This is a genomic window from Limnobacter sp. (assembly GCF_046297615.1).
Classification (GTDB): Bacteria; Pseudomonadota; Gammaproteobacteria; order Burkholderiales; family Burkholderiaceae_B; genus Limnobacter.
The window spans coordinates 628,368-682,126 of the sequence record NZ_JBKBHM010000002.1 but is presented as its reverse complement, the minus strand read 5'-3'; the positions used below and the strand labels follow the sequence as shown (position 1 = coordinate 682,126).

General features: G+C 57.3%; 54 protein-coding genes (1 of these 54 only partly in view). 37 read left to right on the top strand and 17 right to left on the bottom strand.

Going from position 1 to position 53,759, the window contains the following annotated elements:
* Positions 1–216: 216 nt before the first annotated feature.
* Positions 217–1,068: a flagellin gene (locus ACK4FF_RS07165; RefSeq protein WP_409706548.1), complete on the bottom strand. Its 852-nt coding sequence runs from the start codon at positions 1,066–1,068 to the stop codon at positions 217–219.
* Between the two features lie 286 nt (positions 1,069–1,354).
* Positions 1,355–2,218, bottom strand: coding sequence for a flagellin (locus tag ACK4FF_RS07160; RefSeq protein ID WP_409706545.1), 864 nt, complete (start codon positions 2,216–2,218; stop codon positions 1,355–1,357).
* 516 nt (positions 2,219–2,734) lie between these two features.
* On the opposite strand from ACK4FF_RS07160, the gene flhD reads away from it, so the two are divergent.
* The 9 genes from flhD (at position 2,735) to ACK4FF_RS07115 (ending at position 11,818) form a co-directional block, all read left to right on the top strand.
* A complete protein-coding gene (gene flhD, locus ACK4FF_RS07155) occupies positions 2,735–3,052 on the top strand; it encodes a flagellar transcriptional regulator FlhD (RefSeq protein WP_409706542.1) in 318 nt (105 codons plus the stop codon).
* 52 nt (positions 3,053–3,104) lie between these two features.
* Positions 3,105–3,668, top strand: coding sequence for a flagellar transcriptional regulator FlhC (gene flhC / locus ACK4FF_RS07150; RefSeq protein WP_409706539.1), 564 nt, complete (start codon positions 3,105–3,107; stop codon positions 3,666–3,668).
* Positions 3,669–3,977: 309 nt separating this feature from the next.
* The gene (motA, locus tag ACK4FF_RS07145) at positions 3,978–4,838 is read left to right on the top strand and encodes a flagellar motor stator protein MotA (protein WP_409706536.1); all 861 of its coding nucleotides are present in this window, start codon (positions 3,978–3,980) and stop codon (positions 4,836–4,838) included.
* 3 nt (positions 4,839–4,841) lie between these two features.
* Positions 4,842–5,795, top strand: coding sequence for a flagellar motor protein MotB (motB, locus tag ACK4FF_RS07140; RefSeq protein ID WP_409706533.1), 954 nt, complete (start codon positions 4,842–4,844; stop codon positions 5,793–5,795).
* Positions 5,796–5,828: 33 nt separating this feature from the next.
* Positions 5,829–6,758: a chemotaxis protein gene (locus ACK4FF_RS07135; protein ID WP_409706530.1), complete on the top strand. Its 930-nt coding sequence runs from the start codon at positions 5,829–5,831 to the stop codon at positions 6,756–6,758.
* Between the two features lie 9 nt (positions 6,759–6,767).
* The gene (gene cheY, locus ACK4FF_RS07130) at positions 6,768–7,157 is read left to right on the top strand and encodes a chemotaxis response regulator CheY (RefSeq protein WP_409706527.1); all 390 of its coding nucleotides are present in this window, start codon (positions 6,768–6,770) and stop codon (positions 7,155–7,157) included.
* A gap of 26 nt (positions 7,158–7,183) precedes the next feature.
* On the top strand, positions 7,184–8,011 hold the full coding sequence (locus ACK4FF_RS07125; RefSeq protein ID WP_409706524.1) for a protein phosphatase CheZ: 828 nt from the start codon (positions 7,184–7,186) through the stop codon (positions 8,009–8,011).
* Between the two features lie 33 nt (positions 8,012–8,044).
* The gene (locus tag ACK4FF_RS07120) at positions 8,045–9,889 is read left to right on the top strand and encodes a chemotaxis protein CheA (protein ID WP_409706521.1); all 1,845 of its coding nucleotides are present in this window, start codon (positions 8,045–8,047) and stop codon (positions 9,887–9,889) included.
* 210 nt (positions 9,890–10,099) lie between these two features.
* A complete protein-coding gene (locus ACK4FF_RS07115; protein ID WP_409706518.1) occupies positions 10,100–11,818 on the top strand; it encodes a methyl-accepting chemotaxis protein in 1,719 nt (572 codons plus the stop codon).
* A gap of 15 nt (positions 11,819–11,833) precedes the next feature.
* Here ACK4FF_RS07115 and ACK4FF_RS07110 read toward each other — a convergent pair whose 3' ends face one another.
* Positions 11,834–12,187, bottom strand: coding sequence for an Hpt domain-containing protein (locus ACK4FF_RS07110; RefSeq protein WP_409706515.1), 354 nt, complete (start codon positions 12,185–12,187; stop codon positions 11,834–11,836).
* Between the two features lie 87 nt (positions 12,188–12,274).
* Between ACK4FF_RS07110 and flhB the strand changes: the two genes are divergently transcribed.
* From flhB to ACK4FF_RS07075, 7 genes are all read left to right on the top strand, one after another.
* The gene (flhB, locus tag ACK4FF_RS07105) at positions 12,275–13,408 is read left to right on the top strand and encodes a flagellar biosynthesis protein FlhB (RefSeq protein WP_409706512.1); all 1,134 of its coding nucleotides are present in this window, start codon (positions 12,275–12,277) and stop codon (positions 13,406–13,408) included.
* 214 nt (positions 13,409–13,622) lie between these two features.
* On the top strand, positions 13,623–15,731 hold the full coding sequence (gene flhA, locus ACK4FF_RS07100) for a flagellar biosynthesis protein FlhA (RefSeq protein ID WP_409706509.1): 2,109 nt from the start codon (positions 13,623–13,625) through the stop codon (positions 15,729–15,731).
* On the top strand, positions 15,728–17,089 hold the full coding sequence (gene flhF, locus ACK4FF_RS07095; RefSeq protein WP_409706506.1) for a flagellar biosynthesis protein FlhF: 1,362 nt from the start codon (positions 15,728–15,730) through the stop codon (positions 17,087–17,089). Before flhA ends, flhF begins: the two co-directional genes overlap by 4 nt.
* Before the next feature lie 22 nt (positions 17,090–17,111).
* Positions 17,112–17,873, top strand: a complete 762-nt coding sequence (locus tag ACK4FF_RS07090; protein WP_409706502.1) for a MinD/ParA family protein — start codon at positions 17,112–17,114, stop codon at positions 17,871–17,873.
* A gap of 19 nt (positions 17,874–17,892) precedes the next feature.
* On the top strand, positions 17,893–18,609 hold the full coding sequence (locus ACK4FF_RS07085; protein WP_409706498.1) for an RNA polymerase sigma factor FliA: 717 nt from the start codon (positions 17,893–17,895) through the stop codon (positions 18,607–18,609).
* A 113-nt stretch (positions 18,610–18,722) separates the two neighbouring features.
* Positions 18,723–20,630: an ATP-binding protein gene (locus ACK4FF_RS07080; RefSeq protein ID WP_409706495.1), complete on the top strand. Its 1,908-nt coding sequence runs from the start codon at positions 18,723–18,725 to the stop codon at positions 20,628–20,630.
* Positions 20,631–20,635: 5 nt separating this feature from the next.
* Positions 20,636–21,076: a response regulator gene (locus ACK4FF_RS07075; protein ID WP_409706492.1), complete on the top strand. Its 441-nt coding sequence runs from the start codon at positions 20,636–20,638 to the stop codon at positions 21,074–21,076.
* Here the strand turns inward: ACK4FF_RS07075 and ACK4FF_RS07070 are convergent.
* The 3 genes from ACK4FF_RS07070 to flgA all read right to left on the bottom strand — a co-directional run bounded on the left by ACK4FF_RS07070 (position 21,051) and on the right by flgA (position 22,780).
* The gene (locus ACK4FF_RS07070; RefSeq protein ID WP_409706489.1) at positions 21,051–21,566 is read right to left on the bottom strand and encodes a flagella synthesis protein FlgN; all 516 of its coding nucleotides are present in this window, start codon (positions 21,564–21,566) and stop codon (positions 21,051–21,053) included. The two genes, ACK4FF_RS07075 and ACK4FF_RS07070, sit on opposite strands and share 26 nt — an antisense overlap.
* A gap of 21 nt (positions 21,567–21,587) precedes the next feature.
* Complete coding sequence (flgM, locus tag ACK4FF_RS07065; RefSeq protein WP_409706486.1) at positions 21,588–21,875, bottom strand: flagellar biosynthesis anti-sigma factor FlgM; 288 nt, start codon at positions 21,873–21,875, stop codon at positions 21,588–21,590.
* A gap of 134 nt (positions 21,876–22,009) precedes the next feature.
* Complete coding sequence (gene flgA / locus ACK4FF_RS07060) at positions 22,010–22,780, bottom strand: flagellar basal body P-ring formation chaperone FlgA (RefSeq protein ID WP_409706483.1); 771 nt, start codon at positions 22,778–22,780, stop codon at positions 22,010–22,012.
* A 201-nt stretch (positions 22,781–22,981) separates the two neighbouring features.
* Between flgA and flgB the strand changes: the two genes are divergently transcribed.
* The 11 genes from flgB to flgL are packed head-to-tail and all read left to right on the top strand — an operon-like array spanning position 22,982 to position 32,496.
* Positions 22,982–23,413 carry a flagellar basal body rod protein FlgB gene (gene flgB, locus ACK4FF_RS07055; RefSeq protein ID WP_409706480.1) on the top strand — a complete coding sequence of 144 codons (432 nt, stop codon included), beginning with the start codon at positions 22,982–22,984 and terminating at the stop codon, positions 23,411–23,413.
* 34 nt (positions 23,414–23,447) lie between these two features.
* A complete protein-coding gene (gene flgC / locus ACK4FF_RS07050) occupies positions 23,448–23,870 on the top strand; it encodes a flagellar basal body rod protein FlgC (RefSeq protein WP_409706477.1) in 423 nt (140 codons plus the stop codon).
* A gap of 15 nt (positions 23,871–23,885) precedes the next feature.
* Positions 23,886–24,557, top strand: coding sequence for a flagellar hook assembly protein FlgD (locus ACK4FF_RS07045; RefSeq protein ID WP_409706474.1), 672 nt, complete (start codon positions 23,886–23,888; stop codon positions 24,555–24,557).
* A 44-nt stretch (positions 24,558–24,601) separates the two neighbouring features.
* Positions 24,602–25,912: a flagellar hook protein FlgE gene (gene flgE / locus ACK4FF_RS07040; RefSeq protein WP_409706471.1), complete on the top strand. Its 1,311-nt coding sequence runs from the start codon at positions 24,602–24,604 to the stop codon at positions 25,910–25,912.
* 48 nt (positions 25,913–25,960) lie between these two features.
* On the top strand, positions 25,961–26,698 hold the full coding sequence (gene flgF, locus ACK4FF_RS07035) for a flagellar basal-body rod protein FlgF (protein WP_409706468.1): 738 nt from the start codon (positions 25,961–25,963) through the stop codon (positions 26,696–26,698).
* A 12-nt stretch (positions 26,699–26,710) separates the two neighbouring features.
* Positions 26,711–27,493: a flagellar basal-body rod protein FlgG gene (gene flgG, locus ACK4FF_RS07030; RefSeq protein ID WP_409706465.1), complete on the top strand. Its 783-nt coding sequence runs from the start codon at positions 26,711–26,713 to the stop codon at positions 27,491–27,493.
* 48 nt (positions 27,494–27,541) lie between these two features.
* The gene (locus ACK4FF_RS07025) at positions 27,542–28,225 is read left to right on the top strand and encodes a flagellar basal body L-ring protein FlgH (protein WP_409706462.1); all 684 of its coding nucleotides are present in this window, start codon (positions 27,542–27,544) and stop codon (positions 28,223–28,225) included.
* A gap of 12 nt (positions 28,226–28,237) precedes the next feature.
* Positions 28,238–29,356, top strand: coding sequence for a flagellar basal body P-ring protein FlgI (locus ACK4FF_RS07020; protein WP_409706459.1), 1,119 nt, complete (start codon positions 28,238–28,240; stop codon positions 29,354–29,356).
* Positions 29,356–29,739, top strand: coding sequence for a rod-binding protein (locus tag ACK4FF_RS07015; protein WP_409706456.1), 384 nt, complete (start codon positions 29,356–29,358; stop codon positions 29,737–29,739). The genes ACK4FF_RS07020 and ACK4FF_RS07015 overlap by 1 nt, the downstream gene beginning before the upstream one ends.
* A gap of 30 nt (positions 29,740–29,769) precedes the next feature.
* Positions 29,770–31,500, top strand: a complete 1,731-nt coding sequence (gene flgK / locus ACK4FF_RS07010; RefSeq protein ID WP_409706453.1) for a flagellar hook-associated protein FlgK — start codon at positions 29,770–29,772, stop codon at positions 31,498–31,500.
* A gap of 15 nt (positions 31,501–31,515) precedes the next feature.
* Positions 31,516–32,496, top strand: coding sequence for a flagellar hook-associated protein FlgL (gene flgL / locus ACK4FF_RS07005; protein WP_409706450.1), 981 nt, complete (start codon positions 31,516–31,518; stop codon positions 32,494–32,496).
* 76 nt (positions 32,497–32,572) lie between these two features.
* Here the strand turns inward: flgL and ACK4FF_RS07000 are convergent, their stop codons facing one another.
* Positions 32,573–33,205 carry a response regulator gene (locus tag ACK4FF_RS07000; RefSeq protein WP_409706447.1) on the bottom strand — a complete coding sequence of 211 codons (633 nt, stop codon included), beginning with the start codon at positions 33,203–33,205 and terminating at the stop codon, positions 32,573–32,575.
* Positions 33,198–34,733: an ATP-binding protein gene (locus ACK4FF_RS06995; RefSeq protein WP_409706444.1), complete on the bottom strand. Its 1,536-nt coding sequence runs from the start codon at positions 34,731–34,733 to the stop codon at positions 33,198–33,200. The genes ACK4FF_RS07000 and ACK4FF_RS06995 overlap by 8 nt, the downstream gene beginning before the upstream one ends.
* Before the next feature lie 165 nt (positions 34,734–34,898).
* Between ACK4FF_RS06995 and ACK4FF_RS06990 the strand changes: the two genes are divergently transcribed.
* Genes ACK4FF_RS06990 through ACK4FF_RS06980 form a run of 3 tightly spaced genes read left to right on the top strand, consistent with a single transcriptional unit; the run spans position 34,899 to position 37,570 of the window.
* On the top strand, positions 34,899–35,897 hold the full coding sequence (locus ACK4FF_RS06990; RefSeq protein ID WP_409706441.1) for a CheR family methyltransferase: 999 nt from the start codon (positions 34,899–34,901) through the stop codon (positions 35,895–35,897).
* A complete protein-coding gene (locus ACK4FF_RS06985; protein WP_409706438.1) occupies positions 35,897–36,457 on the top strand; it encodes a chemoreceptor glutamine deamidase CheD in 561 nt (186 codons plus the stop codon). Before ACK4FF_RS06990 ends, ACK4FF_RS06985 begins: the two co-directional genes overlap by 1 nt.
* Before the next feature lie 12 nt (positions 36,458–36,469).
* Complete coding sequence (locus tag ACK4FF_RS06980; RefSeq protein ID WP_409706435.1) at positions 36,470–37,570, top strand: chemotaxis response regulator protein-glutamate methylesterase; 1,101 nt, start codon at positions 36,470–36,472, stop codon at positions 37,568–37,570.
* Positions 37,571–37,576: 6 nt separating this feature from the next.
* Here the strand turns inward: ACK4FF_RS06980 and ACK4FF_RS06975 are convergent, their stop codons facing one another.
* Complete coding sequence (locus ACK4FF_RS06975) at positions 37,577–38,995, bottom strand: putative bifunctional diguanylate cyclase/phosphodiesterase (protein WP_409706432.1); 1,419 nt, start codon at positions 38,993–38,995, stop codon at positions 37,577–37,579.
* Positions 38,996–39,078: 83 nt separating this feature from the next.
* Between ACK4FF_RS06975 and greB the strand changes: the two genes are divergently transcribed.
* Complete coding sequence (gene greB / locus ACK4FF_RS06970; protein ID WP_409706429.1) at positions 39,079–39,636, top strand: transcription elongation factor GreB; 558 nt, start codon at positions 39,079–39,081, stop codon at positions 39,634–39,636.
* 27 nt (positions 39,637–39,663) lie between these two features.
* Here the strand turns inward: greB and ACK4FF_RS06965 are convergent, their stop codons facing one another.
* The 7 genes from ACK4FF_RS06965 to ACK4FF_RS06935 form a co-directional block, all read right to left on the bottom strand.
* Positions 39,664–41,919: a RelA/SpoT family protein gene (locus ACK4FF_RS06965; protein WP_409706426.1), complete on the bottom strand. Its 2,256-nt coding sequence runs from the start codon at positions 41,917–41,919 to the stop codon at positions 39,664–39,666.
* 48 nt (positions 41,920–41,967) lie between these two features.
* On the bottom strand, positions 41,968–42,222 hold the full coding sequence (gene minE, locus ACK4FF_RS06960) for a cell division topological specificity factor MinE (RefSeq protein ID WP_409706423.1): 255 nt from the start codon (positions 42,220–42,222) through the stop codon (positions 41,968–41,970).
* A 5-nt stretch (positions 42,223–42,227) separates the two neighbouring features.
* Complete coding sequence (minD, locus tag ACK4FF_RS06955) at positions 42,228–43,040, bottom strand: septum site-determining protein MinD (RefSeq protein ID WP_409706420.1); 813 nt, start codon at positions 43,038–43,040, stop codon at positions 42,228–42,230.
* Positions 43,041–43,051: 11 nt separating this feature from the next.
* Positions 43,052–43,903 (bottom strand): septum site-determining protein MinC, encoded by an 852-nt coding sequence (gene minC / locus ACK4FF_RS06950; RefSeq protein WP_409706417.1) that lies wholly within the window; start codon positions 43,901–43,903, stop codon positions 43,052–43,054.
* 104 nt (positions 43,904–44,007) lie between these two features.
* The gene (gene rpoZ, locus ACK4FF_RS06945) at positions 44,008–44,214 is read right to left on the bottom strand and encodes a DNA-directed RNA polymerase subunit omega (RefSeq protein ID WP_409706414.1); all 207 of its coding nucleotides are present in this window, start codon (positions 44,212–44,214) and stop codon (positions 44,008–44,010) included.
* A gap of 13 nt (positions 44,215–44,227) precedes the next feature.
* Complete coding sequence (gene gmk, locus ACK4FF_RS06940; protein WP_409706411.1) at positions 44,228–44,875, bottom strand: guanylate kinase; 648 nt, start codon at positions 44,873–44,875, stop codon at positions 44,228–44,230.
* A gap of 93 nt (positions 44,876–44,968) precedes the next feature.
* Entirely contained in the window at positions 44,969–45,907 is a 939-nt protein-coding gene (locus ACK4FF_RS06935; protein ID WP_409706408.1) for a YicC/YloC family endoribonuclease, read from the bottom strand.
* 80 nt (positions 45,908–45,987) lie between these two features.
* Here ACK4FF_RS06935 and dinB point away from each other — a divergent pair, with 80 nt between their 5' ends.
* The 5 genes from dinB (at position 45,988) to ACK4FF_RS06910 (ending at position 51,361) form a co-directional block, all read left to right on the top strand.
* Positions 45,988–47,184 (top strand): DNA polymerase IV, encoded by a 1,197-nt coding sequence (dinB, locus tag ACK4FF_RS06930; protein ID WP_409706404.1) that lies wholly within the window; start codon positions 45,988–45,990, stop codon positions 47,182–47,184.
* Positions 47,185–47,238: 54 nt separating this feature from the next.
* On the top strand, positions 47,239–47,982 hold the full coding sequence (gene rph, locus ACK4FF_RS06925) for a ribonuclease PH (protein WP_409706400.1): 744 nt from the start codon (positions 47,239–47,241) through the stop codon (positions 47,980–47,982).
* A complete protein-coding gene (rdgB, locus tag ACK4FF_RS06920; protein ID WP_409706397.1) occupies positions 47,982–48,614 on the top strand; it encodes an RdgB/HAM1 family non-canonical purine NTP pyrophosphatase in 633 nt (210 codons plus the stop codon). Before rph ends, rdgB begins: the two co-directional genes overlap by 1 nt.
* 23 nt (positions 48,615–48,637) lie before the next feature.
* Positions 48,638–49,936 carry a radical SAM family heme chaperone HemW gene (hemW, locus tag ACK4FF_RS06915; RefSeq protein ID WP_409706621.1) on the top strand — a complete coding sequence of 433 codons (1,299 nt, stop codon included), beginning with the start codon at positions 48,638–48,640 and terminating at the stop codon, positions 49,934–49,936.
* A gap of 66 nt (positions 49,937–50,002) precedes the next feature.
* Complete coding sequence (locus ACK4FF_RS06910; protein ID WP_409706394.1) at positions 50,003–51,361, top strand: DsbA family protein; 1,359 nt, start codon at positions 50,003–50,005, stop codon at positions 51,359–51,361.
* On the opposite strand, the gene ACK4FF_RS06905 is transcribed toward ACK4FF_RS06910, so the two are convergent.
* A complete protein-coding gene (locus tag ACK4FF_RS06905) occupies positions 51,327–51,851 on the bottom strand; it encodes a hypothetical protein (protein ID WP_409706391.1) in 525 nt (174 codons plus the stop codon). The two genes, ACK4FF_RS06910 and ACK4FF_RS06905, sit on opposite strands and share 35 nt — an antisense overlap.
* A 161-nt stretch (positions 51,852–52,012) precedes the next feature.
* Between ACK4FF_RS06905 and clpB the strand changes: the two genes are divergently transcribed.
* Positions 52,013–53,759, top strand: partial view of an ATP-dependent chaperone ClpB gene (gene clpB, locus ACK4FF_RS06900; RefSeq protein WP_409706388.1) — the 5' portion only. 842 nt of this gene lie beyond the right edge of the window; the window shows 1,747 of its 2,589 coding nt (coding positions 1–1,747); the start codon lies at positions 52,013–52,015; its stop codon lies off the right edge, out of view.

Sequence of the window (53,759 nt, the reverse complement as noted above, 5' to 3'; positions counted from 1 at the left end):
AGCATGATGATTCTCCAAGCAATGTGTTTGTTGATTCCGGGTCATCTGCCTGCCGGTTCGTGCCGGTCAGTGCGCTGCCCTGTTGAATCCTTTAACGCCCCCAAAAAAACAAACTTGAGGGTGCCAAAGCAAAAAACAGCAATAAAAACGCCCCCTTTTTTGAAGGGGGCGTTTTTATTGCTGGAGTCAGCCCGAGAGTATCGGGCGGGTTCCGGGTTAACGCAGCAGGCTCAACACGTTGTTGGGCAACTGGTTGGCCTGGGCCAACATGGCGGTGCCAGCCTGTTGCAGAATCTGCGAGCGTGTCAGGTTCGCAGTTTCCTTGGCGAAGTCCGCATCCAGAATTCGGCCACGGGCAGAACTCAGGTTGGCGCTGCTGGATTCCAGGGTAGAGGCAACCTGTTCCAGTCGGCTCAAGCCCGCACCCACCGTTGCACGCAGGTTGGTGATGGTGTTGATGTTGGTGTCAATGTTGGTCACCGCGTTACCCGCATTGGCTGCGGTGTCGATCGAACCGAATGCCGCACCAGTGGTGGCGAAGATGGTGGTCAAATCGTTACCGCCCGCTGCACCCGTGTCAGTCAGGTTAATGGTCAGCGAATCGGTGGTAGCGTTGCCAGAGCCGATTTGCAGGGCCACTGACTTGTTGGCCGAGGTGAAGACTGCGTTGCCGTTGAAGGTGGTGCCATCAACAATCCGGTCCACTTCAGAGGCCAGTTCCTGGTATTCACGGTTCAGGTTGGAGCGGTCTGTAGTGTTCAGCGTGCCGTTTTTGGCTTGCACGGCCAGCTCACGCATCCGCTGCATGTTGTCACTGATCTTGCCCAGGGCGCCGTCAGCAACCTGCAGCAGGGAAACACCATCGTTGGCGTTGCGGGCTGCGACGTCGAAGCCGCGAATCTGGGCGGTCATGCGTTCTGCAATGGCCAGGCCAGCAGCGTCGTCTTTGGCTGAATTCACACGCAAGCCAGAGGACAAACGCGAAATCGAAGTTTCAAGAGACCCAGCAGACTTGCTGAGGTTCATTTGTGCGCCGAGGGACGAGGGGTTTGTGTTGATGCCTAACATGGTTCTTGACTCCATCAAATTTGGTTTTCACCAGTACAAGGAACTGATCCTTTGCTCATTCGGTGTCTTGATCACCGATGATTTGATAACGAGGTTTTACGACGAAACTTAAGTAGTTAACCCGAATAAATAATTTCGTAAAAACAATGACTTAAAACAAAAAAGCCACGCATTGTTGCGTGGCTTTTTTGAGCCCGTAGGCCGGTAAAAAAAGGCGGGGTGTTCGCCCCAAAAACAGCGGGTTCGGGGAATCATCGGCCCGCTGTTGCCTGGAATTACAAGTGAATCATTTGAGCAGGCCCAACACGTTCTGGGGCAACTGGTTGGCTTGAGCCAGCACAGCGGTGCCTGCTTGCTGAAGAATCTGGAATCGCGTCAGCGAGGCGGTCTCCTTGGCGAAGTCGGCGTCCATGATCCGTCCACGGGCGGCGCTGAGGTTGACCATGGAAGTCTCGTTGAACGCGGACACTTGTTCCAATCGGCTTTGGCCGGCGCCCACCACAGCGCGAATGCCGGTCAATGCGTCAATGGCGGCGTCCAACCGGGTAATCGCCGTGGTGGCATTGCCCGCTGTGTCCACACTCACCAGGTTGGCTTGAATGGTGCCGTTGCCGTTGACCAGGAGCGTTTGCAAGTCATTGCCTGTGGGCAGCGCGTCTGCAGTCAGGTTGACCAAGAGGGTATCGGTCGTCGCATTGCCAGTCCCCACCTGAAAGGACAAGCTTTTGTTGGTCGGTGTGAATATGGCGTTCCCATTGAATGTGGTGCCGCTCACAATCCGGTCCACTTCATTGCCCAACTCAGTGTATTCGCGGTTCAGGTTCAAGCGGTCCGATGCATTCAGGCTGCCGTTCTTGGCCTGAACTGCCAATTCCCGCATGCGTTGCAAGTTGTCGCTGATCTTGCCCATGGCGCCGTCAGCAACTTGCAGCAGTGAAATGCCGTCGTTCGCATTTCGCGCAGCCACATCAAACCCCTTGATTTGGGCGTTCATGCGCTCTGCGATGGCCAGGCCAGCAGCATCGTCCTTCGCGCTGTTCACGCGCAGTCCCGAGGACAGGCGTGAAATTGCATTTTCGAGCCCCAAGCCGGAACCAGACAGGTTGCGTTGGGCAGTCAATGAAGCGTTATTGGTGTTGATTCCTAACATGATGTTTCTCCAAGCAGTTTCTTTGTGTGTAGGGCTCATGGCGGCCCCGATGACTGCTTAACGTGAGTGCGGAGTGTGATCTTTAGAAAAGCCAGCCAAATGGGGGAGGCTGGTGTTTTAGGGCCACAGCACGGCATCTATTCAATGTGTGACGATTGTTTACACATTTCCACCCGGTTAACTGCCTCAAAACCTTCAGTTCTTCAGCAACTTGCCGATAAACCGTCATGACCTGTACCAGAGGCGAGTGAACCTGCCTGAGCCAAACCATCCGGGTTTCCGGCACTTGGGGGGATCACCCCAAACCGTGATTCAAGCCTGGTGCGCTTCTTGGCACAGTGGGTTCCCCGGGGCCCTGGTCTTGTCATCCAGATTCCTACATGCAACGGCGAGGCAGCCGTACATGCAGATAAGTGTTTGGATGATTCAGGTTTCTTGGCGAAAAGCCGAGACTACGACTGAGGGAACTGTACTTTGAACCGCCGGTTTGAAGTGTTTGAATGGAGGATGAATCTGATGAAAGCCAACCGACTGCTCGATGAAATTCGTGAAACCAACTTGTCCTACCTGTTGCTGGCACAGCAACTGATTCGTGAGGACCGCGCTGAAGCCATTTTCAGGCTGGGTGTGTCTGAGGAAGTTGCTGATTTGATCGAGCAACTGACTACGGCCCAGGTGCTGCGTGTGGCCTCCAGCAACATGCTGATGTGCCGCTTCCGCTTTGATGATGAAGTGGTTTGGAATCTGTTGACCAGTCACTCCAAAGACAAAGCTGTTTCTGGCATGCATGCCGCAATCATCATGTCGGGCAAAGCAACCAGCACCGTGTCCTGAGAGATAACGCCTCTTTGAAATTCTGGTCTAAACCAACCCTATAGGCGTTGTCATGGCGAAAGTAAAATCGATTTTGTCCGAAGCAGCACAAATCCAGTTGGCCACTGAGCTGATCAAGCTGGATGCCCGTTTACAGGTGCTGGAATCGGAAACCCAGTTGTCCCGCGAGCGTTTGCTTAAGCTGTACAAAGAACTGAAACACAAGTCGCCACCCAAAGGCATGCTGCCTTTCTCGACAGACTGGTTCATGACCTGGCAGCCCAATATTCATTCGTCGCTGTTCATCAACATCTACCAGACTTTGATCAAGAGCACCGAGATTGAAGAAATCGAGGCCATCATCAAGGCCTACCGGATGTACATGGAGCAGGTTCGGCAACTGGGCATGCCCGAGGTGTTGTCTCTGACCCGTGCATGGCGACTGGTCAAGTTTTTTGATGCGGGCATGCTGACCACCACGGCCTGTACCAGTTGTGACGGCCACTTTGTGGTTCACACCTATGAACTCGTCAATGACTATGTGTGCGGCCTGTGCCACATGCCTTCTCGTGCTGGAAAAACCAGACAATCGTTGGCAGAACGCTTCGTCAATGAAGAGGCCGACATCGAAATCTAGGCATTTTTGAATTGTTGGGGAAGTGAGGACCCCACCGTTTACCTCCGCTGCAACAAAAGATCCGGTTGCATCCTCCCACCCTCTGTCTCTTCCGGGTCTGCAGCGGGGGTTTCTCACAGGCAGGGCCTGTCACCCAAGGTGGTGCCAGGCCCTGATTCTTTTGGGGTTTGCGGCAGCAACGCAAGCCTGAGATTGTGTCTGCAAATCCTGAAATCCCCGAAAAAATCCGTGTTATTCAACGCAAAAGAATTGACGCGGGCTGCCGACAATACCCATACAGAACAATTTTGAACGCAGAGGGTTTAAGCCATGATTGTGATCGTTGGATACGTGGTCGTGATCGCCTCAGTGCTGGGCGGTTTTGCCATGGCGGGCGGGCACCTGCACGTGCTTTGGCAGCCCGTGGAGGTCATCATCATCTGCGGTGCAGCGGCCGGCGGTTTCGTGGTGAGCAACACTTCGAAGGTGTTGAAGGCGGTGGGCAAGGCGCTGGGGAGCTGCTTTAAAAACACGGCAGTGACGCGTGATTTCTACATGTCGCTGATGGCCTTGATGTATGAAATCCTCACCAAAGTCCGCAAGGAAGGCCTGATGTCGATTGAAGGCGACGTTGAGGAGCCTGAGCAAAGTGCCTTGTTTCAGAAGTATCCCGAAGTGCTTGCCGACCATCACATTGTCGAGTTTCTGACTGATTACCTGCGCTTGATGGTCAGCGGCAACTTGAACCCAATGGAAATTGAAGCGTTGATGGATGGTGAGCTGGAGACGCATCACCAGGAAGCCCACACCCCTGCATCGGCTGTGCAGAAAATGGCGGACGGTTTGCCCGCCTTCGGTATTGTGGCTGCGGTGATGGGGGTGGTTCACGTGATGGGGTCTGTAGGGCAGGTGAGCAACGCCGAACTGGGCAATATGATTGCTGCGGCTCTGGTCGGTACCTTCCTCGGTATTTTGATGTCCTACGGGTTTGTTGGCCCCTTGGCCAGCTTGATCGAGCAAAAGATCAGTGAATCATCCAAACCTTTCGAGTGTGTGAAGACGACACTGCTCGCCAGCTTGAACGGCTATTCACCTGCGCTTGCGGTGGAGTTTGGCCGCAAGGTGCTGTACTCCACAGAGCGCCCATCCTTCATCGAACTTGAAGCCCATGTGAAAGGGACCAAGGGTTAAGCCATGGCCAAGTCGGAAGAAGAACGCCCAATCATTGTAATCAAGAAGATCAAGAAGGGCGGTCATGGTCATCACGGTGGCGCCTGGAAGATTGCCTACGCCGACTTCGTGACAGCCATGATGGCCTTCTTTCTGTTGATGTGGCTGCTGGGGTCGACGTCCGAAGGGGACCTCAAAGGCATTTCCGATTATTTCAATTCACCACTTAAGGTTGCCCTGATGGGGGGTGAAGGATCGGGGGCTGCTACGAGTGTAATAAAGGGGGGAGGAACTGATCTGACACGCTCGGTGGGTCAAATCAAATCCGGCAGTGCAGAGAAATCCCCAACCCTGAATTCCGCCAGTGTGGGCGAAGCCCGTGAAGCACAGCGCTTGATGGAATTAAAAGGGGAAATTGAGGGGTTAATCGACGCATCGATCAACCTGAAACAGTTTGAAAATCAAATCATTCTGGACATCACGCCTGAAGGGCTGAGGATCCAGATTGTGGATGAGAAGAATCGTCCGATGTTTGATACAGGCAGTGCAGTCCTGAAGGATTACATGAAAGACATTTTGCGCAATCTGACCAAGGTGCTCAATGAGGTGCCCAACAAGCTGACCCTGTCAGGCCACACGGACTCGACCCCGTATGCGCTGGGCAACAAGGGCTACAGCAATTGGGAACTGTCCGCTGACCGCGCCAATGCCTCTCGCCGTGAGATGACCGCGGCAGGCATGTCCGATTCCAAAATGATGCGGGTTGTCGGTCTGGCGTCTTCGGTGCCTCTGGTGCAGTCCGACCCCTCGGCGGCCATCAACCGCCGTATCGCCATTGTGGTCATGAACAAGAAGGCCGAGGACAACTTGCGATCCTTGGCCCAAACCGATTTGCCCGGAAAGCAGCCCATGGTTGAGCTGCCACCGGTTCCAAAAATCAATGAACTGTCCAAACCCAGTGCAATCAAGCCGCAATAAGCCCGGCTGAGCAATTTTTCAGGAGCAGCAGCAATGCAGAACGACTACCGCTTGATGAACATGATCGATGAGAAGGCCCGTCTGGCAGGCTCCAACAAAATGGAGCTGCTGCTGTTCTCGCTGGGTTCGACCGAAGTGTTCGGCATCAATGTATTCAAGGTGCGCGAGGTGTGTGAAACCATGCCAATTACCCGCACACCCAATATGCCTCCAGGCGTAGAAGGCATCATTTCCCTGCGGGGCAGCATTCTGCCGGTGATTGACTTGGCCCAATGCCTGCACATGAACAATGAGGCCAAACGGACCAAGTTGATCATCACCGAGTTTTCATCCCACACCCAGGCCTTCCTGGTCAGCGATGTGGACCGCATCGTTCGTGTGGATTGGGAGCAGGTCAAGTCCCCACAAAGTATCGGTCAGTCACAAAGCGCAATGATCACTGCATTGACCGAGTTGCCTGACGGCAAGCTGGTGTCGATTCTCGATGTTGAACAAATTCTGGGTGAAGTGATTGGCGAAGGCGATGTGCCCAATATGGATGCGCTGCGCCCCGATCATCCATTCCCTGTGTTCTTTGCAGACGACTCCACCTTGGCCCGCAAGAAAATCACCGAAGTGCTGGAGAAGCTGCACCTGCCTTACCAGAGCGCCACCAATGGCCGTGAGGCCTGGGAAAAGCTGCGCAACATTGCAGGCCGTGCCGAACAGGAGCACCGCAAGCTGCGCGATGAAGTGTCCTTGATTCTGGTTGATGCCGAGATGCCTGAAATGGACGGCTATGTGTTGACCCGTCACATCAAGGAAGACCCCCGATTCCGCGGCATTCCCGTGGTGATGCATTCCTCCCTGTCTTCTGTAGCCAACAAGAAGTTGGGCCAGCAGGTGGGTGTAGACGCCTACGTGGCCAAGTTCCATCCCGACGAACTGGCCCAGATGGTTACCTCAATGCTGCAACCCGCCTAAGGAGCGAGCATGAACCCCGAAGACCTCAAGATTCTCATCGTCGATGACTTCTCCACCATGAGACGCATCGTGCGAAATCTCCTTAAAGAGATTGGATACAACAACGCTGATGAGGCTGAAGACGGTGCTGTTGCACTCAGCAAGCTCAAGGCAGGCAGTTTCAACTTTGTGGTCAGCGACCTGAACATGCCCAACATGAACGGCTTCGAGTTGCTGCAGAACATTCGCAGTGACCCTGGCCTTAAGCACTTGCCGGTGCTGTTGGTGACCGCGGAAGCGAAGAAGGAAGACATTGTGACCGCTGCCCAGATGGGAGCCAATGGTTACATCGTCAAGCCATTCACCAAGGCCACCCTTGAGGAAAAGCTGACCAAGATTGTCGCCAAGATGTCGGTCTAACAATAACCAGCGGAGAGCGTACGACCATGAATTCTGATCAATTGAAAAGTGGCGATTCAGACGATCTTGAAGCGTTGTTTGATTCCATTGCAGAACAGCGAGTCTGGGACAATGACACACCCGAACCCCAGCCAGCCGCAGTTGCAGCCAGTGTGCCCGCAGCCAGCGCGGCCGATTCAATGCCTGCCGCACAGGCCAATGATTCCGTCGAGTCCAGTGGCGGTTTTGACTTATCGCCGTCTGGTGACGAGCCGAATGATGTGTTTCACCGAGTGGGCACGCTGACCCGTAAACTGCACGACGCGCTTCGTGAGCTGGGCTACGACAAGAAAGTTGAAGACGTGGTCGGCAGTCTGCCTGATGCGCGTGCCCGGCTGAACTACATTGCGAACCTCACAGGCCAAGCCGCTGAAAAGGTGTTGGCCACAGTGGAGAATTCCCAGCGCATGAATGACGATCTGGCTGAACAGGCCCGTTCCATGGATGCGCAGTGGGACCGCTTGTACAACAATGAAATGTCACTGGAAGAGTTCAAGGCCCACGCCCAGCAAAGCCGCGACTTTGTGAAACGCGTGGCCTCACACACCAACGCCATGGGTGGTCAACTGACTGACATCATGATGGCGCAGGACTTCCACGACCTGACTGGTCAAGTGGTGAACAAAATCACCACCATGGCACAAGGCCTGGAAGAACAGTTGGTTCAATTGTTGTTGGACACCACACCGCCTGACCAGCGTAAGCAAATGGAAGAGACCTGGCTGAATGGCCCGGTCATCAATGCCGAAGGGCGTACCGACGTGTGCGCCAATCAGTCCCAAGTGGATGACCTGCTGGAAAGCTTGGGATTCTAAGGCATTCATACAAAGCGCAGCCGGAGAAACGCGATGAGCGCATTCAGTGATGTGGAATTGCTGCAGGATTTCCTGACAGAGGCGGGAGACCTGCTTGACGATGTGGACAGCAAGTTGGTGGAGTTGGAGCAGAGTCCGGAAGACGCCGAGCTGTTGGCCTGTGTCTTTCGGGGCTTTCACACCATCAAGGGTGGGGCAGGTTTTCTTGAAGCCACTCACCTGGTGGAGTTGTGCCACAAAACAGAAAACCTGTTTGACAAGTTACGTTCCCGTGCCTTGATTTTGAACAGCGAGATGATGGACGTCATCATGGCCGCCACGGGTGAAGTGCACCGCATGTTTGGTGAAATGCGCAATGGCCAACAACCCACGACAGCCCCTGAAGAGGTGCTGGATGGTTTGGATGCTGTGTTGGAAGGCCGGGCCGCCTCATTCAGCGCTGAGCCCAAAGCCGCGGGTGCGCCGGTGGCCATTCAACCGCCTGTGCCGACCCACACCGCAGCCACTGTGGCTGCGGCCAGTACCGATGATGAATTGGACTGGGCGGGCATGTATGAAGCGGTGGTGGGTGAGTCACCCCGTGAATTGAAACAGGCGCAAGTCAGCACTGAGCTGGTGACCGAGGCTTTGTCCCGGCAGTCCGCAGCGGCGGTTCGTGCCAAGCCTGCGCCCAAGGCCAAAGCGGCACAGCCTGCGGCGGCGTCGGCCCAGAAGGAAAACACCATCCGGGTGGACACTCAGCGATTTGACCAGATTCTCAACCTCAGCGGTGAAATCGGTTTGACCAAGAACCGGCTGAATTGCCTGTTCGAAACCATTGCGCGTGGCAGCCCTTCCGAGGAAACGGTCAAGGCACTGGATGCGGTGGTGGGCCAACTCGACATGCTGGTGTCTGACTTGCAATCCGCAGTGATGAAAGCCCGTATGCAGCCGGTAGGCCGCGTGTTTCAGAAGTACAGTCGCTTGGCACGCGATGTGTCTCGGCAATTGGGCAAGGATGTTGAGCTGGTGATCGAGGGTGCGGAAACCGAGGTGGACAAATCCATCCTCGAAGAACTCAACGACCCGCTGGTTCACTTGGTTCGAAACGCGGTAGACCATGGCATTGAAACCATTGAAGAGCGTCAGGCCGCAGGCAAGAACCCCAAAGGCACAGTGAACCTGTCTGCACGGCAGACAGGTGACCACATCGTGATCGAGATTCAGGACGATGGCAAGGGCATGCGCCCCGAGATTATTCGGGAGAAGGCTGTCGAGAAAGGTTTGATCAGCCATGAAGAGGCCAGCCAGCTCAGCACGCAAGATTCATTGCAACTGATTTTCCTGCCTGGGTTCTCCACGAAGGATCAAATCTCCGACATCTCCGGCCGTGGTGTGGGCATGGATGTGGTCAAGACCAATATCCAGCGGCTCAATGGCCGCATTGAGATTGAGTCAGACCCTGGCCAGGGCTCCCGAATCACCATCTTGCTGCCGTTGACATTGGCCATTCTGCCGGTGCTGATGCTGAAACTTGAGGAGCAGATTTATTCTCTGCCGCTGTCCTGTGTGCGAGAGATTCTGCCCATCGAGCAAGAGAAAGTGCAGTACGTCAACAGCAAGCCCACCATGGTGGTTCGCGGTGAAGTCATTCCTTTGCTGGACCTGGCTGAACTGATTGGTCGCCCAAGCGGTGGTGGCAACAAAGTTGGTGTACTGGCCGTGAGTGGAAACCGAACCTGCATTCTCGCCGTAGACAGCCTGGTTGGGCAGGACGAGGTGATGATCAAACCGCTGGACGGCGTCAAACCCAAAGGTGTGGCCGGTGCAACGCTGTCAGGCGAAGGTTTGCTGGTCTTGGTGTTGGAACTTCGAGAGCTCATTCAGGGCAAACTCTGATCTATTTCGCACCGTGGATGTGAAAAAGGGCGACCTTCGGGTCGCCCTTTTTCATGGCACTGACCATTTCCTTACACCGCCCTGAAATACCAGTTTTTCCACCCCTTGTTAACCCGATGGTGTTGGGTGGCTTGCCCCCAAAATGGCTTAAGTCCGAAGGGTGAGTTGTCACATCGCCCCGGAATCCTCAAGCTTTGGGAGAACAGGTCGATGAGTTCCTTGTACCGCGCCATCGAGGCGAATTTCTTTTTCACACTCAGCAGAAAGTTGTTGGGTAACCTGCTGACGGTGGTGGCTTTGGGGTGGGCTGCTTTGGCCAGCCTCAGTCTGACCCATGGGGTGCCGTGGGTGACTACGGGCCTATGGGCTGCAGTGCTGGCCGTTGCAGGCCTTGGGGCATTTTTCTACTTGAAACACCTGATTGTGAAACCTGTGCAGCAACTCAGTTCTCGGATGGCTGAGTTGGCCAGTGGCGGTGGCGATCTTTCTGTGGATTTGCCCGCCAGCACTCAGGATGAGCTGCGGGAACTGGCCGAGGGCTACAACGCATTCATGGCTCACCTGCGTGAACTGATTCACGAAGTGCGCCGAATGACAGCTCAAGTGTCGATGGAATCTGTCCGCGTGGCAGGTAGCTTGCGTGATGCCACCAAGACCGCCGATAAACAGGGCCACATCACCACCGAAATTTTCTCGGCAGCCGACCACGCCAATGTGGCCATGGAGCAAGTGGCACAACGGGCAGACCTGTTGCTTCAGGCCACGGATTCTCATCTGGACACTGTCAATTCAACCTATGGTGAACTGCTGAAAGTTGCCGATGAAATGAACCAGGCGTCCGGCAGCCTGGAAACATTTCAGGTGACAGTGAAGGAGTTGGCCGCCAAAGGGCAGGGCATTGAAAGCATTGTGAAGCTGATCAACGACATTTCTGACCAAACCAATCTGTTGGCCTTGAACGCGGCCATTGAGGCTGCCCGCGCAGGTGAACAAGGCCGTGGGTTTGCAGTGGTGGCAGATGAGGTGCGGGGGTTGGCTGAGCGTGTGAAGTCGGCAACTGGGGACATTCGAGGCAATATTGCATCCATGCTCAAGTTGGTTGGCATTACTCAACAAGAGACCGAAACCATCAACCAGCGTATTCGCCAGGGCCAAGGCACCGTGTCTGCATCCTCAGAGCGTTTTGCGGGCATGCTCACCAGCTTTCAGCAAATGAGCGGGCACATCGGCGAGGTGACTCAGCAAGTGCAATCCGTCAAAACGCTGAACAGCGATGTCAGTGAAAAAGCGGCTGAGATTCGCACCACCGCACAAGTGGTCATTGATCAAACCGTTCAAAGCGAACAGTCCAGCGGAGAATTGTCGGCAGCGACTGACCGCATCAAGGAACTGGTGGCTCAGTTCAAGATTGGCAAAGGGGCTTACGAACACATCATTGCCCAGGCCATGCTGGCGAGAAACGCCTGTGCGGCTGTGTTGCAGCAGGCCATGCGCGAAGGGTTGGATATTTTCGACGAACGTTACTCCGCTATTGCGGGCACTAACCCGCAGAAGTATTCCACCGTGTATGACAAGCGGGTTGAACTGCCCTTGCAGCAGATTTATGACCAGTTGGTGTTGGACATTCCAGGTGCCGTGTTTTCGCTGTGTGTGGACCGTAACGGCTTTGCCCCAACCCACAACAGCAAATATTCAAAGCCGATGACCGGTGATTTGCGTAAAGATTTGATCGACAGCCGGGACAAGCGCATGTTCAGCGACCCAGTGGGTCTTCGTGCGGCTCACAACATCAAGCCATGGCTGCTTCAGACCTATCGACGTGACACCGGTGAAGTGCTCAATGACCTGTCTCTGCCGATTGACATTGATGGGCGCCATTGGGGCGGCTTGCGGCTTGGCTTCAGCCCCGATTTGTTGATTCGAGACTGAACGCAAGCCATGAGGTCAGTGTTCGCTGGCCCATGCCGTCAGTGCTGGCTCGCAGGTGTCGAGCGCGTTGAGCAACTCGGAGGCCTGCCGTTGCAGGGCAGTGTCCTCCAGCCCTACGCCAGAACGCGCCAGTTTCTCAGTGCGTTCTGCAGGGCTGCGGACATACTCCAAGCCGATGGCTGCGCTGGCGCCTTTGACCGTGTGGGCCGCATCGCCCAATGCGGTGGCCGACGCTGATTCAATCGCCGACTGTATTTTCTGTCGGTAAGATTGACGTTCGCCCAGAAAAACACCGATCAGCATTTTCAGCAATTCGGTGTCGTCATCCATACGGGCGAGCGCTGCGCTTGGGTCGAAATGAAGTTCCATGTCGTGGTCTGCCCGCCTGTGCGGGGGGTGTTTTATTTAAGTTAAGGTTGATTCATCATAGACGCAAACAAGACTTGGGTGTGATCGGTGGCAGAGGAAAGCGATCAAGAACGGGAATTACCGGCCTCGGAACAGAAGATCCGAAAGGCCAGGGAAGAGGGCAACATTCCCCGCTCGCGGGAATTGGGAGGCGGTGCCGTGCTGCTGGCCAGTGTGGGTCTGTTGTACGCCACAGGCACTGAGCTGCTGGCACAAAGTGAGCAGTTGCTTCGCGAAGGCTTGCGACTGGACCGTACCCAAGCTTTCGACACCAAAGCCATGGGCCTGAAATGGTTGGCGATGATGGAGAACAGCCTGTGGATTTTGCTGCCGCTGTTCCTGGTGGTGTTCGTGGTGGCTATTCTGGCCAACCTCATGGTGGGTGGTTTGAATTGGTCCACCAAACCCTTGGAACCCAAATTCTCAAAACTCAATCCGGTTAGTGGGTTGAAGAACATTTTCTCCAGCAATGGCTTGGCAGAATTGTTCAAAGCAGTGCTGAAAGCCTTGTTGTTGGGTGGTGTCGGGTATCTTTTGATCAGTGCTGACCTGCCCCACATGGTGCAGTTTTCCGCCATGCCCCTTGAAAAAGCCATGGCAGAAACGGCCCGCATCGCCATCAAAGATTCGTTGATCCTGGCGATCGTATTTCTGCTCATCGTGGCCATCGATGTACCGTACCAGTTGTGGAAGTACTACAAAGGCTTGCGCATGAACCTCGAGGAGATGAAGCGCGAAGCCAAGGAAAGCGAAGGCGATCCGCACCTGAAAGCAAAAATCAAACAGATGCAGCGGCAAGCTGCCCGAAAGCGCATGATGGCCTCGGTGCCTGATGCTGATGTGGTCGTCACCAACCCAACCCATTACTCCGTGGCGTTGAAGTACGACAAACAGGGCAACGGCGCCCCCAAACTGGTGGCCAAGGGCCTGGGCCCCCTGGCCTTGAAAATCCGTGAAGTGGCTGCCCAAGCCCAAGTGCCCGTGCTGGAAGCCCCACCGCTGGCCCGTGCCCTGTACACCCATGTTGAGCTGGAAGAGGAGATTCCTGGGGTGTTGTATGCCGCCGTGGCCAAATTGTTGGCCTATGTATACGCCTTGGGTGAAGGCAAAGCCCATTTGTTGGAATTGCCGGACAAAAACGATGTGCCCAAGGGCATGGACCCTGCTGAGAGTGGCGTTTAGAACGAACCATTGATTCGAAGTAGTACTTTGGGCTTATGCGCGTGTGTTCTTGCGATGCAACAGGGGGGCGTAGCGATACGGCTTACGCTCGTGTGTTCTTGCGAACCAAGCGCCGTATAGCCCAATAAGCCCCTAAATCCGCCTCAATTCCCCAATTGGTGAACCCCTCAAGTTTTCCATAATGGTGCCGTTAACACCTACGTAGCCTTGTATTGTGGTCAATCCGGCATTCAACCTGAATCTGCTCAAACAAGGACTGGCTGGCGACAAAGCCAAGACTTTAGGGGCGCCCGTATTCATCATCCTGATTCTGGTGATGATGATCCTGCCACTGCCCCCCGTGGTGCTGGACCTGCTGTTCTCCTTCAACATCGCCATCAGCCTCATGGTGCTGGTGGCCAGCTTGTACACCACTCGCCCGCTGGACTTCGCAGCGTTCCCCACCATCCTGTTGGTCACCACCTTGTTGCGTTTGAGCCTGAACGTGGCCTCCACCCGTGTGGTGTTGATGCATGGCCACGAGGGTGCCGACGCGGCAGGTAAAGTGATTGAGGCCTTTGCCCACTTTCTGATTGGTGGCAACCTCGCTGTGGGCCTGGTGGTGTTTGTGATTCTCATGATCATCAACTTCGTGGTGATCACCAAGGGCGCAGGCCGTATCGCTGAAGTGTCGGCCCGCTTCACCTTGGACGCCATGCCTGGCAAACAAATGGCCATTGACGCTGACTTGAATGCTGGCCTCATCAACGAAGACGAGGCCAAGCGCCGCCGCGGTGAAGTGACTCAGGAAGCCGAGTTTTTTGGCTCCATGGACGGTGCCTCCAAGTTTGTTCGCGGCGATGCTGTGGCCGGTATTCTGATTCTGTTCATCAACATCATCGGTGGATTCGCCGTGGGTGTGATGCAGCACGACTTGAGCTTTTCCGAGGCCGGACGCAATTACGTCATGCTGGCCATCGGTGATGGCTTGGTGGCTCAGATTCCCGCGCTGGTCATTTCGATTGCTGCCGGTATGGTAGTGGCCCGAGTGGGGCAAGGGCAGGACATTGGCAGCCAAATGGCGGGCCAATTGCTCAAATCGCCACAGGCCATCGCGATCACTTCCGCCATTTTGGCCATGCTGGGCATCATTCCGGGCATGCCACATTTCGCCTTCCTGTCGCTGGCGGCTGGGTTTGGCTATCTGGCTTATTCAATCGCTGCCAAACAGGCCGAGAAGGCGCAGGCTCCCAAAGCGGAAGACACCGAGAAGATCAAGGCCGCCACCACAGAAGCCCAGGAGGCCACCTGGGACGACCTTGTGCCCGTGGACACCATTGCCTTGGAAGTGGGTTACCGCCTCATCAGCTTGGTGGACAACAAGCAAGAGGGCGACTTGCTCAAACGCATCAAAGCCATCCGCAAAAAATTTGCACAAGAAGTCGGCTTTTTGCCGCCTGCGGTGCACCTGCGCGACAACTTGGAGCTGCGCCCTTCGGTGTACCGCATTCTGCTCAAAGGCGTGTGCATGGGCGAGGGCGAAGTATTCCCCAACCAGTTTCTGGCGATTAACCCAGGCCGTGTCACCATGCAGTTGCCCGGCTCTCAAACCAAAGACCCTGCGTTTGGCCTGCCCGCCGTGTGGATTGGTGACGACCAGAAAGACAAAGCCAGCGCCGCTGGTTACACCGTGGTGGATGCGTCCACTGTGGTGGCCACACATCTCAGCCATGTGCTGCAGCAGTCGTCTGCCCAGTTGTTGGGCCGCACCGAAACCCAGCAGTTGCTGGACCACTTTGCCAAATCAGCCCCCAAAGTCATCGAAGACCTGACCCCCAAAATGATCGAGGTGTCGGTCATTCAGAAAGTGCTGCAAAACCTGCTGGATGAGCAAGTTCATATCCGCGATCTGCGCACCATTTTCGAGACCTTGCTGGAGCATGGCGGGCGTACCAAGAATCCGCTGGAACTCACAGCGGCTGTGCGGGTTGCCTTGGGCCGCGCCATTGTGCAGGCCCTTGCGGGCCCCAGCGAAGAGCTCAGTGTGTTGGTCATGGAACCTCGCCTTGAACAAATGATTTCGCAAGCCCACAGCAACGTGGCCACCGAGCATGTCGGCATCGACCCCAACCTGGCAGAGAACCTCGCACGCCAGACCGCTGAGGCCGCTGGCCGTCAGGAGCAGTTGGGCCAAAGCCCCGTGCTGTTGGTGCCCGATGTGTTGCGCTTGTCCATGTCCCGTCTTTTGAAGCGGGCAGCCCCGAACTTGAAGGTGCTGTCCCACAGTGAAATTCCTGAGAACCGCTCAATCCGTGTGGCTCAGGTGGTAGGAGCCAAAGCATGAAACTCAAGAAGTTCACAGCCCCAAGTACACGCGAAGCCTTGCAGAAACTGCGGGCCGAGCTGGGCGAAGACGCCATTATCCTGTCCACCAAGCGCACTGCTGCGGGCACTGAAGTGCTGGCCGCTGCCTCGGGCGATCTCGACAACATGACCCAAGCGGACACGCAACCGCAGCGTTCAGAAGCGCCTCCCTCATGGACCCGCGCTGAGCGTCAGCAATACGAACAAAGCCGCGTTCAAAGCAACCAGCAAGCCAGTAAGGTGGCTGAGCAGGTCAAAGCGCAAACAGCTCAGTTGATTGCGCCAAAAGCCGTGGCACCAACAAGGGTTCAGCATGAATTGCCGGTGACGCAGCCAGCACCCAGCGCAGACATGCTTTCTGATGTGGCCCATCGCCGTTCCTTGGCGGCGAGCCAGGCCATGGCCCAGGAACAGGTGGCTGTGCTTGAAGAAATCAAGCAAATGCGCCAACTGTTGAAGGACCAGATGTCGATGCTCACTTGGCGCGACTCCCTGGACCGCAACCCCAACCGCGCCGAACTTTGGAACCTGTTGACTCGCGCTGGATTCACCCCTTTGTTTGCCCGAACTGTTGTTGATCGGTTACCCGAACAATGCAGTGAGGCCCAAGCGCTGGAATGGGTCACCAATGTGCTCAAAAACAACCTGAGTGTCAGCCAAGCCCACAATGACATGGTGGAAACAGGCGGCACCTATGCCTTGGTGGGCCCCACCGGGGTAGGTAAAACCACCACCACAGCCAAGCTGGCCGCCCGGTGTGTAGTCAAGTACGGCGCCGATTCGTTGGGCCTGATTACCACCGACAGCTACCGGGTGGGTGCTCAGGACCAACTGCGCATCTACGGCAAAATTCTTGGCGTGCAGGTGTACACCGCACAAAACCAGGCCGACCTGCATCAATTGCGTTCCACCATGCAGCGCAAGCGTCTCATTCTGATTGACACAGTGGGTATGGGGCAGCGCGATTCCCGGGTTGTTGAACACAACCAGATGCTGGCTGAAAGTGATGTGCGCCGCGTCTTGCTGCTCAATGCAACCAGCCAAACCGAGACGCTGGATGATGTGGTTCGCCATTACAAAGCCACAGGTCTGCACGGCGCCATTGTGACCAAGCTGGATGAGGCGATTGTGCTGGGCGGTGTGCTCGATGTGGTGATGCGCCACAAACTTCAATTGCAGTACATCGCCACTGGGCAGCGTGTGCCGGAAGACCTTTTCCTGGCGGACCCCCGAGTGTTGGTCCACCGGGCTTTGAAGCCCCGAAGCGGAAAAGCCTTCGATTCTTCAGAAGAGGAATTGAAGTGGAAAATGGCCCAAGTCTCGACAAACGGAATTTAAGCGCGTCAATAGAATGATTGCTATGGATCAAGCCAAGACATTGCGACATTTGCTGCGTCAACCGCAGGTCAGCATCCGACCGATTTTCGGGGATGTGACCGTGGATTATTCAGCCTGCATGGCCCGTTTTATCCAGGAACAACTTGACGGTTTGGGGCACACCTCAGTGATTGTGGACACCTCCACCCGTGGTTTGAACCAACTGGTTCCCCCCCGCAGTCGTGTGGACATGGCTGAATTTTTGCTGCGCCGCGCACCGCTCGAAGACCAGGTGATTGAAATGCAGCAAGGGCAGTGGTTGTTGCCCGCCCGCAAAGGCCTGGATGTGATGATGCGCGAGCCAAGTGCGGCACGCAGCTGGCTGGACCAGTGGCACCGCATGCCCGCCACTCTGGATGAGGTGTTAATCACCTTGCCCTACGAGGGTGTGGCAGTGGCCAGCGCGCTGGGTGTTCATCAGGATTGCTGCTGGTTGATCCAGCCTACGGCCGAATCAGTGACTCGGGCTTTCCACGCCTTGCGCACCGCCAGTGGGGTAGATACCGCAACAAGGCACCGTGTTATCGTGGCCGGAGTCAAACACACGGACGAGGCTGATCATGTGTTTGCCAACCTGCTGGAAAGCACGACAGGATTTTTGGTTGAACCACTTCAGTATGCGGGCCATTTGCCTGCGCTGAAACCGGGGCAACCTTTGAGTGAGATGAGCAGGGACATGCTGGCCGCAGGACGCCGGGTCGCCAAAACATTGTGCGCCCTTGAAGAGCAGATGGCAGCCAGTTAACTGACAGGACGAACAATCCATGTATACAGCCCAAGGAACACTAGACAAAACTCGGCAGGTCGACCAGTACATTCCGCTGGTGCGCAGGCTGGCTCACCACTTGATTGCCAAGTTGCCAGCCTCGGTGCAGATCGACGACTTGATTCAAGCGGGCCTGATCGGCCTGATGGACGCCATCTCCCGGTTTGAAGAAGGGCAGGGCGCCCAGTTTGAAACCTACGCCAGTCAGCGTATTCGTGGTGCGATGTTGGATGAACTTCGTCAGGCCGACTGGATGCCCCGTGGCGTGCGTCAGGCCCAGCGAAAAATTGAAAATGCCACGGCCAAAGCTGAACAGAAACTGGGCCGCACGGCCAGCGAAGCTGAGATTGCTGAAGTGTTGGGCATGCCCCTGTCTGAATACCAGGACCTGTTGTTCGAGTCGCGCGGTGCCCAACTGGTGTACTACGACGACTACGCCGAAGATGGCGATGGGGAAGGCTATCTCGACCGTCAAATGGGCGGTGACGAAGAAGCCAACCCGCTGGGCATGCTGGGCGACCAGCGGTTCCGGTCTGCCTTGATTGGCGCCATTGAAGATTTGCCCGAGCGGGAAAAGATGCTCATGGGCCTCTACTATGAACAAGAGCTGAACTTCAGGGAAATTGCGGCGGTGCTTGGGGTGACAGAATCCCGCGTGTGTCAGCTGCACACACAGGCCATTAACCGGCTGCGTGCCAAAATGCGCGAACATTGACGATTTGACAATTGTTGACTATTGTCGAAGTTGTTTGGCCTGCACGCTGGGCATTTTTTTGCGGGCTCGAATACACTGGGTAAAGATTAACCTTCGCGCTCAGGCCCACAGCCATGGTGACCAACCAGCCCGCATTTCGAGATCAGGACGCAGTCACCCACGACCGCACTCGTTTCGGTCGAACCTGGCTTGTGTTGCTGCTTACAGGTGTCATGCCTACGCTGCTGGTCGGCTTGGCAATGGCCTTCCACGATGCCACCCCCCAAAGCTGGGCCATGACCTTGGCATTGGCCAGTGTCGGTGCCATGGTCGTTGGTCTGTTCATCACCCGGCCCATCATCGACAGCATTTCCGGTTCTCGCGACGAAGCTATGGCCTCGGAGCGGCAATTGCGGCAACTCATGCAACTGTCTGGCGATTGGTATTGGCAACAGAACACCCGCCACGAACTGACTCGAATCATCCACAGGGGGCGAGATCAGGACTCCAACGATTCCCACGCCGAACTGCCGTTTCATGGCCTGGCCCGTTGGGAAGTCGAAGGCTTGCGTTTGGCTGACAGCCGGTACACCTGGGAATCCTTTCGCGCCTTGCTGGAACGTCACGAACCCTTCGACCGTGTGCTGTTTGACTATTGGCCGGAGGGGCGCAAGCGTGTGATCTTTGAGTCCACCGGGCGGCCACTGTTTTCCGACAACAGCGAGTTTTGCGGGTACATCGGTGTCTCCAGCGACCTCACACAGAAGCGCCTGAATGAAAAAATGCTCTCGCTGCAGCGCTCACTGTTGCAGGGCGTGTTGCTGTCGGCCCCTGTGCCAGAACTTTGCGCCTCCTACTCCAAAGGCCTGAAGAACTGCCTGACTGCCCATGCGGACGTGTTGCTGGGTTACCGTGAACACGCTGGTTTGCCCCGCTGGCGCATTCGCGGCACCAACCCGGCGCTGCACCTGTCCTTGGACAAAGGCAGCCAGTTCTGGGCCAACCCGGATCAGTTTTGTGGGCCCATCGAGGGCCACGAGCAACATGGCCTGGTGTGGCTTGGGCAGATCAAACCGGAACATTATTTCGACCCTTCTTGGTCCACGTCCATGGGTTACAGCACGATTTGGGTCGCCATACGCAAAGCGGTGGAACCCAATCAGCCTGAGTATTGGATGATGATTGCCCAGAAAGGGCCGGTGCCTGTGGTCGATGACGATGTACTCAGGGTGCTGACCGCCATCCGCTTGTTGGGTTTGTGTGTGGAACGCCGGGTGTTTGAGGATGACCTGCAAACCTTGAATGCCACGCTGGAGCAGCGCATTGAAGCGCGAACTGCTGAGCTTCAGCGCAGCAATTCTGAGCTGGAGGCCTTCACTTACACCGTGTCGCACGACCTTCGAGCGCCACTTCGGGCCATCGACGGTTTTTCCAGCATTTTGCGGGAAGACTTTGCAGCCCAACTGCCCGAAGACGCCAACCGACTTTTGGACCGGATCAGCAACAACGCCCGGCAGATGGGTGGTCTGATTGATGGCTTGCTGGATTTTTCACGCCTGTTACGAACCGATGTGGCTTTAGTGCCTGTGAACTTTGCCCAACTGGTGGAGCAAGTGCTGGAGCAACTGGACGCGCAAGCCCGTGCCACAGTGATTGTTCCGGCATTGCCTGTGGTCAAGGCTGACCCGGTATTGATCCGCCAAGTCTGGATGAACCTGGTGGACAACGCCTTGAAGTTCTCCGCCAAAGTGGGCTCACCCACAGTCACCATCGAATATGAGCGGTTGGGTGCCATCCACCGCTTCAAAGTGCGCGACAATGGGGCTGGTTTTGACATGAAATATGCGGACAAGCTGTTCAATGTGTTTGAGCGTCTGCATCACAAACAGGATTTTGATGGCACCGGTGTTGGGCTTGCAATCGTCAAACGCATCATTGATCGTCATGGTGGCCAGATTGTGGCCCGTGGCTGTCCGGGTGAGGGTGCCGAGTTTGAATTCACTTTGCCGGTCGAGGCAAATGTTCCAGAAGGAAAGGAATAAACCCCATGGTTGATGTGGTGTTGGTGGATGACAATGCCAATGACGCAGACCTCGCCTTGCGCGTGGTTCGGAAAACCTCGGCCAATTCCAGCACTGTGTTGCTGGAGGACGGTGAGCGTGCGATTGAATACTTCAAGAAGTTACTGGATGAGCATCCGGGCGATCAAACTGCGTTGAACCTGCCCAAACTGCTGCTGCTGGATTTGAAGTTGCCCAAGCTGGATGGCTTGGAGGTGCTGCGTTTTCTTCGCGACAACGCCAACTTCAACACCATGCCGGTGGTGATGCTGTCGTCGTCTCGGGAAATCAGCGATGTGCGCAGGGCTTATGAGTTGGGTGTGAATAGTTTTGCGGTCAAACCCGTGCAGTTTGACCAATACCTCACCCGAATTTCATCTTTGGTCAGCTACTGGCTGACCATCAACGAATTACCGCGCGGGGCATAGGGTTGGCCGCTGGGCCAGTGTTGCTCAGGCTGCCTTTCGGACCATAAGTGGTGGCAGTGCCGGGTACCTGTTCGGCCACAGCCGCGGCGGTCAAAATGGCGATGCGCTCCTGAAGGCCCGCCAACTGTTCGGTGACTAACTCACCATTGTTAGTGTTTAAGCGCTGAGCTTGCTGCAGCGTGGTGCGCAGGGTGGAGTAGGTGCCCTGCAGCTTGGGTTCGAACACCACCAACTGGTCAATCCACAAGGCCAAACCATCCAGCGAAGGTTCAAAGCCGTGCTGATGCGCCAAGTGGGCATTGGCCTTGAATCGTTTTTCAAGGTCCAGCATCAAGCCTTCCTTGTTCAAGGCCAACTCGGCGAGGCGGTCGGTTTCCAGTTTGACCAGGCAGGCCTGCTCTTCAAACAGCACGTCCACCAAGGCCATGGCCAGGTCGCATTCAACAGCCAGTTGGCTGTACAACTGGCGGGCCAGGTCAATCTGAGTCATGGTCTTGCTCCCGTTCAAGGCTTACTGGTCGCCCAGCATTTCACGGGCACTGCGAATCACGCCATCGGCCACGGCTTCGGCATTGACTTCAAACGTGCCATTGCGAATGGCCTGTTGAATCTCAGCCACCTTCTTGGTGTCAAAAGGGGCTTGAGGGGCGCTCAGCTCACCAAACTGCTTGGACAGTTTGGCCACTTCGCTGTCCTGGCTGCTGCCGGTGACTGAAGTGCTGCCTTCTGTCTTGCTGCCACCTTTCGGTTTGGTCAGGTTATCCAGTTGGCCCGGTTCGAATTTACCGTTTATTTTCATGATTTCCTCCGCTGAAGGCAGAGCCTTGATTGAATCCATGTTCCTTTAACGGACATGGTGCCATTAACTTTAACGAAATCTTCCAACAAACTGCTACTCATTTCCGGCCGTTCCACCCAATCGGGGCTAAAGCCCTAAATCAGCAGTTCAACCACCATGGCGTCTTTCACCACGGCTTGAATCACTTTGCCCTGAGGCATGCGGATTCTCAAGGTTTGTCCCAATTCAGCCTCTTCAAGCGCCACGGCCTGCCCGCCAATTGAAAACCCGGAACCCTGAATCAGCACTTTGACAGTGTCTCCCTGCCGGATCAAGGCTTGCCCTTTGAGCAAGTCTGGCCGAAGCACCAGCCCCGGGTTCAGGCTGCGTGTGGCTGTTTTCTGGTTCAGGTGGGCCAGTTCACTGACCCAACCGCCTTTGAGGGTGGTCAAGTCCATGGCCTGTACCTGTACATCATCGGCAGTGACGGGCTGGCCTTGAGAAACAGGCTTTTTAACCACCAGCACCGGGGCTGTCACGCGGAAGTCGACGGCCACAAAAAATCCGGGGGTGTCTGTGCCCACGCAGGACACACGCAAGAAAGTGCGCCCCCAAAGTTTCTGCTGGGTCGTATTGGCCAACAAGGGGGCAGGGCAGGCTTCAGCCCCAAGCCGCTTGTCTTCTTTGACCAGGCTCACATGCACCAGACTGCCGGGCGGCAGGTCGTCCACTGGCAACAAGTCAGCCAAGCGTTCAGGGGTGACCCAACTGCCACTGACCGGCAGCGGGCCCGCCGCATTCGCTGAGCGGGCACCCAGTACCATCACCAACACAGTGACGGCCAGCACCAATGCGGTCAGCACCCATTTGAGCATGGGCTGCCGGCAGGGGGCCGTGCGGTGTTTGGTGGGTTGATCACACATCATCGAAATTTACCCTCAAGTTTCGTCAGGGTCTGTCGTTAACTCGACATGACGAATCACTCTATCCTCCACAGCAGTGTAGGGTGGGGGCACGTCCGTCTACTCCACAAATAGAGGCCACTTTGTGACCTTTCTCCTGCATTTGACTGGACAGTCGCACAGGAATAATGACTTCATCCCGCCACAGGTGAATGAGGTGTTGACATGCTGGATCGATTGACGGACTCCATGGAGTTCTCGGCCACAGCCCTGAAGCTCAGGGCCAAGCGCCAGGAGGTATTGACCTCCAACATCACCAATGCAGACACCCCGAATTACAAAGCCGTGGACATGGATTTCCGCAAGGCCCTGGTGCAAGCCACCGGTGCCGGTGATGCCAATGCCACAGCCAACCCCGCCACGCTGAAAACCACCCACGCTGGCCATATGGCCTCGCCCATGGGTTCGGGTTTGTCCACGCAGGGTTTACTGCAGTTCCGCCGTGGCAACAACGCGGCCGTCGACAACAACTCGGTGGACTTGGACCGCGAACGCGCCGCATTCGCCGAAAACACCGTGAAGTATGAGGCAGCCCTGCGAAACATCAATGGCCGAATTTCCAGCCTGAAACAGGCCATGGGCTCCGGTAACCAATAAAGGCGCTTGAGCCCACCACTCAGGAGAACGACAGATGTCCATGTTCAATGCATTCAAGCTGGCGGGCAGTGCCATGCAAGTGCAAACGCAGCGGCTCAACACCGTGGCCAGCAACATCGCCAACGTTGACACCGCTGCCAGCGACCCCAAATCGGTTTACCAGGCCCGCAAGGTGGTGTTTGAAGCGGTGCTTCAACAGTCGACCCCCGGCAATGCCGCGCTGGCTGAGGATGTGAAAGTCAAGGAAGTGGTCACCGACAAGACTGACCCCAAGAAAATGTTTGACCCCAAACACCCCATGGCCGACGACGACGGCTATGTGTACATGCCCAATGTGAATGCGGTTGAGGAGATGGTGGACATGCTGTCTGCCTCGCGCAGCTACCAGACCAACGCGGAGGTCATGAACACCGCCAAATCCCTCATGTTGAAAACCCTCAACATGGGCAACCAGTAAGGAGTGCACTGAACCATGGCCATTACCACCAATTCGGTGAACAGCACCGCAGCGTCCAGCAGCTCAAGCACTGCCAAAAAAAATGACAACAGCCCTGAAGCCATTCAGGAGCGTTTCATGACTCTGCTGGTGGCCCAGTTGAAAAACCAGGACCCCATGGCCCCCATGGACAATGCGCAGGTGACCAGCCAAATGGCGCAGTTGAACACGGTCACCGGCATCAACAAACTGAATGATTCGATGTCTTCCATGGCCTCATCCTTCACTGCGACGCAAACTGCGCAGGCCGTGACCATGTTGGGCCGAACCATCCTGACCGAAGGCGATGACCTGGCTTTGGCCAATGGCCAAGCCACCGGTTCCGTGGAATTCAAGCAATCGGCCGACACAGTCAAGATCAGCATCTTGAACAGCAAGGGCGAAACCGTGCGCACGCTGGACATGGGGCCCCAATCCAAAGGCACCGCCGAGTTCACTTGGGATGGCAAAGGCGACTCTGGCAGCACCTTGCCCGCCGGCAACTACACCTTCAAGGTGGATGCGATTGCCGCAGGCCAGGCCGCCGAGGTGGTGCCGCTGAGCAAGGCGGTGGTTCAAGGCGTGCGAAACGCCGGTGCCGAGGGCACCAAGTTGCTGACCAATTTGGGCACGGAAGTGGCCTTCTCCAACATCAAGCAAGTGTTCTGAACGGACACAACCCACGAATTTTTGAGTGAATCAAGGAGCTCAACATGGCAATTGCAGGCGGAACATTTCAACAGGGTCTCAGTGGACTGAACGCAGCACAGCGCGGTCTCGAAGTCATCGCCAACAACGTGTCCAACGCCAGTGTGGTTGGTTTCAAAGGGTCTGACGCTGAATTCGCCGACGTGTTTGCACGTGCATTCAATGGCTCTGGTTCCACCAATGGTATCGGCTTGGGTACAAGCCTGTCGTCGGTGACCCAGAACTTCAAACAAGGCAACATCAACGTCACTGGCAACCCGCTGGACCTGGCCATCAACGGCAATGGCTTTTTCAAAGTGGCCAGTACAGCCGGTGAAATGGTGTACACCCGCAACGGTCAGTTCAACTTGGACAAAGACGGTTTCATCGTCAACTCCAAAGGCGACAAACTGCAGGGCTTCCCGATTGACGCCACAACAGGCCGCGTGTCGGACGTGTCTCAGAACCTGGCCATTTCACAGGCCAGCATTCCACCGTCGCCCACCCGTGGCTCCAGCCTAGAAGTAAACCTGGACGCGCGCGCCACACCGATTGCCGCGGCAGTGCCTTTTGATCCAGCCAACCTGAACACGTACAACAACTCCACTGCCTTGACGGTGTATGACGAGTTGGGCCAGTCCCACATCATGAGCATTTACCTGCGCAAAGAAAGCGGCAACACCTGGAGTGCTTACGCCACTGTGGACGGCACTCAAGTGGATGTGGGCGTTGCACCCGTGACCCCCACCGTGGCGCCTGCCCAAGCCGCCGCCGGTTCACTGGTGTTCGGTGTGGACGGGCAACTGACCACACCGGCCAATGCCCAATTCACCGTCGATTTGTCGCGTTTTGTCACCGCCACTGGAACACCGTTTTCCTCCACCGGCACAGGCCCCAACAGCTACACCTTCGACATGAGCAAAGCCACCCAGTACGGCAGTTCATTCTCGGTTCAGAACCTGGGGCAAGACGGTTACACCGCGTCGCCTTTTGCGGGTTACAACATTGGCCCTAACGGCACACTCACCATCAGTTATGCCAACGGCAAGCTGGTGGATGTGGCCCGCGTAGGCCTGTACAAATTCACCAACCCTGAGGCCCTGCAGCCGGTGGGTGCCAACGGTTGGTTGGCCACACAGCAGGCCGGTGCAGAGCTGGTGTCGCTCAGTGACGACTCCGCATTTGGACTGATTCAGGCCGGTGCCTTGGAAGAGTCCAACGTGGACCTGACGGCCGAGTTGGTGGCCATGATTTCCGCGCAGCGTGTGTACCAGGCCAACTCCCAGAGTATTAAAACCCAGGACTCGCTGTTGCAGACCATCACCAACCTGCGTTGATGATGATCGACGGTTTGAAACCAATCCACTGAACAGGCTGAACACCCGATGGACAAACTGGTATATCTGGCCGCGCAAGCGGCCAAGGGCACCATGGCCCGGCAGGACAACATTGCCAACAACCTGGCCAATGTCAACACACCGGGTTTTCGCCAACAGCTTATGGCCTTTCAGGCGGCGCCTGTCATGGGTGAGGGCAGCGGTACACGCGCTTTTGCCACTGAAACCTCGGTGGGGTATGACACCACACCGGGGCAGATTCAGGCCACTGGCCGCGATCTGGATGTGGCTGTTCAGGGCAAGGGCTGGTTTGCAGTCACCGCACCCAACGGCACCGAGGCTTACACCCGCAATGGCTCGTTTGAAATAGACGCCACAGGCAACTTGGTTACCCAAGAGGGCTACGCGGTGATTGGCACCGCAGGCCCCATCAATGTACCGCCGAACCACAGGGTGTCCTTCGAGGCGGATGGCACAGTGTCCGCCATTCCGCTGACGGGCGAACCCACCGTCGTGAATCTTGGTCAATTGAAATTGGTGGATGCCGAGGACACGCCGATGGTTCGCAGCGACGATGGGCTGTTCCGCGCCAAAAACGGGCAGGAACTCGAGGACAACCCCGAAGTACGAATTGCAGGGGGCTTCATTGAAGGCAGCAATGTGAACGCTGTGGACATGATGGTTCAAATGATCGCAGCCGCACGCCAATACGAAACCCAAATGAAAATGATCAGCACTGCGCAGGAGAACGACCGCGCAGCCAACAGCCTGTACGGCATGAATTAAGGAGAATCCGCCATGATGCGTTCCCTGTGGATTGCGAAAACCGGGCTGGACGCCCAGCAAACCAACCTGGATGTCATTTCCAACAACCTGGCCAACACGTCAACCAACGGGTTCAAGCGTTCCCGGGCTGTGTTTGAAGACCTGCTGTATCAAACCCTGCGTCAGCCCGGCGCCCAAACCACCGAGCAAACTCAAGTGCCTTCTGGCCTGCAGGTGGGTACCGGTGTGAAGCCCGTGTCCACCGTGCGCAATTTCGCGCAGGGCAATTTGCAGCAAACCGGCAACAACCTTGACATGGCCATCAATGGTCAAGGATTTTTTCAGGTTCAAATGCCCGATGGCACAACCTCCTACACCCGCGATGGCAGCTTTCAGCTGGATGCCAATGGCACTTTGGTGACTTCCAATGGATTTCCCATCATCGGCCCCATCACCGTGCCACCGGGCGCGCAGGACATTTCTGTGTCGCAGGACGGCACCGTGTCCGCCATCGTGGCTGGCCAGGTGGCGCCTCAGCAGTTGGGTCAAATTCAATTGGCCACCTTCGTGAACCCGGCCGGTCTGTTCAGCCGTGGCCAAAACCTGTATCAGGAAACAGCGGCTTCAGGTGCACCAACCCAGGCGGTGGCGGGCACCAATGGCACAGGTCTGGTTTCTCAGGGTTATGTGGAAACCTCCAACGTGAATGTGGTGGAAGAGCTGGTCGGCTTGATTCAGGCCCAACGGGCGTACGAAATCAACTCCAAGTCAATCTCCACATCTGACCAGATGTTGGCTCGCTTATCGCAGCTTTGATCCTGAAGGGGCGTTGAGATACTGACGATATCGAATGGGAGAAAATCCATGCGCACATGGTCAGTTATCGGTTTAACGGCAGCGCTCAGCATTTCTTTAGGGGGCTGCGCGATGTTTAACCCCAAAGTGGACATGCCCGAGCAAACCTCGGTGCGTCCACTGCCGCCCCAAGAGGCTTCCGCAGTACCCACTGGCAGCCTTTACAGTGTCGCCACGTACCGCCCGCTGTTTGAAGACCAGCGTGCGCGCCTGATCGGTGACACCTTGACCATTCAGATCACCGAGCAAATCAACGCCGAGCAGACCAACAGCAAGTCGGCGTCGCGTTCCGATGACGTCAGTTTGCAACTGCCGGGCATTCCGGGTCTGCTTTTCGGTCAGGCCGACCTCAAGCCCATCGACAAATCCGCCAGCAGCAGCAAGGATTTCTCAGGTTCAGGCCAAACCAAGGCCGCCAACACCCTGACAGGCACCATCACGGTGACTGTGAGTGAAGTGCTGCCCAACGGCAACCTGCGGGTGATTGGTGAAAAGCAGATTGGCACCAACCGCGAGGTGGAAACCATTCGGTTTTCTGGTGTGGTCAATCCACGGAATATTCTGCCCGGTAATGTGGTGCCCAGCACCCGGGTGGCTGATGCACGCATTGAATACAAAGGCCAGGGCGCCATTGATGCTGCCACCACCATGGGCTGGTTGAGCCGGTTCTTCCTGACCGTGCTGCCCTTCTAAGGAATCCCTGACATGTTCAAGTTTCGTTACTCCGCATTGTTGGCCTTGCTGGCTGTGGTCAGCAATATGGCCATGCCCTTGACGGCCAATGCGCAAACCCGAATTCGTGACCTGACTACCGTGCAGGGCGTGCGCTCCAACCCGGTGTTTGGCTATGGCTTGGTGGTTGGGTTGGATGGCACTGGCGACCAAACCACACAAACCCCATTCACCACACAAAGTATTCAATCCATGCTGCAGCAAAATGGCGTGAATCTTCCGCCCGTCAACATGCAGCTGAAAAACGTGGCCGCAGTGATGGTATCGGCGAACTTGCCAGCTTTTGCACAGCCGGGCCAGTCCATCGACATCACGGTGTCGTCCATCGGCAATGCCAAAAGCCTTCGCGGTGGCATGTTGCTGCTCACACCACTCAAAGGTGCGGATGGGCAGGTTTATGCCTTGGCCCAAGGGCAGTTGATTGTGGGTGGAGCCGGTGCCTCGGCGGGTGGTTCAAAAACCCAGATCAATCACCTGTCCTCTGGCCGAATTCCCAACGGTGCGCTGGTTGAAAAGGCCGTGCCCACGCCATTCCTGCTGGGCGAAAACCTGCAACTGGAATTGAACAGCACCGACTTCTCCAATGCCAGCCGTGTGGCCGATGTCATCAACCGCAGCTTTGGCCAAACCCTGGCGCAGGCCTTGGATGGCCGAATCATTCAAGTGCGTGCCCCGTCAGCACCGAATGACCGTGTCGCCTTTTTGTCCAAGGTGCAGGAACTGGCCATCGACAAAGCTGTGGGTACAGCCAAGGTCATTGTGAATGCCCGAACCGGCAGCGTGGTCATGAACCAGGCCGTGATGCTGGAAAACTGCGCAGTCGCCCATGGCAATTTGACTGTGAAGATCACCAGCACCCCGGTCATTTCCCAGCCTGCACCGTTCTCGCAGGGCCAAACCGTGGTCACTCAGGAATCGGACATTCAAATTTCCCAGTCCGGCGGTGAATTGATCAACCTCAAAGGTGCTGCGCAGTTGTCTGATGTCGTCAAAGCCTTGAACACCTTGGGCGCCACGCCTCAGGATTTGATCTCCATTCTGCAAGCCATGCAATCGGCCGGCAGCCTGAAAGCGGAAATCGAGGTGATTTGATGGACATGCGCTTGCCTGCCAGCACCAGCACTGACCAAGGCCTGTCGCTGGATTCCCGCAATCTCGAAGGCCTGAAGAAAGGGGCACGGGCCAAGGCAGGCACCGAAGAATACAACGACGCCATCAACAAAGTGGCGGTGCAGTTTGAGTCGGTGTTCCTGCAGATGGCCCTCAAAAGCATGCGTGAAGCGTTGCCTGAGGGCGGTTTGTTTTCGGACAGCAGCACAAAAATGTACCAGTCCATGTACGACCAGGAAATTGTTCAGCACCTGTCCGGCAAAGGCCTTGGCCTTGCGCAAGAGATTGCACGTCAGCTCAAGCAGCAGTCGGGCTTGACCCCCCAGAATGGTCAACCCTCAACTTTGGGAAAACAGGACCGTTAACCCGTTGAGGACATCGAAGGATCCGCAATCATGACGAACTCGGTCTATGGAATCGCGCTCAGCGGGCTGAATGCAGCCCGGTCTGGCCTGGCCACCACATCGAACAACATTGCCAACGCCAACACCGTGGGCTACAACCGCCAGCAGGTCATCCAGCAGGCGCGCCCCTCCTTTGGCAGTGACATTGGTTACATCGGGCAGGGCGTGGATATTGAGTCCGTGCAGCGGGTTTACTCCGAGTTTCTGAATGCGCAGGAGCAGAAAGCGACGTCCGAGTACGCATTCTTCAATGCCAAGTATTCCCAGATTTCCCGTGTCGATGGCCTCATTGCCGACGACACCTCGGGCCTGTCCAGTGCGCTCAGCGATTTCTTCTCGGCGGCACAAACCCTCAGCACCTCGCCCGGCGACTTGCCTGCGCGCCAGAATTTTTTATCTGCCGCCGATTCCCTGGCAGGCCGCTTTAACAGCTTGAATGCGGTGTTGGATGACTTGCGTGCAGCCACCAACCTTCAAGTGAAAGACACAGTGACGCAGATCAATGACGTCACTGGTCAGATTGCAGAATTGAATGACCGCATCGTGGCGGTGAAATCGCAAGACTTCAACAGTGGCGCACCCAACGACTTGATGGACAAGCGCGATGCGCTCATCAAGCAATTGGCCGAGCAGGTGCAAGTCACCCGCGTGAACATGGACGATGGATCGGTCAATCTGTTTTTGGGCAACGGTCAACCTTTGGTGGTCAAGACCAACGCCTTCAAAGTGTCCACCGAGGTTGACCCGCAAGACCCTAAAAATCTGCTGGTGGGCACCACTCAAGTGGTGAACGGGCAGAACAGGCTGATCACGCTGGACCCAAGCACACTGGGCAAAGGCGCTTTGGCTGGTTACCTGAGCTTTCGCGAAACCGAACTGGCGGAGTACCAAAACACGGTGGGCCTGATGGCGGCCCGCATTGGTGAAGCGGTGAACACCGTGCAGCAAGCCGGTGTGGACCTGGATGGCAATGCCGGGCAAGCCTTGTTTGCCTTTGGCACCGGTTCTTTGGTCAGCGGCGTGTCTCGTGTGGTGCCGAACACTGCCAACAGCACCACCAACCCCACCACCGTCTCCATGCGCAGCATCGACCTGAGCAAAGTGTCTGCGGTGGACTATGAAGTCACCATCGTGGGCGGCCAACCGCAGTATCGGGTACAGGGCTCAGGCTCGCCATTCACGGCAGCCAACTTGGTCAACGATCCGGGCGGCGACTACTACGAAATTCGCGATTCTTCGAACGCACCCATTCTGAGCTTTCAACTGAGCAATGCCAGCCCGCAGAACGGCGACACCTTCACGCTGATGCCCACCCGCGATGCAGCACAGAACATGCGGATGGCACTGAGCAAGCCCAATGAGGTGGCGGCGTCGTCCACCACCAACGCCAGTGTGGGCAACAACGAGAACATCAAGGCCATCAACGCCCTACAGAATCAGCGCACGCTGTTTCAGTCCAATGGTGCAGCCGGTGTGTCGATTTCTGACGCCTTCAACCAACTGGTCAGCAAGGTGGGTAATAAAGCCCGGGAATTGAAAGTGTCTACAGAGTCCCGTGAGGTACTGCTCAACCAAGTGGTGGAAACCCGCGATGCGTTGTCCGGTGTGAACATGGACGAAGAAGCCGCCAACCTGCTCAAGTATCAACAGGCCTATCAGGCCGCAGGCCGAGTCATTTCCCTGTCCAAGGAAATGTTCGAGCAGATCCTGCAAATCTTCTGATCAAGGTGAATGAACATGGCCATCAATCGCGTCAGCACCAACCAATACTTTCGGCTAACCACCGAACGCATGTCCAAGCAGCAAAGTGAGCTGATCAAGATTCAAGGGCAGTTGGCCACCGGCCAGCGTGTGCTCAAGCCGTCGGATGACCCACTGGCCATGTCCACCGCCTTGGGTGCCAAGGCCAGTCAGCGAGTGATCGACAGTTTCCAGTCCAACATTGTGTACCTGAACAACCAGTTGGGCCAAATGGACATCGCCTTGGGCTCTGCCAGCGACATCATGGTGCAGATCAAGCAAACCATGTTGTCGGCAGGCAATGCCACCATGACGCCTTCAGACCGTGAAATTCTCGCGCAAGACCTGGAAGGCCGGCTGGATGAGTTGCGCGGCATTGCCAATCGGCAGGACGCCAATGGCAACTACCTGTTCGCAGGCACTTACGAAAACCAGGAGCCCTACCAGACCCCCAACCCACCTGCGGTGACAGGCCGCTTTCTGGAGCAGCCCAACGCCACCGCTGCGGCTGCTGTCGAAGGCCGCAGTGTCGAAGTGGCCCGAGGCCGCTCGATTGACACCAACATCACCGGCTACCAGTTGTTCACTGACCCAGCCAGTGGCGAGGATGCTTTCGAAGTGTTGCGTGATGCGATCAGCCTGCTGCGCAACCCGGGCTTCCCCAACGGGCAGGAAGGCGCTACACCCAGCGACACCTACAAAAAAGCCTTTGACGATCGCCGGGCCCAACTGGATTCGATTTTTGACCAGGTTCAACTGGGCCGAACCAAAGTGGGTGTGCGTTTGCGTGAAGCCGAGACCTTGGACCAGATTAATGCCGCCGCACAAACCGAACTGGAACGCGTGGCTGGCGAGGCTGTGGGTTTGGACTATGCCAAGGCCATCAGTGAACTGTCGCAAGGGCAGTTGCAGTTACAGGCCTCTCAGCAAAGCTTCGCGTCCACGTCTCAGTTGAGTTTGTTCAGCTTCCTGAAGTAAGCCAACACAACCCAGCGCAGAAAAAAACAAAGGGGCCCATGTGGCCCCTTTTGCATATGAGAGCAGTCTGGCCTGCTCAGATCAAGCCATTTTCCAAGGCGTAACGGGTTAACTCTCCGTTGGTTTTCATGCGCATTTTTTCCAGAATTCGCGCCCGGTAAACGCTCACGGTTTTGGGGCTTAGGTTCAGTTCATCGGCAATTTCGCTGAGCTTCTTGCCGGCGGCAATCAGTCGAATGGTTTGGAATTCACGGTCGCTCAAGCTGGTGTGCAGCGGCTTTTCCGTGTCTTCAGTCAAATGGCTGGCCAACGATTCAGCCAACTCGGCGGTGATGTATTTCCGGCCTGCTGCAATCACCTGAATTGCATCCACCAGTTTCTCCGGGGCGGTGTTCTTGGTCAGGTAACCCGAGGCACCTGCTTTCAGGCTGCGCACCGCATATTGGTCCTCAGGGTGCATGGACAGCATCAGGATTTTCAAGGCAGGGTACTTGTCTTTCAGCACCTTCACCACGTCCACCCCGTTTTTGCCCGGCATGGAAATGTCCAGAATGGCCACCTCCACCTCGGGGTGCAGGGTCATGGCTTTCATGATCTCGGCGTATTCGCCGGCCTGTGCCACCACCTGAATGTACCCAGTGTCCTCAAGCAACTGCTTCAAGCTGCCTCGCAGCAAGGCGTGATCATCCGCCAGAAGTACCTTAATCATGAGCCGTCTCATCCCTGTCTTGTGTTCTCGGTAGGGACACCATCACGGTGGTGCCCTGTCCCGGTGCGCCGCTGACATCAACCCACCCTTCGAAAGCGGCCACGCGTTCCTGCATGCCCCGCAGTCCAAAAGAAGTGTCCTTCAGCTTGTCGGTATTTTCAATGCCCTTGCCATCGTCCCTGATTTCCAGCGAAACCTCGTCGTCTGTGACGAACAGTTCCACAGCCACCAGCGAGGCTTGCGCATGCTTGACTATATTCGTCAATGCTTCTTGCAAAATCCTGAAAAGAGCGGTGTTTTGCTCCCCACTCAGGCTCAACTCCTCAACATTGCAGGCAAAGCGCGTGTTGATTTGACTGCGTTTTTCAAAATCCTTCAACTGCCAGTCCAGGGCTGGAATCAAACCGTAGTCCAGAATACCTGGCCGCAATGCCTTCGCAATCCGTTGGCTGCTGGCCAACAGGTGCTCAATCAGCGTCAGCATGTCGTCCAGCCGTTCTTCAACCGCAGGGCTGGCGGGCAGGCTTTTGTTCAGCCAAGCCACATCGGCCTTCAACTTGGTGAGCGAACCGCCCATGTCGTCGTGAATCTCACGCGCAATGGCGCCGCGTTCTTCCTCCCGGCGCTTTTCAAACTCGTGGGTCACTTGTCGCAGGTCAGCCTGCGCTTTCAGCAACTTGGCCTCAGCCTGTTTTCGGTCGGAAATGTCCAGCAACACACCATCCCAGGTCCAATCCCGGCCTTGTCGGCGTGCCACCGCGTTGATATAGCCCCAGCGGTTTTCCCCCCGGCCCGGTTTAAGCCGTCCTTCCCAAATCAGGTGCTGCCCCTCAGTCACGCGGCCCAGTAAATCCTCGAACAACAGGGCGGTGTCTTCTTCCTCAAACTGCTCGAAAAACAGGTGGGGGTTTTCCAGAAAATGGCGTGGGGGCAGGCCAAACAGGCGCAGGGCCCCTTCACTGACGAAGGGCACTTGCGGGCGCAGCAAATCCGCCCCGGTGATCATTTGAAATATCACCCCGGGAATGTTTTCAGCAATCGCCGAAAAACGGCGTTCCGATTCCCGCTGGGCCATTTCAGCCGCAGCCAGGTTACGGCGTTCATTGGCCGCTTTCAATGACCGTTCGATGGCTGGCACCAGCCGCGCCATCTTGTCTTTCATCAGGTAGTCGTCGGCACCTGCCCGCATGGCTTCAACCGCCACATGCTCGCCGATGCTGCCCGACACAATGATGAATGGAATGTCCAGGCCCGTGTCGCGCACCATCTTCAGGGCTTCTTCTGAGCCGAAGCCCGGCAGGTTGTGGTCTGAAATCACCACTTGCCATTCTTCGTGCGACAGCCGGTGCTTCAGGTCTTCAAGCCGGTCCACGCGCGCCGACACGTACTTCAGGCCACCTTGTTTAAGCCTGTAGCAAATCAACTCGTAATCCGAGTCATTGTCCTCGACAACCAGCACACGCAGGCCATCGTCCGAGAACCGGCTCAGATCGAGTAGGGAAGAGGGAATCCCAGTGTGTTTGTCCATGCGTCCACTGTGCCTGATTGGCCCTTTGACCAAAGCTCAAAGAGGCCGGGTTTCACCGGTTTAATTCGGTCTTCTTGAGTCTGGAGTGTAGCGGAACATCATGGGGTAGGGAACTCACCCCAGCGGTAGGCCCAGCCCGTTCAATCACACAGGGATCGCCAGTCAATGAGCAACAGCCTCTTCAAGTTCGACAAGCCGGCACAAGGCTCCTCCTTGTCTCAGGTCAGTGCAGCCAAACAGGTGGTCGCCTCATTGGGGAAAACCCTTTTGCAGGATGAATCCGCTGGCCGTGAATTTGAATTCTCCGACCGTGATTTTGAACGCGTGCGCCTCATGATTCTCAAGGTGGCCGGTATTTCACTGGCTGCCAGCAAACAAAGCATGGTGTACAGCCGCCTGGCCCGCCGCTTGCGGGCCTGTAACCACACCCGCTTTGGCCCCTATCTGGACCATCTGGAAAACAGCCCATCCAGCCCTGAGTGGGAACATTTCACCAACGCGCTGACCACCAACCTGACCTCGTTTTACCGCGAAGCCCATCACTTTGAGCTGCTGAAAAAGCAACTTCAGGGCCTTAGCCACAAGTCACGTATCGAAATTTGGTGCAGTGCCGCTTCAACCGGGGAAGAGCCTTACACCTTGGCCATCACCGCCATGGAAGCGTTTCAAAGCCTGAACCCGCCTGTGCGTATCTTGGCCACCGACATCGACACCAAAGTGCTGGAGCATGGCCGACAGGGCGTGTACAAGATGGACCAGGTTGAGAAAATTCCCCAGGACATTCTTCGCCGCTATTTTCTGAGGGGCAAAGGCGACAACGACGGCCTGATTCGTGTGCGCCCCGAGCTTCAATCCATCATCACCTTCCGCCGCCTGAACCTCATGGACAGCCATTGGGCCCTCCGCCCCGGCTTTGACGCCGTGTTTTGTCGCAATGTGATGATCTACTTTGAAAAGGATGTGCAAATGGCCATCCTCAAGCGTTTCGCACCCCTGATGAACACCGGGGGCTTGTTGTACGCCGGCCATTCAGAAAACTTTGCCATGGCCCGGGACTACTTCACCCTCAAGGGCAAGACGGTGTATTCGGTCAATGACGACAAAGCGTTCAAAGGTGGCGATGCCAACCCCGCTGGCGCTGCAAGCCGGTTCACGGGGGCCTGATGACCCGTTTCCCCCGTGTTCATCTCATGCCCGGCGAATGCAAGGTGTCGTGGGAGCCTGTGGTGTTTACCACCCTGCTTGGGTCCTGCGTGTCAGCGTGCCTGCACGACCAGCGCCTCAAAATTGGTGGCATGAACCATTTTATGTTGCCCGATGTACCAGCCCGTGACGACTCGCTGGGTGAGAAAACCCGATGCATGCGTTATGGCCTTTACGCCATGGAACGATTGATCAACGACCTTGTGCACTTGGGCGCCCGCCGGGCTGACCTGGTGTGCAAAGTATTCGGCGGTGCCAACATGACCGGGTCGTTAAGCACCCAGAACATCGGTCAGCGTAACGCCGATTTTGTACTCCAGTTTCTGCGTCAGGACGGCATCCCCGTCATTGCGCAAGACCTCAACGGCACCCACAGCCGACGCATTCAGTTCAACTCCGCCACCAACGCCGTGCGGATCGAGCGGGTGCCCTCGGCCGACAGCCAAGCCATACGCCTGGAACGCAGCTATCTGCGGTCCATCAACCAGGACCCCGTTGCCGGGGACATCGTCTTTTTTTGAAGGGCCCGCACCATGAACAAAATCAAAGTGGTGGTTGTTGACGATTCAGCGCTCATCCGCAACCTGCTGACCAAAATCATCAACGCCCAACCCGATATGGAAACAGTGGCCACTGCCCCCGACCCTTTTGTGGCGCGTGACCAGATTCGCAAGTTCAACCCGGATGTCATCACCTTGGACATTGAAATGCCCAAGATGGACGGCATTGAATTTCTGGAGCGCATCATGCGCCTTCGCCCCACGCCCGTCGTCATGGTGTCCACCCTGACTGCAAGGGGCGCAGATGTCACATTCCGTGCGCTGGAATTGGGTGCGGTGGATTTCGTCACCAAGCCCAAGCTGGACATCAACCAGGGCATGCTGAACTACGCCAACGAAATCACCGACAAAATCCGTGCGGCCCACGCTGCACGCCACCGCTTGAAACTGCTGCCGCACAAACCTCTGGGTGAAATGACCGCCACGGCACAGGCCAAGCCCGCTCAAACCGCTGCGCTGGGCAACCGGTTTGCCGCCACTGAAAAACTGGTGTTGATTGGGTCGTCCACTGGCGGCACCGAGGCGCTGCGCGTCATTCTCGAACAGATGCCCACAGACAGCCCAGCCATCATGATTACCCAGCACATGCCTGCCGGTTTTACCCGCAGCTTTGCGGACCGACTCAACCAGATCTGCCAAATCACGGTCAAAGAGGCGGAACACGGCGAACGTGTCTTGCCCGGCCATGCCTACATTGCGCCCGGCGATCAGCATTTGCAACTGGCACGAAACGGGGCCAATTACGTGTGCCACCTGTCAGCCGGTGAACCCGTGAACCGCCATCGCCCCTCGGTTGAAGTGTTGTTCCGGTCGGGCATCGAAGTGTCGCCCAAGAACATCATCGGCATCATGCTCACCGGCATGGGCAAGGATGGTGCGCAGGCCATGGCCGACTTGCGCAAGGCCGGGGCCTACAACATCTGTCAGGACGAAGCCAGTTGCGTGGTGTTCGGCATGCCGCGCGAAGCCATCGCCTTGGGCGCGGCTGATGAGGTGTCGCCTCTGAATCAGATTCCCCGAAGGCTCCTGGAGCAATTGAACAAAATTGGCGGGCGGGCCGCCATTCGGGTGTGAAGGTGTTCAGGCCTTGCGCATTGGCTGGTCTACCAGCCAGTCCAGCAGCGCCTGAAGGGGCAGGGGGCGGCTAAGCAGATAGCCCTGCATACGGTCACAACCCATGGCCAGCAGGGCGTCCATCTGCTCGGTGCTTTCAACACCCTCGGCCTGTACCGTCAGGCCCAGTGCATGGGCCAGGTCGATGATGGCCTGCACGATTTTTTGGCTGTGTGGGTTGTGGGCAATGTCGGTCACAAAACTGCGGTCCACCTTCAACACATCCATCGGCAGGTTTTTCAGATAATTCAACGTGGCGTAGCCCGTGCCAAAGTCATCCATCGCCACGCTGCAGCCCGCCTCTCTCAGGCGCTGCAGCGACTGTATGGTAGCCGCAGCATTTCCCAAAGCAGACGATTCCGTCACTTCCACCTCCAGCCACCCTGCACGCAGGCCTGCCACGCTCAAACTGCTCAGACAGTGCTCGGCAAACAGCGGGTTGTCAAACTGCCGGGGTGAACAGTTGACCGAGCAACGCAAGGCGAAACCCGCTTCATGCAGGCTGCGTAAGGCACTCAGACTGTGCTGCAGAACCCATTGGCCCAAGGCTTCCGTCAAACCCGAGTCCTCGGCGGTGTTCACAAACTCAACCGGGTAGATCAGCCCCAAGTCCGGGTGGCTCCAGCGCACCAGTGCCTCAACGCTGCAAATGCTGCCAGTGGCACAGTCCTGCACCGGTTGAAACATCAGGGTTAACTCGTTTTGTTCCAAGGCCCGTGCCAGCCCTGTTTCAATCAGCTTTCGGCGTTTTGCAGTGGCGTGCAGGCTGTCCTTCAAGGCCTCGGTCAACGGCAATTGCTGTTGCGCCAGGTTCAGTGCCACCGACTGTGCGTGGCTGACCCACTGCCCCGGCAACTGTCCATCCAGGCCGGGCCGCGCCAAACCGATCCGCAACTGCGGCCGCATACGAACGCCCCGCACATCAATCGAATCGGTCAGTGCGTGTTCAATCGCATCCAGCCGAACATGGTGCTCATCGTTCAGCGCAGCCCAGTTAAACCCGCTGGTGATCCCTACCAGCAAAGAGTCCGACCACGCCCCGATCAATTCACCTCCGCACAGCCTGCCCAGCCGCTGGCTTAACTGATTCATCACATGGTGGTGCGTCGCCGGGTCCGCGCTGAGGTTGTGTAATTGCTCCCGCGACAACTGAACCGAGATCAAAGCCAGCGTGCTGCCACCTGTCGGGTCCAGCGGAGCCCGCATTTTGAGCGCCTGAGCCAGTCCTCGCCTGTTGAGCAGGCCAGAATCCTGGTCAATGAACAGCGCACGATTGCGGGCCACCTGCAAGTCCCGTTTCTCTGCCTCCAGTTGTTTGACCATGGCTGCAGTGGGCGCTGTCAGCGCGGCCGGGTCCAGCTCGTTCTGTTCCGGTTTGACGGTCATGAGGTGTGGTGCAGTGTGCAGAAGCGGTGTTCAACTTCGGGTATCCTGACGGCTCCACCATTCAATGTCCAGTGTCGTAAACCATGAGCAAGGCCTTTACCCGCGAAAGTGAGTCCGATCAGGATGATGAGGGTCAGGATGGCGTACCCGCGTTGCCCCAAGGGCTGAAGAATTACATGACCCCGTCGGGCTACAAACGCCTGCGCGATGAGCTCATTCATTTGGTGAAAGTGGAGCGGCCCGAAGTGGTGTCGGTGGTGTCGTGGGCGGCTTCCAATGGGGATCGCTCCGAAAACGGCGATTACCTCTACGGCAAAAAGCGGTTGCGGGAAATTGACCGGCGTATTCGCTTTCTCACCAAGCGCACCGAGATTGCCGAAGTGGTGGACCCCGCCACCCAGCAGGGTTTGGAGAGTGTGTTTTTCGGTGCGACCGTCACCTACCTGAACGGCAAAGGCGACGAGCTGACCGTCAAAATTGTGGGGGTGGACGAGGTTAACCCGGCCCAAGCCCACATCAGCTGGATCTCCCCGGTGGCGCGTGCCTTGCTGAAAGCCAAAGTGGGCGATGTGGTGGTGGTACAAACCCCGGCTGGCCCTGATGAACTCGAAGTGCTGGCCATTGACTACCTGATTGACTAAGGCGCGGATACTGAGGCTTATTGAGGCCTAATGAGGGCCTCCCGATGAACCCGCACTGGGCACCAAGTTACGTGTTTTCACAAAGTTTTTGCCCTTAACCCGGGCCACCCGTTCCACGCATTCCTGTCGGCGCAAGGCCATCAGAATGCGGGCCAGGTGAATACGGTCAGTCACCTGAACCGTGAAGTGCAATAGCTTGCGGTTCACGGTTTCGTCGCTCATGGTCAAGTTGGTGATGTTGGCCCCCATGTCCGAGAAGGTGGCTGCCACAATCGCCAGGGCCCCTTTTTCATTGAGTACCTGCAAGTCCACATTCACATCGAATGCGCGTTCAATGTTGTCGTCCCAGGTCAGGTCCGTCCATCGGTCAGGTTCTTTGCGGATGGCTTTGCGGGCGGTTTCGCACTCTGCCGTGTGCACCACCAAGCCCGAGCCTTTGCGCACATAGCCAATGATCGCGTCCCCAGGAATGGGCAAACAACAGGGTGCGCGCTGCACCGACATGCCTTCACAGCCAGTGACCACAATTGGTGCCCGGGGGCCGTTGGGGCCTTGAGTGGCTTGGTCTACCCGTGCGTCAGACCTGCCCAGTGCCATCAGCACCCGGCGGGCCACCACTGGGGCCACACGCCGGCCAGCGCCGATGTCAGACAGCAATTCTTCACGGCTGGACACCTGTGTGTCCTTCATCAACCGGTCCCAGGCCTCATTGCTCATGGATTCCAGTGTGAGGTCATCCGCCTCCAAAGCCTGGTTCAGCAGGCGGTGGCCCAAGCGCACCGTATCTTCCAGGTTCATGGTTTTCAGGTAATGGCGAATTTCGGAACGGGCTTTGCCCGACCGCACGAAACTCAGCCAGACCGGGTTGGGGCGTGCATGGGACGAGGTGATGATTTCCACCACATCGCCACTTTTCAGCACGGTCCGCAACGGTTCAATAACCTGATTGATACGCGCTGCCACACAGCGGTTGCCCACATCGGTGTGCACCGCGTAGGCAAAGTCCACCACCGTGGCACCCCGGGGCAGGCTCATGATCTTGCCGTTGGGCGTGAACACGTACACCGCGTCGGGGAACAGGTCCACCTTGATGTGTTCCAGAAACTCGGCAGAATCGCCAGTCTGGTTCTGAATGTCCAACAGGCTTTGAAGCAGACGGTGAGTTTGGGTTTGCAGGGTATTCAACCCTTCGCCATCACCCTTGTACAACCAATGGGACGCCACACCCTTTTCAGCCACTTGGTGCATTTCCTGGGTGCGAATCTGAAACTCCACAGGTGTGCCATAAGGGCCAAGCAGCGTGGTGTGCAGGCTTTGGTAGCCGTTCACCTTGGGAATGGCAATGTAATCCTTGAATTTGCCGGGCACGGGCTTGAACAACTGGTGCAAAGCGCCCAAGGCCAGGTAGCAGTTGGGCATGTCTTTCACCACCACCCGAAAGCCGTACACATCCAGCACTTGGGAAAAGCTCAGCCGCTTTTCGATCATTTTGCGATAGATGCCGTACAGTGCTTTTTCCCGGCCATACACTTGGCATTCCACACGGGAATCGTTCAGGCATTTTTCCACCGACTCCAGAATCTTGCCCACCACCTCGCGCCGGTTACCCCGTGCCGCCAACACCGCCTTTTTCAGGGTGCGGTAGCGCAGGGGGTAGGCGTGCTGGAAGCTCAAGTCCTGTAATTCGCGGTAAATCTCGTTCAAGCCCAAGCGGTGGGCGATGGGGGCATAAATCTCCATCGTTTCCAGGGCAATGCGCCGCTTTTTCGCCGGGCTCATGATGTCCAGCGTGCGCATGTTGTGCAGGCGGTCGGCCAGCTTCACCAGAATGACCCGAAGGTCACGGGCCATGGCCAGCAGCATTTTCCGGAAGTTTTCGGCCTGGGCTTCCTCGCGGGAGGAAAACTCCATCTTGTCCAGTTTGGACAGGCCATCGACCAGTTCGGCCACTTGGGGGCCAAAGCGCTCGATCAAGTCTTGTTTCGTGGCGCCAGAATCCTCCATCACATCATGAAGGAGGGCGGCTTGAATGGCTTGGCTGTCCAATCGCCAACTGGCGCACAGCTCGGCCACGGCAATGGGGTGGGTGACGTAAGGTTCGCCAGTGGCCCGGAACTGGCCCAAGTGGGCCGAATCCGAGAATTTGTAGGCTTCGCGCACACGTTTGATCTCGGCCTCGGGCAAGTACCCCGAGGCGAGACCAATCAGCTGGGCGATGGAGACTACCCCGCTGTTTCGTTGGCCGGCTGTCTTAGGCTCCGACTGCGCTTCCCTGGTTGGCATCAACCTCATTCAAACCTTCAACACCTCTGGAAGTCCATTGTGACGGATTTACTTCTGATCCGGCAAGACGATATTGACTTCCAGCATTTCCATATTGCCTTGTTTTTGCAGATTAAATTTAATCCCATCCTGATCAATTTTCACGTACTTGGCAATCACTTGCATCAATTCGTCGCGCAATTGGGGCAGAAAGTCGGGCCCATCGGTGCCCACCCGTTCCCGCGCAATGATCAGGGAGAGTCGTTCTTTTGCAACATTGGCGGACTTTTTCTTCTCGCCAAACAGCATGGTCAACAGGGACATGGCGCTTAACCCCCAAACAGACGCTTGAACAGGCCGGGTTTCTCGTAATCCACGAAACGCAGGGGCTTGGTTTCACCCAGGAAACGGGAAACACAGTCGTGGTACGCCTCGGCTGCTTCGTTGGTTTCTGCGTGGATCACCGGCATGCCTTGGTTGGACGATTGCAGCACGGTTTCAGACTCGGGAATCACGCCCAGCAGTTGGATGCGCAGCAGGTCAGCCACGTCGGTGTAGCTCAGCATTTCTCCGTCTTGGGCGCGCTTGGCCGAGTAACGGGTGATCAGCAGGTGTTCTTTCACCGGTTCGCCGCCTTCACGCGCGCGTTTACTTTTGGCCTGCAGGATGCCGATGATGCGGTCTGAGTCGCGAACAGAGGACACTTCCGGGTTGGTCACCACAATGGCTTCATCCGCGAATGTGAGGGCCATCACCGCGCCGCGCTCAATACCGGCCGGGCTGTCGCACACAATGTATTCAAAACCCATGTCGGACAGGTCTTTGATGACTTTCTCCACGCCTTCCTCGGTCAGCGCGTCTTTGTCGCGGGTTTGCGAGGCGGGCAGGATGGACAGCATTGGGCAATGCTTGTCCTTGATCAGGGCCTGGTTCAGTGTGGCTTCGTCATTGATGACGTTGACCAGGTCGTACACCACGCGGCGCTCGCAGCCCATGATCAGGTCGAGGTTGCGCAGGCCCACGTCAAAGTCGATGACCACGGTCTTGAAACCACGAAGGGCCAGGCCGGAGGCAAAGCTCGCACTGGTGGTTGTTTTTCCCACGCCACCCTTACCGGATGTGACGACAATGACTCGACTCACGACTTGTTCTCCTAACGGATGTTGATGGATTTGAGCCTGAGGCTTTCAGGCTCTTGATGTTGGTCCAGAAACACCAGGGTTGGCTTGGACTGGTTTTCCGGTGGAAAACCGCCTTCGAATGTTAAATAGTAACCTGCCACGGCCACGAGTTCGGGCTCAAAGCAGGTGGAAAGTATCCGGGCGTCCCGATCACCAGCCGCACCGGCCAATGCACGGCCCCGAAGCACGCCGTACACATGCACATTGCCGTCGGCAATCACTTCCGCACCGGCGGACACCTGCCCCATGATGATGAGGTCTGCGCCTTGGGCATAAATTTTCTGGCCACTGCGCACTGGTTGGTCAATCACCAGCGTACGTCGGGCCTCGGTGGGCTCAGCGTCTGCGGGGGCGTCGGCCTGTGAACCCACGTTCTCGGGGCTTTCAGGCTCCTGCTGGGTTGCCTGGGCAACGGCTTCAGTCACAGGCTCAGCTTCCTCGGCGGGTTGCGCCGTGGCTGTGCCGGGGGTTGGTTCGGCAGGTGCAGGGCTGGCAGAGGCAGGGGCCTCAAGCCGAAGGCCCAATTGCTCGGCCTCTTCGTCAAAAACACTCAGGCTGGACCGAACTTCCACCAGGTTCACACCGGCTTTTTGAAACACCGCCTGAAAGGCTTTCAGGGTCAGTTCGTATTCGGCAACCTCGGCTTCATTCCAGGCGCTCAGGTCCAGAATGGCGGGCTCGGCATAGTAAATGCCGGGTGTGGGGCCGAGGCGTTTTTTGAGTTGGTCCAGCAGGTCGCCCACGGGGGCAGGGCGGGGCGCGAAGGCCACGGCTTTGGTGGTGGCAAATCGAATGTCCAGTGAGGCGCTGGTGGAAGTGTTCAAGGCCGGTTCAATCCCTGCGATGGTCCGTTCTGGAGGCCCGTGACGGGTGCCAAAGTACAAAAGCCCGAGCGTTGCCCGGGCTTTGCTGGTTCAGTGTAAGGGGTTTAGCTGGGCACGCGTTTCAGCATTTCCACGCCAACCTCACCACTGGCGATTTCGCGCAGTGCAGTCACAGTGGGCTTGTCGCGGCCAGCGCTCACCTTGGGGGTGTGGCCTTGGGCCAGCATGCGGGCGCGGTAGGCGGCGGCCAGGGCCAGTTGGAAACGGTTGGGGATTTGCTTGAGGCAATCTTCAACGGTAATACGTGCCATCTTCAGGTGTTCCTTACAGTCCAATGTTCTTGAGTTGCTGGCCGTGCCGCGCCATTTGCTGGTTGAAACGGCAGCGTGCGGCCACAACGATGGATTTCAGTTCAAGCAATGCCTGATCAAAATCATCGTTCAGGATAACATAATCGAAGCGCCGGGCCTGCTCGATCTCCAATTGTGCGGCGCCCAATCGCTTCAGAATCACCTCTTCAGCGTCAGTGCCCCGGCCTCGAAGCCGCCTTTCCAGCTCTTCCATGCTGGGTGGCAGAATGAAAATCGACACCACGTTGGGCACCTTGCGCACCACTTGCTCGGCGCCTTGCCAGTCAATTTCCAGCAGCACGTCGCGGTCGGCCGCCATCTGCGATTCCACCCAGGCTTTGGAAGTGCCGTAGTAGTTGCCGTGCACATGGGCCCATTCCAGAAAACCGCCTTCTTCGCGCAGGTGTTCAAACTGCGGTACGCCAATGAAGTGATAGTCCACGCCGTCCTGTTCACCCGGTCGGGCTGGCCGGGTGGTGCTGGAGATGGAAAGTCCGATGCCGCTGACCTCGGCCAGCAGTGCCTTCACCAAAGACGATTTACCCGCACCCGATGGGGCGCTGACGATGAACAGGCTACCCGCGTAGTGTGGGCTGGCACCGGGCTGTTGCAATTGGTTCATGATGCAGTGTTCGTGGGGGTATGTGACACAGTGTAAGTCAGCAGGCCCGTTTGCGGGTCACCTGTTTAAGGCAGGCCGGGCTCGCCGATGGCCTTATTCCAGGTTCTGTACCTGTTCGCGGAACTGTTCAACCAGCACTTTGAGGTCAATGCTGGCTTGGGTTTGGGCAATGGCGTGGGCTTTGCTGCCCAAGGTGTTGGCTTCCCGGTTCAGTTCCTGGGTCAGGAAATCCAGCCGCTTACCCACCAATCCGCCAGTGTTCAAAATACGGCGCACTTCGGCAAAGTGGGTGTTCAGGCGGTCCATTTCCTCGGTCACGTCAATGCGCACGCTGTGCAAGGCCACTTCCTGGCGCACCCGCTCGTTCAGGTCTTCAGTGCTTAACTGGGCGCCGCGTTCCTGCAGCACTTTGTCCAGGCTTTCGTTCATGCGTTCGCGAATTTTCTGTTCGTAATGGGCCAGAAACTCGGGCAGTTGGGGCTTGAGGTGTTCCAACACCTCGGCCATGCCATTCACTTTGTCCAGCAGCACCTGGGTCAGTTGTTCGCCTTCCCGTTCGCGGGCCGCGCGCAGTGCGCTGACGGCTTGGTCGCACAGGCTGGCCATGATCTCGGCCAGTTCTTCGCCCTGCAGGCTGTTGTCTTCAACCACACCGGGCCAATTCAGAATTTCTGTGATCCGAAAGCCCTGTGCGCGGGGCAGTGCCGATTGAATGGCGGCTTCCAGATTGCCCAGCAATTTAACCTGTTCCAGGTCAACCTTGGGAATGCGCTTTTCGCCCTCGCTGCGGCCCCAGGACACGCGGCATTCCACTTTGCCCCGACTGAGGGCAGCCATCAACTTTTCACGCAGCAGGGGCTCAGTCACGCGCAAGTCGTCGGGCATGCGAAAGTTCAGGTCCAGAAACCGGGAGTTTACGCTGCGCAGCTCGATGGTCAGCGTGCCTGCACGGGTGACGCGCTGCACATTCGCATAACCGGTCATGCTGGCCACAGGGCCCTTCTTGGTGTCCTGGGATTTGCGTGTGTTCATGGTGTGGGGTCCTGAAGAGTCAGACGGGATTGTAAACTCTCCGGATGGCCGGTCACGACAACAGCGGGGAGGAATGGCACATGCCGCAGCAGAATGGGCGGATTGTGGCGCATCTGGACATGGATGCCTTCTACGCCACCGCCGAGTTGATCCGCAACCCGGCGCTCAAAGGCCTGCCGGTGGCTGTGGGCGGGCGGCGCGGCATCGAACCCCTGCCGGGCCAGCCCTTTCCCACGTTGGCGCAGTATCAAGGGCGGGGCGTGTTGACCACGGCCAACTACGAAGCGCGTGCCTTGGGCTTGAAATCGGCCATGCCCACCATGAAAGCCGCCAAACTGGCACCCCACGCGGTGCTGTTGCCCGCTGATTTTGACTGGTACAAAACCCAGTCCCGCCGGTTCAAGTCCGCGGTGCTTGAATTGGCCCCGGTGATGGAAGACCGTGGCATCGATGAGATTTACCTGGACTTGACGGAACAATGTGAGGGCAGCTTTGAGCAGGCCATCGCATTGGCAGGGCAACTGAAAGCTGCGGTGCGGCAGGCCACCGGGGGCATGACCTGCTCAATCGGTTTGGCCGCCAACAAGTTGACCGCCAAAATCTGTTCGGACCTTCAAAAGCCCGATGGCCTGTCTGTGGTGAAGCCTGAGGCGTTTTTGGAGCGGCTTGGCCCGCTGCCCGTAGGCCGAATCAATGGGGTGGGGCCCAAAGCGCAAGCGAGGCTGGCTGAGATGGGTGTTCAGACCATTGCCCAATTGAATGCTTGCCCACTCGAGTTGTTGCAGGCCCGCTTTGGGGCCAACCTCGGTGCATGGATGCACCGCAGCGCCCATGGTGAGGATGAGCGCCCGGTGGTGCAGGAATCCGAGCCCAAAAGCATCAGCCGTGAAACCACGTTTGAAACCGACCTGCATGTGCGCCGTGACCGCGATGCCCTGACCGCGACTTTGCTCAGGTTGGCTGAGCGTTTGTCCGCCGACTTGGCGCGCAAGGGTTGTGTGGCCCGCACCATTGGTGTCAAGGTGCGCTACGCTGATTTTCGTTCTGTAACGCGGGACATCACCACCGGGCAGTTGCACCGCGAAGCCCCCAGCATTGTGGAGGCGGCCAGGCAATGCTTGAAGAAAGCACCCTTTGACGTACAAGGCCCCCGATCAAACCTGCGCTTGTTGGGCATCAAGGCCAGTCATTTGCTGCCAGAGCAAGCCGCATTGGCTGCAGACACGGCCAGTGAGCCCGTGCCGCAATTGTCCCTGGCCTTCGATCCCGAGGATTGACTTCGGCGATAATGAGCGCCAACCCCATACACACTACTTGTCCGGAGCTTTTCAATGACCACCCAACGCCCTGACGGCCGCACCGCCAACGCCCTGCGCCCAGTCTCTATCCAGCGCGCTTACACCAAACATGCTGAGGGCTCGGTGCTGGTGTCCTTCGGTGACACCAAGGTGCTGTGCACCTGTTCAGTGGAAGACAAAGTACCGGGTTTTCTGAAGGGCCAGAACCAGGGTTGGCTGACCGCGGAATACGGCATGCTGCCCCGGTCCACCCATTCACGCATGGACCGCGAAGCCGCCAAGGGCAAGCAGAGTGGCCGCACCCAGGAAATTCAACGCCTGATTGGCCGGGCCCTGCGTGCCGCTGTGGACTTGAACAAGTTGGGTGAGCGCACCTTGAAAATCGATTGCGATGTGATTCAGGCCGACGGCGGCACGCGCACTGCGTCCATCACAGGGGCCATGGTGGCGGTGGCCGATGCGGTGCAAACCCTGTTGGATTCCGGCGCTTTGACCGAAAACCCGATTGTTCAATTTGTTGCGGCGGTCTCAGTCGGAGTGGTCAATGGCGACGTGGCCCTGGACTTGAACTACATCGAAGACTCTGGCTGTGAAACCGACCTGAATGTGGTGATGACGGAAGCCGGTGGTTTTGTGGAAGTGCAGGGCACCGCAGAAGGCAAGGCCTTTTCGCGGGCCGAACTCAATGCCATGCTGGACAGCGCAGCCGATGGCATTGCTGCCTTGATTCGCCAACAACGCGCCAGCCTGGCCGAGCCTTTGGTGAAGGTGAACTGATGAGTGCCGTGCCCCAACGTTGGGTGCTGGCCAGCGGCAATGCGGGCAAGCTGCGTGAATTTCGCGACCTGTTTGCGCCGCATGGGGTGGACTGGGTGGCCCAAGGCGAGTTGGGCGTGCCCGACGCTGAGGAGCCTTACCACACCTTTTTGGAAAACGCCTTGACCAAGGCCCGCCACGCCAGCCGGCTGACAGGTTTGCCCGCATTGGCCGACGATTCAGGCCTGTGCGTGCCTGCGCTGCAGGGTGCACCCGGTGTGTTGTCGGCCCGTTACGCCACCTTGTTTGGACAAGCCAAAAGCGACGCCAACAACAACGCCTGTTTGCTTGAGCAACTCCAACACATCACTGACCGCCGTGCCTATTTTGTGTGCGCGATGGTGTGGGTGGCCCACGCCGATGACCCCACGCCTCTGGTGGCCCAACGCATGTGGTGGGGCGAGGTGCTTCAAAGCGCTCAAGGCGAGGGTGGGTTTGGTTACGACCCGCTGTTCTGGGTGCCCGAACACGGCATGACCGCTGCTGAAATGCCCAAGGCGTTGAAGAACCAGTTCAGCCACCGGGCGCAGGCCACTGCGGTGTTGCTGGATGAACTAAGCCGCCGTCTGCAGTGGGCTGGCGCCAAGCCATGAGCCAAGTCCCCAAGCCCCAAGACATGACTGCCACCGTGCCCACCTCGGCCCTGAACTTGGTGGGCAAGGTGTTCAAGCCTTCGGAGTTGCGTTTCCCGGCCATGCCGCCCTTGGGCCTGTACATCCACCTGCCTTGGTGCGTGCGCAAGTGCCCGTATTGCGATTTCAACAGCCACTTGGCCCCTGACAGCCCCCTTCGCGAGGTGGGTACAGCGTCGGTGATTCCCTTGAAGGACGCACGCAACCCCCGCGATGAGGCCCCGCTGACCCATGCCTTGCCGGTGGATTTGCAGCGGCGTTATCTGGACGCACTCATTGCTGACCTGGACCAACAACTGCCGAAAGTGTGGGGCCGCAAGTTGCACAGCGTGTTCATTGGTGGTGGTACGCCATCCCTGTTCGAACCCGCCTTGATTGATGAGTTGCTGGGGGCGGTGCGTGCGCGCCTGGGCATGCCCATGAGTGGCGAAATCACCATGGAAGCCAACCCCGGTACCTTTGAGCTGGCGCGCTTTGAGGGGTATCGGCAGGCTGGTGTCAGCCGGTTGTCCATTGGCGTGCAAAGTTTTTCCGATTCGCATTTGGCCAGCCTGGGCCGTGTACACGGCGGCGAGCAGGCCAGGGCTGCGGTTGCAGCAGCAGTCCAGTTGTTCGACGAGGTCAACCTCGACTTGATGTACGGCTTGCCTGGCCAAGGTGTTGAAGATGCGCTGGCCGATGTGAACATGGCTTTGGGCTTGGGCACCACCCACCTCAGCCTGTACCAGTTGACGATGGAGCCGAACACCTTGTTTGCAGCGCATCCGCCCGAACTGCCGGATGATGAGGTGCTCAGCGACATTGAAGACGCCGTACACGCCCGCGTGGCGCAGGCCGGCTTCGAACGCTATGAGGTGTCCGCCTTCTGCAAACCGGGCCACCGTTGCCAGCACAACCTGAATTACTGGGGTTTTGGTGACTACCTGGGCATAGGCGCTGGGGCCCACGCCAAAATTTCCTACCCCAACCGCATTGAGCGGGAAACGCGCCACCGCAACCCGCAGGCCTACATGGATGAAATGCTGGCGCAGGCCCGCCCAGCCGAAGTGCGCAGCCTGACTGTGCAAGAGTTGCCCTTCGAATTCATGCTGAACGCCCTGCGCTTGATTGATGGGGTGCCTGACGCGTATTTCGTCGAGCGCTGCGGGCGCCCACTGAGCGACTTGCAAGGGGCCCTGAAAGCGGCTTTGGACAAAGGCTTGCTGGACCCAAAGCCCGGCGTGTTGAAAGCGACCCCCTTGGGCCTGCGTTTTCTGAATGACCTGCAAAGCCTGTTCCTTTAAGTTCATTATTGACATGGTGTAAATCCTTGTTCATAGTCCATGAGACTTTGTCCAAGACCTTGCGCCATGTCCCTTCGAACCCTGCTCACCCCCATCATTTCATCGCGCATGTTGTCGCGAGATCGTTTGCTTGCGCACCGAATCAAAGCGGAATCAGCCCGAGCCAAGGCAGGTAAGCCTCACGTGGTGCGGGTCTACCTGCAGGTGGATGACCCGTACAGTGTTCTACTGGCCCAGGTGTTGCCCGAATTTCTTCGAAGGTACCCGGTGGCTGTGCAGTTAAGCCTCGTGAGCCCGCCCCCCGACGGTGCTGCGCCCGAGCGCGACAAGCTGGTGGCCTACAGCAGGGTGGACTCGCAATTGCTGGCCCGCCGCCATGGGCTTCAGTTTCTGGACCACGGCACTCAACCCGATGCAGTCTGCCTTCAGCATGCAGCCCGCCAACTGCTCACCGCCATTGAACGGGGCCAGGGTGTGACCATGGCCGCCCCTGTGCTGCTGGCGGCCTGGGGCATGCCTCTCGACCCTGCAACCTTGCGTGAGTTGGCCGAGACGCCTTTGGCCACTGAACAGGCTCTGAGCAGCCATCAGCAAGCTGCGGATGCAGAGCGTACCCGCCTTGGCCATTACCTTGGGGCCACCCTGCATTACGAGGGTGAGTGGTATTGGGGCATTGATCGGCTGCATCACCTTGAGGCCCGGCTGGAGCAACTCGGCCTGCGCCTGCCGGAAGACCCGCAGCCCGGCATGTCGCCCCGGGTGGTACCTTGGGGGCCGCTCATTCCCCCGCATTTTGATGTGCAAAACCCGCCCAAATTGCCGGCAGGTTCGCCACCGATCGAGTTCTTCCTGTCGTTTCGCAGCCCATACTCCGCGATTGTTGCACCCAGGGTATTCGCCATGGCTGAGCGGTTTGGTGTTCAGGTGCAATTGCGCTTTGTATTGCCGATGGTGATGCGTGGTTTGCCGGTGCCCAAAGAAAAGCGCCAATACATTGTTCGCGACACAGCGCGCGAAGCCTGGCTTCAAGGCACGGACTTTGGCCGCTTGAACGACCCGGTGGGAAAACCCACCGAGCGGGGTTTGTCCCTCATTCCTTGGGCAGAACAACAAGGCCATGGCCGGGAATACGTGCTGGCGTTCATGGACTTGGTGTGGGCCAAAGGTGTGGATGCCGGCAGTGACCGTGGCCTGGCCCGAATTGTTCGCACCGCTGGTTTGAATTGGGACGAGGCCAAGGCGGCTCTGCGCAATGATGAATGGCGGGCACGGGCCGAAGCCAACCGCAGCCTGTTGTTTGAACTGGGCCTGTGGGGCGTGCCCTCATTCCGCTGGGGCAATGTGACCGCTTGGGGGCAGGACCGTTTGTGGGTGCTTGAGCAGGCAATGCTCAGTTCAGGTGGCGGCTCTCTGGGCGCTCAATGATGGTGGGGGCACTCTTGAAGTTCAGGCCCCAGTCGGCCTGCTGACAGGTTTTGATCAGCAGGTCAGCAAATCCATGCTGCAATTGCTCGGCCATGCGCATTTCAAACCCTTTCCCGTCCGATGTCGCCAGCTTGAGCAGCAGCTCGGCACCATTGCCCTCGGTCACCGGGCGCAATTCAATCTGGGTAATCAGCAAGGGTTCGGGGCCAAGGGGCAGGGCAGCGCTTTGGTCCTGAAACGGGGTTTGGAAATCGGCTGAGTACAACGACACTTCCCGGCTCATGTCCAGCAGTGCTTTGCGGCCAGAGTCGTTCAGCACACGGTCACTGGCCAGCAGCTTTTGCATCATTTCATCAAAACTGGGCACCAGCATGTTGACCATGCGCCGTGTCAGCCAACAACGAACCTCCTGTTGGTCCGACGAGTTGATCCGCATCAGAATACGGTCATGCTCGGGTGCATAGGCGATCTGGAGTTGTTTGATCTGCATGGTGACTGGTTCTGAAGCTGCGGCTCAGGCATCGTGTTGAAGGCCGCTTCATTGTAGGGGAAATGTGCCTCCCCATCACTGGCCCACTTGAAATCGCCAACCGTGCCCGCATGTATTGCCCATCTGAATGGGCACAAGCCCACCACCGAAGGAATACAGCCATGCGATTGGACAAGTTGACGACCAAGTTTCAGGAAGCCCTGGGCGATGCGCAGAGCCTGGCCGTAGGGCGAAACAACCCAACCATCGAACCGGTGCACGTGTTGCTGGCACTGCTGAAACAGGAGGGCAGCACCGTGCGCGGCCTGATCAGCAAAGCAGGCGGTAACCCTGCCGCGCTGCACAAGGCGCTTGAACAGTCATTGGACAGCCTGCCCAAGGTCAGCAACTCGGGTGGACAGGTGCAGGTGGGCAGCAAACTGCAAGCCACGTTCAACCTGACCGACAAGGAAGCCCAAAAGCGGGGTGACCAGTACATTGCCAGTGAACTGTTTGTGCTGGCGTGTCTGCATGAGTCGAGCGGGGTCGCCCCCCTGTTGCGTGAAGCGGGTTTGACCGCCAACAGCCTTGGGGCTGCCATCGAGCAGGTGCGCGGCGGGGCTGCGGTGGACAGCGCCGAAGGCGAAAGCCAGCGTGAGGCCTTGAAGAAATACACCTTGGACCTCACTGAACGCGCCCGTGCAGGGAAGCTTGACCCGGTGATTGGCCGCGACGATGAAATTCGCCGTGCCATCCAGATTCTTCAACGGCGAAGCAAAAACAACCCCGTGCTGATTGGTGAACCAGGGGTGGGTAAAACCGCCATTGTGGAAGGCTTGGCCCAACGCATTGTGAACGGTGAAGTGCCCGAAACCCTCAAGAACAAGCGGGTGTTGGTGTTGGACATGGCGCTGTTGTTGGCCGGTGCCAAGTACCGCGGTGAGTTTGAAGAGCGGCTGAAAGCGGTGCTGAAAGATGTGGCTGCCGATGAAGGGCAGACCATTGTGTTCATCGATGAAATTCACACCATGGTGGGTGCAGGCAAAGCGGAAGGGGCCATTGATGCGGGCAATATGCTCAAGCCCGCACTCGCCCGTGGCGAACTGCATTGCATTGGCGCCACCACGCTGGATGAATACCGCAAGTACATCGAAAAAGACGCCGCCCTGGAGCGGCGTTTCCAGAAGGTGCTGGTGGGCGAGCCCTCCGTGGAAAGCACGATTGCCATTCTGCGCGGTTTGCAGGAACGCTATGAGTTGCACCACGGTGTGGACATCACAGACCCGGCCATTGTTGCTGCGGCGGAACTGAGCCACCGGTACATCACCGACCGCTTTTTGCCCGACAAAGCCATCGACCTGATTGACGAAGCAGCAGCCCGAATCAAGATGGAGATTGATTCCAAACCCGAGGAAATGGACAAACTGGATCGGCGTTTGATTCAACTCAAGATTGAGCGGGAAGCGGTGAAGCGCGAAACCGATGAGGCGTCCAAACGCCGGTTGGGCTTGATCGAAGAGGAAATTGTGCGGCTTGAAAAAGAGTACGCCGACCTCGAAGAAATCTGGAAAGCCGAAAAAGCGGCAGTGCAGGGCAGTGCAGCCATCAAGGAAGAAATCGACCGAATTCGTGCCGACATTGAAGCGCTGAAACGCAAGGGCGACTGGCAGAAAGTGTCTGAATTGCAGTATGGCCGTTTGCCCCAATTGGAAGCCCAACTGGGCAGCGTGAAGGCCAATGAGGGCGGTGAGAAAAAGCCCAACCGCTTGTTGCGAACCCAGGTGGGCGCTGAAGAAATTGCGGAGGTGGTCAGCCGTGCAACCGGAATTCCTGTCAGCAAAATGATGCAGGGTGAGCGCGAAAAGCTGTTGCGCATGGAGGCCGTATTGCACCACCGCGTGGTGGGGCAAGACGAAGCGGTCACTCTGG

Bases quoted from the DNA above. Each gene is read 5' to 3' on its own strand.
- flhC (WP_409706539.1), top strand. From the start codon at position 3,105: ATGGCGAAAGTAAAATCGATTTTGTCCGAAGCAGCACAAATCCAGTTG.
- ACK4FF_RS07125 (WP_409706524.1), top strand. From the start codon at position 7,184: ATGAATTCTGATCAATTGAAAAGTGGCGATTCAGACGATCTTGAAGCG.
- ACK4FF_RS07000 (WP_409706447.1), bottom strand. From the start codon at position 33,205: ATGATTAAGGTACTTCTGGCGGATGATCACGCCTTGCTGCGAGGCAGC.
- ACK4FF_RS07025 (WP_409706462.1), top strand. From the start codon at position 27,542: ATGCGCACATGGTCAGTTATCGGTTTAACGGCAGCGCTCAGCATTTCT.
- ACK4FF_RS07080 (WP_409706495.1), top strand. From the start codon at position 18,723: ATGGTGACCAACCAGCCCGCATTTCGAGATCAGGACGCAGTCACCCAC.
- ACK4FF_RS07075 (WP_409706492.1), top strand. From the start codon at position 20,636: ATGGTTGATGTGGTGTTGGTGGATGACAATGCCAATGACGCAGACCTC.
- ACK4FF_RS06990 (WP_409706441.1), top strand. From the start codon at position 34,899: ATGAGCAACAGCCTCTTCAAGTTCGACAAGCCGGCACAAGGCTCCTCC.
- rph (WP_409706400.1), top strand. From the start codon at position 47,239: ATGACCACCCAACGCCCTGACGGCCGCACCGCCAACGCCCTGCGCCCA.
- gmk (WP_409706411.1), bottom strand. From the start codon at position 44,875: ATGAACCAATTGCAACAGCCCGGTGCCAGCCCACACTACGCGGGTAGC.
- flhF (WP_409706506.1), top strand. From the start codon at position 15,728: ATGAAACTCAAGAAGTTCACAGCCCCAAGTACACGCGAAGCCTTGCAG.
- ACK4FF_RS07120 (WP_409706521.1), top strand. From the start codon at position 8,045: ATGAGCGCATTCAGTGATGTGGAATTGCTGCAGGATTTCCTGACAGAG.
- flgA (WP_409706483.1), bottom strand. From the start codon at position 22,780: ATGATGTGTGATCAACCCACCAAACACCGCACGGCCCCCTGCCGGCAG.
- ACK4FF_RS07090 (WP_409706502.1), top strand. From the start codon at position 17,112: ATGGATCAAGCCAAGACATTGCGACATTTGCTGCGTCAACCGCAGGTC.
- ACK4FF_RS07115 (WP_409706518.1), top strand. From the start codon at position 10,100: ATGAGTTCCTTGTACCGCGCCATCGAGGCGAATTTCTTTTTCACACTC.
- ACK4FF_RS07165 (WP_409706548.1), bottom strand. From the start codon at position 1,068: ATGTTAGGCATCAACACAAACCCCTCGTCCCTCGGCGCACAAATGAAC.
- ACK4FF_RS06935 (WP_409706408.1), bottom strand. From the start codon at position 45,907: ATGAACACACGCAAATCCCAGGACACCAAGAAGGGCCCTGTGGCCAGC.
- ACK4FF_RS06995 (WP_409706444.1), bottom strand. From the start codon at position 34,733: ATGGACAAACACACTGGGATTCCCTCTTCCCTACTCGATCTGAGCCGG.
- ACK4FF_RS07110 (WP_409706515.1), bottom strand. From the start codon at position 12,187: ATGGAACTTCATTTCGACCCAAGCGCAGCGCTCGCCCGTATGGATGAC.
- flgL (WP_409706450.1), top strand. From the start codon at position 31,516: ATGGCCATCAATCGCGTCAGCACCAACCAATACTTTCGGCTAACCACC.
- ACK4FF_RS07070 (WP_409706489.1), bottom strand. From the start codon at position 21,566: ATGACTCAGATTGACCTGGCCCGCCAGTTGTACAGCCAACTGGCTGTT.
- flhD (WP_409706542.1), top strand. From the start codon at position 2,735: ATGAAAGCCAACCGACTGCTCGATGAAATTCGTGAAACCAACTTGTCC.
- hemW (WP_409706621.1), top strand. From the start codon at position 48,638: ATGACTGCCACCGTGCCCACCTCGGCCCTGAACTTGGTGGGCAAGGTG.
- ACK4FF_RS06980 (WP_409706435.1), top strand. From the start codon at position 36,470: ATGAACAAAATCAAAGTGGTGGTTGTTGACGATTCAGCGCTCATCCGC.
- ACK4FF_RS06905 (WP_409706391.1), bottom strand. From the start codon at position 51,851: ATGCAGATCAAACAACTCCAGATCGCCTATGCACCCGAGCATGACCGT.
- ACK4FF_RS07135 (WP_409706530.1), top strand. From the start codon at position 5,829: ATGCAGAACGACTACCGCTTGATGAACATGATCGATGAGAAGGCCCGT.
- ACK4FF_RS07015 (WP_409706456.1), top strand. From the start codon at position 29,356: ATGGACATGCGCTTGCCTGCCAGCACCAGCACTGACCAAGGCCTGTCG.
- ACK4FF_RS07085 (WP_409706498.1), top strand. From the start codon at position 17,893: ATGTATACAGCCCAAGGAACACTAGACAAAACTCGGCAGGTCGACCAG.
- flgG (WP_409706465.1), top strand. From the start codon at position 26,711: ATGATGCGTTCCCTGTGGATTGCGAAAACCGGGCTGGACGCCCAGCAA.
- flgC (WP_409706477.1), top strand. From the start codon at position 23,448: ATGTCCATGTTCAATGCATTCAAGCTGGCGGGCAGTGCCATGCAAGTG.
- motA (WP_409706536.1), top strand. From the start codon at position 3,978: ATGATTGTGATCGTTGGATACGTGGTCGTGATCGCCTCAGTGCTGGGC.
- ACK4FF_RS06975 (WP_409706432.1), bottom strand. From the start codon at position 38,995: ATGACCGTCAAACCGGAACAGAACGAGCTGGACCCGGCCGCGCTGACA.
- ACK4FF_RS07045 (WP_409706474.1), top strand. From the start codon at position 23,886: ATGGCCATTACCACCAATTCGGTGAACAGCACCGCAGCGTCCAGCAGC.
- cheY (WP_409706527.1), top strand. From the start codon at position 6,768: ATGAACCCCGAAGACCTCAAGATTCTCATCGTCGATGACTTCTCCACC.
- flgB (WP_409706480.1), top strand. From the start codon at position 22,982: ATGCTGGATCGATTGACGGACTCCATGGAGTTCTCGGCCACAGCCCTG.
- dinB (WP_409706404.1), top strand. From the start codon at position 45,988: ATGCCGCAGCAGAATGGGCGGATTGTGGCGCATCTGGACATGGATGCC.
- minE (WP_409706423.1), bottom strand. From the start codon at position 42,222: ATGTCCCTGTTGACCATGCTGTTTGGCGAGAAGAAAAAGTCCGCCAAT.
- ACK4FF_RS06910 (WP_409706394.1), top strand. From the start codon at position 50,003: ATGTCCCTTCGAACCCTGCTCACCCCCATCATTTCATCGCGCATGTTG.
- greB (WP_409706429.1), top strand. From the start codon at position 39,079: ATGAGCAAGGCCTTTACCCGCGAAAGTGAGTCCGATCAGGATGATGAG.
- rpoZ (WP_409706414.1), bottom strand. From the start codon at position 44,214: ATGGCACGTATTACCGTTGAAGATTGCCTCAAGCAAATCCCCAACCGT.
- flgF (WP_409706468.1), top strand. From the start codon at position 25,961: ATGGACAAACTGGTATATCTGGCCGCGCAAGCGGCCAAGGGCACCATG.
- flgM (WP_409706486.1), bottom strand. From the start codon at position 21,875: ATGAAAATAAACGGTAAATTCGAACCGGGCCAACTGGATAACCTGACC.
- ACK4FF_RS07020 (WP_409706459.1), top strand. From the start codon at position 28,238: ATGTTCAAGTTTCGTTACTCCGCATTGTTGGCCTTGCTGGCTGTGGTC.
- ACK4FF_RS06965 (WP_409706426.1), bottom strand. From the start codon at position 41,919: ATGCCAACCAGGGAAGCGCAGTCGGAGCCTAAGACAGCCGGCCAACGA.
- flgE (WP_409706471.1), top strand. From the start codon at position 24,602: ATGGCAATTGCAGGCGGAACATTTCAACAGGGTCTCAGTGGACTGAAC.
- motB (WP_409706533.1), top strand. From the start codon at position 4,842: ATGGCCAAGTCGGAAGAAGAACGCCCAATCATTGTAATCAAGAAGATC.
- rdgB (WP_409706397.1), top strand. From the start codon at position 47,982: ATGAGTGCCGTGCCCCAACGTTGGGTGCTGGCCAGCGGCAATGCGGGC.
- ACK4FF_RS06985 (WP_409706438.1), top strand. From the start codon at position 35,897: ATGACCCGTTTCCCCCGTGTTCATCTCATGCCCGGCGAATGCAAGGTG.
- flgK (WP_409706453.1), top strand. From the start codon at position 29,770: ATGACGAACTCGGTCTATGGAATCGCGCTCAGCGGGCTGAATGCAGCC.
- ACK4FF_RS07160 (WP_409706545.1), bottom strand. From the start codon at position 2,218: ATGTTAGGAATCAACACCAATAACGCTTCATTGACTGCCCAACGCAAC.